Genomic DNA, 57,671 nt, shown 5'->3' with positions numbered 1-57,671 from the left:
AACCGTCTTTTGTTTGCACTTAATGAGGGATCGTTCAGGATGTTAGTGTCTGATCAACTTACCGGCGACAGCCAACTGCTGGATACCCGTAATATTATGGACCGTGTAGAAAGGATTGCGCCATTTCTTGAATATGATCAAGATCCTTATATTTTTGTGCGTGATGATGGCAGCCTTGCCTGGATGATTGATGCTTATGTTACAGCGGAACGTTACCCATACTCTGAAGCGCATCACGAAGATGAAAATTATATTCGCAATTCAGTCAAGGTTATGGTTGATGCTTATACAGGTGAAACCGAGTTTTATGCAGTCGACCAAGAAGAACCGTTGCTGCAGACTTATCAAAATATGTTTCCAAATCTTTTCACAGAAGAAATACCAGAAGATGTGAGGTCGCATTTCCGTTACCCGGTTGATTTGTTTAAAATACAGGCAGCCATGTATGGGACTTACCATATGACCAATCTGGAAGTCTTCTATAACAGGGAAGACTACTGGCAGTTCCCGACAGAAAAATATTTCAATGAAGATATTGAAATGGAACCATACTATATCACAATGTCACTGCCTGATTCCGATGAAGAGGAATTTGTGTTGATGATGCCTTATACACCTAGAAATCGCCAAAATATGATTGCATGGATGGGCGTCCGGAATGACGGAGATAATTATGGGGAAACTTTCGTATATGAATTTCCGAAACAACGGAACGTTTATGGACCACAGCAAATTGAAAACCGCATCAATCAGGACAGCACAATTTCCCAGCAGTTAAACTTGTGGTCCCAAGGTGGATCAGAAGTCATCCGAGGTAACCTATTGGCCATTCCGATTGAAGATACGGTAATGTACGTAGAACCGATATATATAGAATCTTCCAACGAGACTTCGCTTCCGGAAGTGAAACAGGTTATTATCGCTTATGGCGACCAAATTGTGATGGAACCTACTTTTGACCAGGCATTGGAAAGAATGCTCAGCTTGATCGATCCTGAAGTTGACCCAGAAGATATTGAGGGAGACGGAAGTACTGATGGTACAGATCAAATCCAAGAAATCCTGGGTGCAGAAGAAGTTCTGGAAGAATTGTCTACACTGTTTGATAGCTATCAAGAAGCTTTGTCAAATGGCAACTGGGAAGAAGCGGGTGCAATCATGTCAGAAATTGAAAACAGACTCGCTGAGAGAGAACAAACACAACAATCGCAGAATGGTGAGGAAACTCCAGAATCACAGGATACACAGGAAACAGAAGAATAAAACAAAAGCTGCCGGACTTCCGGCAGCTTTTTTATTAGGATTTTCACACAGTTAACGTCAGGGAATCAAGTTGGGATGTGTTCACCGAATCGGAGCTCTTTTTTTCTCCCTGGGCCCGTGCTTATTACGTATGAATCGTTACCGGCGTCCCGATTGGAATGATGCTTGCTAACTCTTCCACATCTTCGTTATACATCCTGATACACCCTCGGGATACAGCCTGGCCGATCGAACTGGGATCATTGGTTCCATGTATACCATAGTGTTCTTTAGACAAGCTCATCCACATTGTACCGAACGGTCCTCCGGGATTGGGCGCTTTATTGATAATGATATAGCTCCCCAATGGCGTCCCATGAAGCATTCTTCCGACTGCTATCGGATATTGCTTTTGGAGCACTCCATTTCTCCATAAGCGAAGCCATCGACTTCCGACGGATACTTCCAGTCGATAGGGAAGTGTATCTGGATCCGGGAACCCCGGGATAACAAGAGATTGACCTGGATAAATCATATCAGGTGTAATCCCTGGATTGGCACTTAGGATAGAAGCAAGTGGAATCCGGTAATCACGTGAAATCTGTGAGAGTGTCTCCCCGGCTTTAATCGTATGAATCAATCGAATCACCTCCCATAGATTAAAATCTTTAGTCCATTCTATGTATGGGAAGCTGTAAATAAACATAGATTAATCTACCACCCCGGCCATGTTTCATCGTCGGTAATCACGGAGAAGTATCTGCCAAACTAACTAACAAAACTAGTTCATTATTGAGGCAAACTGTGACATAGTGACAATTCACCTTAGAGAGACTTTCTCTCGTTCTGATTATAAATGACTGGTATGGCCTCGCTGCGGCAGAACACTTCGCTGTTAGGGGCTTTCTGAATTTTGATTAGGAGTACCTCTAGACATATTTTAGGACCACTTCTCACTTGATCAGATATCTATCTTAAGCTGCGGAAAAATGCGAGACTCCAGTGGGAAAGGAACAGTCTGAAGACCCCGCAGTGATGCGTCTGCGTCTTCTAGTATCGCTTCGTAGTAAGCTTCCTCGACGCAAGGGGGCAAAGGAGCCCACCCAAGTAGTACCCTGGCTGAAGCGTTCCCCACGGAAAGCGAGTATTTTTCCGCAGCGCTGGACCACCACTCAATCCGAAAAGGATGGTAGAAAGTCACGTTCTGTGAAGTTAGTTATGTCGTAGTTTATGGGTATTATGCAATGTCAAAACACATAAATGGTCTTCCGTAGACTGGTTTCTTGCCTTATTTTGAAGCTGGGTTTTTATTCCGTTTCTTTTTGGGCAACCTAAGCCTGGGTGATAAACATGAAAGCGACAGAATTGGAAAGTAAACGATTTGATAAGGCATTGGATGAAATTCTTGATCTGTTTAACAACCTGGAGAGTGATGATCCGATTATCCATTTCGGCCAGGATGTCATTGACAATATCGAACGTGCCAAGAAAAAATACGGCGACAAGATGGTTGATGAAAAAATAAATACCGTAGTAAGAGAAATGCTGTCCTGGCTGGATCTGGAGGATGTAGAGTTAGACAAAGAGACGGAAGATCAGGAAGAAGAGAGCGAAGAAAAATGACGGTTGCATCAACATGACGCAATCGTCACTTTTCGTAATGCAGGGAAACTTAATTGGGAAACAACAATTTATGCAGCATCGCATTCCGAAATTTAAAGTGAACATCCTATTCCACAATCGATACATCAACAATATCATGGATACTCAGAAAGTCCGTGCCATCTTCATTTTCTACTTCCAGACGACCCATCCCGGCCCCGTTTATATATCCTTCATAAAGGTGGATTCTCCGCTGCTCGAAAAAGAACAGACTTATTTTACGCTTGTATTCCATCGCTTCCAATATTGTCCGCTGCATTTCCTCCAACTGATCTTCACTGAGAATTGGTTTTTCAACATCATTTTCTGATTCATACCATTGATTCAGCATTTCGACATGCTCGGGCAGCATCATTGATGTCCATTTGATTGTTCCGCGATCGTTTACTTTGTCGTTCATGTTTATGCCCCCTGTTTTCTTGATTTCTTAGCAGGAAAAACGGCCAAAATGTTGTCCTGTTTAAAGGTCCTTATTTTTTTTCGGCTATAACAATAAGCGAGAATACTTTTTTCTTTGACAGCTATGACCCGGATCGAACGTTGTGACAGTTGGTCATCATCAGCTATGTAAATTATTTCAATGATCTGTTTTGTATCTTTTGAGCGATGCAGTAAGTTTTCCATCATCGGCCCTCCTGGGAACATTTGTTCTTATTATATGCAAACGGCGGATATTTTACAACCAAACCCTTGCTGGTAATTTTTGCTTTCAGCGCTTGAAATGCCGGTGAACAATGGTGACTGGCTGGATATATCATGCTTATTGATAAGTGTCAGTTTCTTTATGTTTTTTGGAAGTTATATTTCCTTGAGAAGTTCTTATAAGAAAAATAAAAGACTACTTTAAAAGCGAGGAAACTACATGAAAAGGAATACTTTGAACGAAGCATTGGTTTTTCGATTATTAAAAGCCGACCGGCTGCTGAAGATATGTTACAACATTTGGAAATTGGTGGGCTGCTTTGGTACACTTAGAAGAAAGATAGGGTCAGGCGGTGGTCGAGAATGTTGGACATAATGGTTATTGTTGTTTGTTTGATTAGTGCTGGGATTGGTTGGGCTATTGCATCGTCTTTACTGGCCCAAAGCAGAAAAAAAGGATTTTTCTATCTAATAATGTTGATAGCCGTAATATTATATTCGTTAGTCAGCTTGTTTCGATATTCAACTACTCTAGGACTCGTTGGTTTATTCATCCATGCAGTTTTCGCGGTGCTGACCTATCTGTCTGTAAACAAAAAAAGACATTTATATCGTTGAATGGAAACAGTGGCAACCAGCTTGGTGCCACTGTTTTTGTCATTCCCCCCATGCTCTCGGCATAACTTCAAATTAAAGAGCGCGAATTGGACAAGGGGGGGAGAAAGCCTGGGGATTAGAAGAGTTTTACACTACCTGGAAAATGGACTTGCGAGTCACTGGATTCAATTGACAGTCAAAAAGAAATGGAGTTCTGTGAATGTTCCGGTAGATTCTGTCGCATTCCTCAGAGAGTCATTATCGGAAAGTATAAAAAAAGAAATTGCACCTGGAAAAGGAGAGGTGGAGAAGGATAGGTTGTTGGTAGAGCGAATCAACAATCAAACATCACATTGTAACCGCAACAATCTTACCCGTACGGAGGCATATCGCCAATTTTATTTCAAACACCCGGAAATTCATTGGGCTTTTCTTGCCCATATGGTCTCACGAAACGGCGGATGGTCGATGACAGACTTGAAAGGGGAGTTTTTGCCGCACTTGCTTACAGCTAGGAAACGAGAACATTTTTTTGCCTTTTTTGAACGGGCAAATGCACTCATTTTTCAAGATGCTTACCCGCAGCTATTGTTGTATGAGGAGAGTAAGAAGCGTGGAGAAAATCTTTTTTATCTCCTGCCTGTCTTTCATGTTTCGAAATTCATGAAACTATTCTGGGATAACTATCTGGAAGGTGGGATGCCACAACTGCTCACATTGGCATTGATCATTAATGAACAAAACTATATTGAAAATCGAGTGGTCCAAAATTACTTTTTTCAGGACAATGTGGTGAAAACATGGCAGTTCAAAGGTCAGGAAGCCATGAATTTAACACAGGTATTGTTACCTGGAGAGGGCTCTCCCAAAGCCGGGAATCCGACTTGCGGGAGTAACAGTGGATAAATTCGGAAGCCTTGAGGAAAGAATCGAAACAGGGAAGAAGCTTTATGCCATTCTGTTTGGGTTGAAGGAAGTATTCAATGGAACGACGAATTTTGCCAAACAGATAATACATTCAGGTTCCAGAGCAGATTATTGGCCGTGTATTTTTTCGAAAACTGTTGGAAAAGGCACATATCAAAAAGAAAGAATCATAGGAACCCACTTGAAAAAAGGAGCTGAGCCCATTTACAGTCCTGAACTCGAAAAAGCATGGAAAGACCAGGTCTTTTTTGCGCCTAAACGGGTGGATTGGTGTAAAGATCTCTCAGCTCTGGATTATTTCACTTCTTATAAAATACCATCTTCATTTGATATAACCACTGAATATGCCAACTCCTTAAATAAGATAGAAGCTGCCGTCCTACTGAAAGAGAATCTAAAATAAAATTGGCAGGAGGCCAGTCCTCCTGCCAATTTTATTAAATTCCTTCTGTTACGGCGTCCGGTTTAGGTTTGCCGGAAACAAGCACAAAGGCGATGATGGAAAGAGCTGCAGCAATCATAAACGGCGCATGGGCAGAAACCGACTGCCCGATGATTCCTGATAATACGGGAGCTAAAGCAGCACCGAGCCACCGTACGAAATTATAGCCTCCTGATGTAATGCTTCTTTCATATGGAGATTGTTCGAGTACATAGCTTGTGAACAAAGCGTTGTTTAATCCGGAAAGAAGGCCGGAACATATAATAATCACGATAAGGGCAGTTGTCGATTGAATGAAAAACAAGCTGGCAAGCAACAAGGTAAATCCAGCTAAACTAAATGGAAGGATTTGTCTTGTTGAGTATTTTTCTTCCAACTTGTGACTCAAAACCGCCGATCCATAAGCCAACAATAATCCCCATCCAAAGAAAACGAAACCTATCTGGATAGCGGACAAACCGATAATAAGCGGTGTATAGGCCAGGATGACAAAAAAGCCGTAGTAATAAAACATGGAAGCCAATGCACCGCTGACAAATGGCCGGTATGAAAACACCCCCTTTAATTCATTAAGACCAACCGGTTTCCGTTTCTGCTTGTTGGAAGGTTCAAAAACAAAAAAGAATACAAGTAAGAAAGCGGCCAGTATTAAAACACTGGTTGCAAAAAACGGATAACGCCAAGAGATACCACCCAATAATCCGCCCACTAACGGCCCCCCTGCCATTCCCAACCCAATGGCAGCTTCATAGTAGCCTATTGCCTGTTTAGAATCATTGGATAAAGCGATCAACAATGTCATCGCCGTTGCAAAAAACATGGAATTCCCGAAGCCCCATCCAGCCCTGAACAAAGATAACTGCGGTATGCTGTTGGATACAGCGCATAGGAATGCGAAAATCGTCACAGCCACCAAGCCAAATGTCATCATTCGTTTATCGCCAAAACGGCTGGCGAAAATACCCGCCGGAATCATCATGATCGACATTGTAAGGATATAAGCAGTAAACAGCATCTCCACCTGCCAATGTGTAGCCCCTATATGTTCTGCGATAACTGGTAGAATTGGATCCACAATGCCGATGCCCATAAAAGCAAGAAAAGTTGCTAAGATTGTGATCCATCTCGCTCTGTTGTAATTGTCTGTCTTCATTTCGTTAATCCTGCCTTTCCTGTCTGAAAAAATCCGTAATGCGTTGATTGAGTTCTTCGAGTTCATGCTTGAAGTTCTGCATTTTTTCCATCTTATATTGGATAAAGTTGATTTGCTTTTCAAGGCCTTCTGAAAGCTGGTGGAGTTCCTCCCGCTTTTTTGGACCAGGCGCCTGTCTATAATCTCTTCTTCGTTTCTCTATTTCTTCATCGAGCTGGATGAATTGCTGTAATTCTTGAAGAGAAAAACCGAGTACTTCCTTTGCCAAAACAACCTTATTTAGTTTTTCGATCTCTTCCTGTGTGTACAATCTTGTTCCGCGTTCACTTCGCTGTGGAGCTGATATAAGGCCGATTTCTTCATAATACCGAATAGCCCGTTTTGTCAGCCCGGTTTCCTTAGCAACATCTTCAATTTTTAGAAAGCTTTCAGTCATTAAGTATCCACCTTCCTTTACAACATATCTAACGTTAACGTAAAGGTTAATTACTGTCAATAAGATAGTGTTTTCCTTTTCTGGTTAATTTAGTATTGTAAATATAAAAGAAACCCATTGATGGGAGGTAGGGTTGGTTGCTCAAAGCAGTCTTTTTTGACTTGGACGGGACGCTTTTAAATCGGGATGAATCTTTAATGAGGTTTATCGAAGAACAATACGTGCGTTTTAGCAAAGAGCTTGAACATATCCCAAAACAGGAGTTCATATCCAGGTTTATTAAACTGGATAACCGGGGCTATGTCTGGAAGGATGTCGTTTATCGACAGTTAATTGCCGAATTTGAAGTAGAAAACCTGACTTGGCAGGAACTGCTTCAGGACTATTTAGAGAAGTTTCCGGATTATGCTGTTCCTTTTCCAAAGCTTCACAAAGTCTTAGAAGCCTTAAAAAACGAAGGAATGAAACTCGGCATCATTACGAATGGCAAAGGGAAATTCCAATTGGATAATATCAAAGCCTTGGAAATCGAGTGTTTTTTTGACGTCATCCTGATTTCGGAGTTTGAAGGGGTCAAAAAACCAGAACCGGAAATTTTCTTAAGAGCGGTACGGCAGCTGCAAATCCGGCCTGAAGAAGCAATCTTTGTCGGAGATCATCCTGAAAATGACATAGAAGCAGCCAGTAATACCGGTATGAAGGGGATATGGAAAAGAGATGATCATTGGGACAATGTACAAGTAGAAAATACCATAGATGGATTGGCAGAATTACCTGCTTTTATTAAACAATTGAATTAGGGAAGATGGAAGTAGCGGTGGTGGAGGCACTTGCACACAATTAGGCGTTTTGAAGCGCGCATGATGAAGAAGGATGTCTCCATGAATTATTGGTTGGAAGCATTAATCCTGCCCTTGTTTGTTTTCGATAATAAATGGTGGGATAATAGCTTGTGAGGGGATGGTGCCCATGGATGATCAATTTTGGAAGAAAGTAAAATGTATTCGTGGAGAGCATTATGTGATCATTGAAGATACTAAATACCTGGAAACTGACGAAATCATGTTGCTAATTGATCACTTGACTAGTAGCAATGAGTGGAAAAAAACTCCTAATCTATCAATCTTGTTAAATAGCAAATTTCCTGCGTCCGTTAATGCTTATCTTTTTGAAAACGGATTTCATCTTCATGATGAGACGGTTACATATAAAAAAGATTTAACCAACCAGCAAAGCGACCCTTCTTTTCAACTGGTTTCTTTAAATAACTTACCAGAAGAAACTTTCACTCAAATATGGAGGGAGTCGATGAAGGACTCCTTGAATGGTCCTTCATCGTTTGACATGGAGGACTATATGAGCAGTGTCCGTACCGAGTTAGGAAATAGTTATCGGGACTCGTGTGTTGTAGCATATGAACAGGATAAAGCTATCGGGGTTGTCATGCCGCACATTGAACCGGGAACCAGGCAAGAGGGAAGGTTATTTTATTTGGGACTTGTCCGGGAAGAAAGAAAAAAAGGCAAAAGCAGAGTTCTTCATAATCAGGCATTGACAGTGTTGAAAAATGATTTTAAGGCTGCTTATTATATAGGCTCCACCAGTGTGAAAAATGGACCGATGATTAATACCTTTACAAGGAATGGCTGCAGCTTGCATGAAAGGAACCGGGTGTTTAAAAGGCATGTTTTTACTGGAAAGGGGCAGTTATGAAAAACAAACCGATTTATGTAGAAATTCCTATCAAAACAGAGATGGATAAACTGTGGGAAGCGACACAAACGCCGGCTATGCATGAAATGTGGGACCTGCGGTTTTCTTCAATAAAGTACTTACCGAAAGAAGATAACAAGCCTCAGTTATTTTCCTACCAGACTAAAATTGGATTTGGCCTGAAAGTGGAAGGTTGGGGGAGAAGTATTGGCAGTTTTAATGCCGACGATGGTTCCAGGACTTCTTCTTTACAGTTTGGAACAGATCAGTCTGTTTCCATCATCCGAGAGGGAAGAGGGTATTGGAAATATGAACCTGGCCGGGATGATATTACTTTTCTGACCCAATATACATACGAAACAAATTTCGGCATCATCGGGAAAATATTTGACAGGTTTCTGTTTCGACCGATTATGGGCTGGGCGACTGCCCTGAGCTTTGATGTGCTGAAAAGGTGGCTGGAACAAGGCGAATCTCCTGCTTCCCAATTCACGCGTTTCTTCAGTCAGGCATTGCTTATGCTCTTTTTCTTCTTTATATGGATTTACCACGGCTTGATACCGAAAATTCTTGTTCAGCATGCAGATGAAATTGGGATGTTGGAAAATTTAATTCCAATTTCAACTTCACAGGCCGAAATGTTAACAGCAATAGCGGGAATGGGGGAAATTGCTTTCGCATTTACGTGGTTGGTGTATTCCAACAAAAAGAGATTATTCGCTCTACAGCTTATTCTGTTTCCAATTCTGACTATTGGGGCTATTGCTGCAAACCCGGCGAGCCTTGGCCAGCCATTCAATCCGTTAACTTTCAATTCATCGTTAATCATTCTGTCCATTATCGGATATATGCTTGGTAAAGATATTCCTACTGCTAAAAATTGCAGACGTAAAAGGTGAGGAGGATCTATGTCGATATATAAACAAATGATGGGAGAGGAATTTAACAGGCTTCATCCAATGGTGCAGAAACGTTATGAGTTTATTGAAGGAAGGCCTTTTACGGGAAAAGGAATCATGACGAACATTAAAAGCGGACCGAAGTGGATGTATCCGGTTTTCTGGCTGGGAACGCACTGGAAGCTGCTATTCCCTGAGAATGGAAAGGATGTACCGTTTACGATTGTAAACAAGCCGGGAACTGGTCAAAATGGCGAGACACAAGTTCATTGGGAACGGATATTTTATTTCAAAAAAGAAAAACGGTATTTTAATGCTTTAATGAGTTATGACAGAAAAAGGAACATCATCAGGGATTATTTGGGTGAGCCGTATCGATTGTATTCCGATTTGATTTTTTCTGCAGCGAGGGATGGAACATTAATCATTCAATCCAATAAGCAAAGGCTTGTGCTGGGGCGGCTGGAAATTCCTTTGCCTGCGATTCTGCAAGGAAAAGCCAGAATAGAGGAAAGCTTTCTGGACAGAAAAAATGCTTATCATATTCATGTAGAGGTGACAAACCCGGTCATCGGCACGGTTTTTGCGTATGAAGGGGAGTTTAGCAGCGATGACATTTCGTAAGATTGGAATGATGAATATTGGTTTATTTACATGGATCTTATTATTTGGGGAGCATGCCTGGCACTTCCTTTTGCTCACTGCAGCCCAGTTGATTTATGTACCTTTCGTTCTGGATTTGATTATGAAAGAAAATAGTAAGGCGTCAAGATATTTGTCGTTCCTTTCAGTGCCGGCCATGTTGGCTGTTTTCTTTTTGCAAATAACCGAAACTACGATACTCGACAGCGTGCTGGCAGCAACTTATTTTTTGTTTACTCTGTTGATCGCCGGTTTAGGCATCTATCGGTTTACACAAAGGGGTTTCGTCCATGTGGAAGAAGCCATGATCGATATCGGACTAGTTTATATCATGATTGGCGGAGGATGGTTTCTAGCTTTCGAAACAAATATAGAGACAGGTTTTTCGTCGATCATGACATGGCTTACCGCTATTCATTTTCATTATGCCGCATTCCTGCTCCCTGTGTTTACCGGATTCATGGGAAGATTGGTCAAGCCTCGACTTTATCCTGTGTTTTGTATGCTGGTTGCCGTAACTCCGATTATCGTAGCCTTGGGAATCACTTATTCCGTATGGATTGAATTGTTATCTGTCATCCTGTATATCATTGCCATCGTCTGGACAATAACAGTTGCTTTTCAAATGCAGGCACCCCATAAAATGCACTTAATTTTGACCAGACTGTCTTTTCTCTCTCTCGGCTTCACCATTCTGTTTTCATTAGCGTATGCATTCGGCAATCTTTCAGGATTATACTCGATAACCATTACTTTCATGCTGAAATTCCATGGTATCGTAAATGCTGTCCTATTTGCATTAGCCGGTGTGATCGGATGGTCTCTTTTTCTTCCGCAATCAAGGTATAAGCCGAAATGCTTTCCAGTAACAAACATAACAGGGGGGCTGGTAATCGGAGAGAAAATTCTACCGGAAATTAAAGACGAGCAAGGACTCCACAAAGGTCTGGTTAATGATATGAGGGTATTCGAACCTGGCATAGATACTGCCAAGTTAAGTCCGATGATCCGTGCGTTTTACGAAGAAACCGATCAGTTCCGGTTGTTTGCTGAAGTTCGCTGGCACACCTGGTTTAAGCCTTTTTCGGCAGTTTATCGTTTAATCAGCAGGAAAACGAACCAAATCAACTTGCCACTTTCCAGAAATCGAGTAGAAATGACAGGGGACATCCTGTCGATTCGTTCTGATCGGGATGGTAGAGAAGGGACGAGAGCCTGGGTACGAAAAGTTCGGGATGATGTAGTATTTGTAGCCCTATATGCCATACATCAAACTAATGGCCGCACTTATATGAATATCGGACTGCCGCTGCCATGGTCTGCAATGATCGGCATCCTTGAACTACATCAAATGGGCAGTTCGTTAAAGTTAACAAGCAAAAGAATCGCCCCCAATGCAGATTCTGGTATCTACTTAACAAGGAAAAAGGCGTTATTCAAGCTGCCGATTGATGAACAATTTGTTGTAAATGAAAAAGGGGACACCGGGCTTTCTGCTGTACATAAAATGTGGATTTTCGGACTGCCGTTTTTAACGATTCACTATACGATTCACTCACAGTAGTAAATTTTGAATGGAATTGATAATAGACTTAAGACGCGTCTTTTGGTGGATCTTGGAGAATCTTTTTTTTCGGATGAAGACAAAATTCATCATAAAAAGAGCCTGCAACTCTTATCTCGTCGCAGGCTCTTTTTGTACTTTTATATTATTCAACTCCACAATAGAGGACAATTTGCTCACGATTAGGCTGAGTTTCTGCCCTCGGAAAGGGAGTATTTTTCCGCAGCGTCAGTTTAGCACTCATTCTGAAAAGGATGGGAGGAAACATACTTTAGAAAGTTAGTTCACAGCTTATGGTTTGTGAGAACTAAGACTCTAACAACCTTCCGTTATCAATCAATTATTTGCAGTTCTTTCGGGAATTTCGTCAAGGTTTCAAAACCATCTGCAGTGACGAGCACGTCGTCCTCGATTCGCACTCCTCCTAAATCAGGTAGATAGATTCCGGGCTCGATCGTATAAACCATGCCCTCTTTTAAGATTCCGTCATTCAAATGGCTCATGGACGGGAACTCATGGACATTGATGCCCATTCCATGACCGATTCGATGTGGGAAGTAATCGCCATACCCTGCTTCTGTAATGATATCACGGGCAGTAGTGTCCAAATCGCCGATCCTGGTACCAGGCTTGCTCGCTTCCAAGGCCGCCAGCTCAGCAGTTAACACTGTTTGATAAATTTCTTTTTGCTTATCGGAAATCGATTTGTATGCAACAGTCCGGGTGATATCAGAACAATATCCATCCAGGACGACACCCAAATCAAATAGGACCATGTCACCGGCTTTCAACTTTCTGTCGCCTGGATTGCCATGAGGATCTCCGGATTTTTCGCCAAAGAGTACCATTGTCGAGAAGGACATTTCCCTGATGCCCTTTTTCTTCAGCTCATATTCAATCTTTGCCAGAACTTCCATTTCAGTTACGCCTTCTTCCAGAGCATTGACTCCCACCTGCACGCCGAAGTCGGCCATCTGTGCTGCACGACGGATTACAGCTATTTCGTCTTCTTCCTTCACTACCCGCATTTCATTCAGCTTGTCTTCTACAGACAGAATTTCCGCACCTGGGAAGAATGACAGGACCGCTTGACTTCTTCCATAAGAAAGTACTTCTTTTTCAATGGCAATTGTCTCCACATCCCCAAGCTGTCGGGACTTCAAAGATGGCCGAACCAAATCCCATGGATTTTCATGGTCTGAATACCCGATGATTTCGTGCTGCCACCCTGCCCGTTTTAACTGTTCAACTTCCATCGCGGGAAGAATGAACAAGGGATCTGCTTGTTTGAATACAAAAATGCCCATCAAACGCTCGTGCGGATCTGTATAAAAGTTAGATAAGTAGTACACATTTTCAGTTGAATTCAGGAAGGAGGCTTCGATATTTTTTTCCTTCATCCAATTTGTCAAAGTAAGTAAACGTTTATTCATGTAAACTCTCCTGTCTCCTGTTTTGGGGGTATTAAGTATAAAAAAGCTTCTTTCGTTTTGCTTCATCTAATATCATACGCTAATTTTTTCTATGCTGAAAGTAATCGAAAAACAGGGATACTTTTAATGCGTATTGGCTGGTAAAGCAGCAGACTGAGAATCAGGCTCGGACTTTCAATGTAAACCCTTGAAATAATTGTTTGAAAATTATAATATAGAAATAACTACAAAGAACGGAGGTGGGAAAGGATGTTGAATCAAACTGTTTTAGTGCACGGTTTTTGGACGGAATATCTATATTTCAACCGTGCAAAATTTGCTGTATCAGTTGCTGACGGGATAAGTGTGTCCTTTTTTAGCAATTTCATAGCAAAACTAAAACAGTGAAACATCTCTTTGCCCACAATTTATGAAAAAGGAGAGCTTTCATGCTCTCCTTTTTTTGTTTTATGCAGCCATGGGAAGAAGTGTCTTCTCATGGCTGTTTTTTATGTTTGAAAAATGAACGGTTATCCAAGGAGGAAATTTGAATGATTATATGCAGTGTCAATCACATTGGAAAAATGTACGGAGGAAATTCTGTATTTGAAGATATTTCATTTGAAATTAACAGTAACGATCGGGTTGGTTTGGTAGGACGCAACGGAAGCGGAAAGTCGACCTTGTTTCGGCTGATGTCGGGGGAGGAAACACCTGATTCTGGACAGATTCATTGGAAAAAAGGATTGCAAATTGGTTACCTGAAGCAAATACCTTCTTTTCTCCAAGAGCTCACCACCAAGGAAGTTCTAAAACAGGCATTTGCAGACCTATTGGAAATAGAACGGCAGATGAATAGCCTGGAAACCGCGATGGGGGTGGAAAGCAATCCCCATAAATTACAACAGATGGTAGATACTTATGGACATCTTCAGGATCAATTCACAGGGAGAAGTGGCTATGAAATGGATTCCAAAATTGACAAAGTAGCCCACGGTTTGAATATATCAGGTTTGCTTGATAGAAATTTTTCCGATTTGAGCGGGGGTGAAAAGACAAAGGTCGGCCTTGGATTGATTCTTCTCCAACAGCCGGAATTTTTGTTATTGGATGAGCCGACAAATCATTTGGATTTAATGGCCGTCGAATGGCTCGGTGATTTTTTGAAAGAATATGAGGGAACAGTGGTCATTGTTTCTCATGATCGTTACTTTCTCGATGAAGTGGTGAATAAAATCCTTGATTTAGAGGACGGTGAAATAACTTGCTACCATGCCAATTTCAGCTGCTATGTGAAGGAGAAAGAAGAAAGGCTGCTGAGGGAATTCCAGGCCTATGAAGAACAACAAAAGAAAATCAAGAAAATGAAAGAGGCCATCAAGCGCTTAAGGGAATGGGCAAACAATGCGAAGCCGCCAAATGCGGATCTCCACAAACGTGCCAGGAATATGGAGAGAGCTTTGGAAAGGATGGAGAAACTCCAACGTCCTATTTTGAATAGAAAGAAAATGGGTTTGGAAATGGATGCATCTGGCAGGAGCGGCAAAGATGTTATCTCTCTTACTCAGGTTTCAAAAAGCTATGATGGCAAGCAGTTGTTTTCCGGAGCCGATATGCACCTCATGTACCAACAACGCGCGGCGGTGATAGGAGAAAACGGAAAAGGTAAATCGACCTTGCTTAAGCTTATTTTGCAAGAAGTAGGGGCAGACAAGGGAAAAGTGAGAATCGGCAGTAATGTCAAAATCGGATATTTATCCCAACAGCTTTTCACTGGTATAAAAGATGAAACGGTAATTGAACTTTTCCGGAATGAGGTCATGGTGGCAGAAGGAGAAGCAAGACAAATACTGGCAAAGTTTTTATTCTACGGACATATGGTCTTCCGCAAGGTATCCCAGCTAAGCGGAGGAGAAAGGATGAGACTACGACTGGCCCAGTTGATGCATCAGAACATCAATTTATTAATATTGGATGAACCGACAAACCATCTAGATATAGAATCGCGCGAAGTTTTGGAGGAGGTACTTGAAGATTATGATGGTACAATTCTTGCTGTTTCCCATGACCGCTACTTTCTAAATAAATTGTTCGATAAAATTTATTGGATTGAAGCTAACAAACTGCATTGCTTTGAAGGGAATTATCAATGGGCCAAAACAAAGATGGAAGAAAAGAGAAGGAGACTCCGCTCAGAACCAGCAGATGAAAAGAAAACATATTCAGCCTCAAGTGCCGTAGAAAATCGAACCATAGTCGATAATAAGGCAGTCGAAAAAGATATGGAACAACTGGAGCGGAAAATTGCGGAATTGGCATACAGCTTATCGGTGACAGAGGACCTGGACATGTTACAGGAAATATACCAGGAAAAGAAGGATCTGGAGCGCAGATGGGAACGTTTATTTGAACAGCTCATATAAATGAGATCAAGGCACCTTCCGAATGGATAGTGCCTTTTCTCATTTATTTCTGAAGACTGGGAATAATAATGAAAACTGTAGGGCGAAGAGGGTGGCTCCGATGGAAAGAGCAAATGAATTGGCTCAACAAGTAAGAGAAACTAGTCAGGAAATGATGCAATTCTGGCTAGATGACATACTTTGGACTTGGCAATGGTGGCTTGGAGTCATTCTCACAATTGTCCCTTGGATTATCTGGGGTATCTTTAGAAAAAAGCAAAGTACATATCGTCTATTGTATGCCATGATTGCGGTTATGTGGGTGTCGGCGTGGGTTGATTTTATAGCTGTTTCGACAGGTTTATGGATGTATTATTATGAGGTATTACCGTTCATCCCTTCATTCATCCCCTGGTATTTCACTTTAATACCAATCCTGATAGCGACCTTGCTGCAAATAAAGCCAGACGCCAACCCCTATATCAAAGCAACTATCTGCAGCATTATCGGTGCTTTCCTGGCAGAGCCTTTTTTCGAATGGGTTGGCATTTATAAGACCCTAAACTGGGAACACATCTATTCCATCCCGTTATACTTCATAGTATATCTGCTGGCACACTTCATCAGCAGAAGGAAAACATTTAAAGAATTATAACCTCCTTCTTGACCAGAAGGGGCTTTTTTGCATTCTAAAGATAGTAGTTATTCACAAAAACCATAAACTACGACATAACCTTTTTGTGACTTCCTTCCATTCTTTTCGGATTGAGTGGTAGTCCAGCGCTACGGAAAAATACTCGCTTTCCGTGGGCAGCACCTCAGCCAGGGTACTACTTGAGTAGACACCTTTGCTCCCTTGGGACTGCGATTACTCGTCCCACCGAAAACCATGCGTCGAGGAAGCCTACTACGTAGCGATACTAGAAAACGCAGACGCATCACTCCGGGGTCTTCGGAAGCTGCTCTTCCCCCAGGACTTTGAAAAAACATCGATGCATTTACACGGCACGCAGAAAATGGAACTTTATTTTCAAGGAGTGTCGCATTTTTCCTCCGCTCAAGATAGATTTTTGATCAAGTGAGAAGTGGTCCTTCAATATATCTAACATGGGTTATTTCCAGCCAAAATCCAGGCTCATGGTTTGGTATGTTCTGCATTTTGGTTAGAAAAATCTCTATAACTCCTCAACTGTTATTTCCTCTTACTATTACAGAATGCCATTAAAAGCTGCGGTAAAATGCGAGACTCCAACGAGAAAGGAACAGTCTGAAGACCCCGCAGTCGGCGCTTTTTGCCAGCGAGGACAAGTAAGGCTTCGACAGCGAAACATCGCACGCAGAAAATCGATTTGTATTTTCAAGGAGGCTGAAGCGTTCCCCGTGGAAAGCGAGTATTTTACCGCAGCGTTGGGTTAGCACTCAACTAAAATCAGAAGGAGTGAAAACTTCACAAAATAAAATTGTCACTATGTCGCAGTTTGCCTCAAAAGTGTATCAAGATAGCGTTTTGGGTTTTGTATTTGGGAGAGTAATTGAAGGGGATTCCAATAAATTCCAATTGTCTGTTGTTCTCAAAGAATTATTGGAAAGGACTACTAATTTACCGTTTCAGGGATTAAGATTATAAAAGAACCCAATGTTGAAAGGAAGTTTTTAGAATGTATGTAAAAGAAAATGTCCCGGCAATGTCTCCCTCCAATGATCCGTGGGAGGCGTATGTTGACGTAGAAAAACATGGGGAAATGGTGTTATCAAACATCGAATTTACAACTACTACATTATGCAATATGCGCTGTAATCATTGTGCCGTAGGGTATGCTTTACAAGACAGGGATCCTGATGCACTTCCAATCGAACTGATTATCAGCAGATTGGATGAGGTACCTCATTTACGGGCGTTAAGCATAACCGGCGGGGAGCCGATGATGTCAAAGAAGTCGGTAAGAAACTATGTGCTCCCCCTGTTGAAATATGCTCATTCACGAGGAGTCAAAACCCAAATCAACTCCAATTTAACCCTGCCATATGAGCGGTACGAGCAAATCGTGCCATATCTTGATGTTCTCCATATTTCCCATAACTGGGGGACAGTAAATGAGTTTATTGAAACAGGATTTGCCCGGATGGACAGGAAACCGTCCGAACAAAACAGGAAGAAGTACTTCGATCGAATGGTGGAAAATTCCCAACGCCTGGCAAAAGAAGGCGTCATGGTGTCTGCTGAGACGATGCTGAATGGCAGGACATATCCTTTTCTGGAAAAAATACATGATCACATTATCGAGATGGGCTGCGCCCGCCACGAGGTCCACCCGATGTACCCGGTCGATTTCGCTAAGAATCTGGAGACGTTGAATATGGAAGAAATCCGACATTCTATTAAACGTTTGCTGGATCATCGCAACGAAAACACTTGGATGCTGTTCGGGACGCTTCCTTTTTATGCCTGCAGTACTTCCGGGGAGGACAGGGCATTGTTGCAGCGTCTGTTCAGGGAGAAAAACGTTACTGTCCGTAATGACCCTGATGGCAGATCGCGCTTGAATGTAAATATTTTCACCGGAGAAGTCACGGTGACGGACTTTGGAGATGAACCATCACTTGGCAACATTAAAAATACTAGATTGCAAGAGTCCTACAGCCGCTGGATGAACACCAAAACCGCAAAATCGTTAAATTGCCATTGCCCTGCGGTCAAATGCCTAGGACCTAATGTTCTCGTAAAAGACACTTATTATAAACAGGAAGATTTTCAGCGGAAAAAGGCATTGATCAGCAGATAAAGACAGGGAACCCATTAAAAAAAGGAAATCAGCAAAAACTGTCGAATAGATGAATGGATATCGATAGATAGGAAGGGAAGGGTCAGAATGTTAATAAAGCCAAACAGACTTAGGGCAGGGGATAAGGTTGCAACAGTAAGTCCTTCCTGGGGAGGCGCCGGGGAACCGGCAATCAGGTGGCGCTATGAACAAGGTATCGAGAGGTTGAAAACTGTATTCGGCTTGAAGGTCGTGCCTATGCCAAACAGTCTTAAAGGAGCAGAATACCTATACAACAACCCAAAAGCCAGAGCAGAAGACCTGATGACTGCTTTTCAGGATGCGGAAATAAAAGGAGTTTTTGCAAATATTGGGGGAAGTGACAGCATCAGGCTGCTTCCTTTTATTGATTTCAATGTTATTAAATCAAATCCAAAGATTTTTATGGGGTATTCGGATGTCACCATTGCACATTTGTTTTGCCATAAGGCAGGAATCTCCTCTTTTTATGGACCGGCAATTCTAACGGATTTCGCTGAAAATGTGGAAATGGATGCTTACACAGTGGAAATGGTGAGACGGACTCTCTTTTCCAATAAAGACATCGGGGAAATACAACCTGCCACTGAGTGGACGAGTGAGTATTTGGAGTGGGCTGAAGAAAATAAACACACAAGACGGAAAATGCAGAAAAATAATGGGTATGAAGTTCTTCAAGGATCTGGAGTGGTACAGGGCAGGTTGATCGGCGGTTGTATCGAGGTATTGGAATTTGCAAAAGGAACGGAACTGTGGCCGGACCGGGCTTACTGGGAAAACAGTATTCTTTTCTTTGAAACTTCGGAAGAAAAGCCAGAACCCGATTACATTGCATACTGGCTTCGCAACTATGCTGCACAAGGTATCCTGGACATGGCTAGTGGCATCGTTTTCGGTAAGCCGCAGGATGAAAAATATTATGAGGAATATAAGCAGGCAATCTTGATGGTGATGAGAGAATACGGATTAACCGAATTGCCAATCCTTTATAATCTCAACTTCGGTCATTATAGGTCAGTAAATAAAAGACTCCCGATAACCGGGGGTTTTTTATTTGTCATAACAAATTCAAGGTGTTTGACAACTAACTCACTGGTAAGTTAGTGTATTGTCTTGATGAAATAGATAATCTTAAATTATTGAATTTTACGATAAAGTATTGGGAAGGATTGCTACAGAACAGAGTCTTCCAAACGTATTTGCAAGCAATAAAAAAGATGGACGTTTCCTGCGTGGTAAAGATGATACGTGTGGAATTTGGATTATGTTAAAAAATAAATATCGAGGAGATAAAATGTTATGGAACGAAGAGTCGTAGTTACAGGTTATGGAGTTGTCTCGCCATTGGGAAATTCTGTCCAGGAACTCTGGGGGAATATTAAAGAGGGGAAATCGGGAATAAAAAAAATCACATCCGATAAGTATCAAAATATAAATACCCAAATCGCCGGATATATTACGGACTTTGATGCGGAACAATATCTGAGCAAAAAAGAAGTAAATAAATATGACTTGTTCATCCAGTATGCTGTTGCCGCTGCTCAACAAGCGTTGAATCAGTCTAATCTTGATATGCAGAGTGTGAATAAGGAGAGGTTTGGTGTTTATGTCGGATCAGGTATTGGAGGAATCAACACGACATTGGACCATCATAAAGCTTTCCTTGAAAAAGGGCCGAAAAAAGTCTCTCCATTTATGGTACCGATGATGATCAGCAATATGGCTTCCGGAATCATCTCTATCATCAATGGCTTTAAAGGGCCGAGTTTTTCCCCTGTATCGGCATGTGCAACCGGTAATCAGGCAATTGGGGAAGCTTACTTGAATATTAAACACGGATACTCTGATGGTATTTTGGCAGGAGGGTCTGAGGCGGCGATCATTCCAGTGTCTTTTGCAGGCTTTTCTCGAATGAGGGCGATGTCCACGTTAAACGATTATCCGGAAAAAGCCAGCCGGCCATTTGACAAAGAGCGTGATGGCTTTGTGATGTCTGAAGGGGCGGGTGTTTTGTTCTTGGAAGAATATGAACATGCCAAACAAAGAGGCGCAGCTATTCTAGGAGAAATCGTTGGTTACGGTTCTACCACTGATGCCTATCATATTACTTCCCCTGATTACGAAGGGGGAGCAAACGCTATGAAGATGGCTATAGATATGGGGAACATCAAACCAACGGAAGTAGATTATATAAATGCCCACGGTACAAGCACTCCTGAAGGGGACAAGTCAGAAACAAATGGTATTAAAAGTGTTTTTGGGTCCCATGCATACAATCTTAAAGTTAGCTCGACTAAATCGATGACCGGACATCTCTTTGGAGCTGCGGGTGGTGTGGAGGCCATTATTACTCTAAAGAGTATCATGGAAGATACAGCGCCTCCGACTATCAATTATGAGACACCTGATGAGGAATGTGATTTGGATTATGTGCCAAACCATGCGGTCATGACAAAGATAGATTACGCCTTGTCTAACGGTTTTGGTTTCGGAGGACATAATGCGGTTCTTGCTTTTAAAAAGTTCCGCGGATAAAATAAACTTTATAGTGCATGAAAAGACATTACTTTATGAAAGTAATGTCTTTTTCACTTATAATAATCTGAATATTGAAACCCTTCCATCTTCCATTCGTATATGTATGAGAACGAGTGATTTGGGAGGTGTGAAAGCTGAAAAGTACAATAATTGTTCTTTTGACGATTATTTTGGAAACCATTATTCTCTGGGCAGTATCGACTTTGCTGAGCTGGCGGCTGATCGATGTTTTGTTCTTAGGAGGAATAGCAATCTTCGGAGTTGCTTGGTTGTTGTTTTTATCTGCAAACCAAAACAGAAACATGCTCAATGCCAGTAGCCATAACAATACAGAACATCGGGAAGAAGAGCGGATAAAACCGTTTGTGTTTCATTTATCTCCCGTTACCTTAGGCATGCTTTTATTTATGGCGGGAAGCTTTGTTATAACGATGGTCTATTATTCATCCTATGTTTTCTAGTCATCGGCCGATTTCGTCCCATTGGTAATAGAAAAAGTGAATTTCTTCTCTTGTCGAGGAAATGTCTCTTGAGACAATTCCGCCTTCAATACGGGCGAGAATGCCGCTTATTTCTGCCATGTTTCCTTTTTCTACACTGAATTGGACCCGCTTGCTGACTTTATCCCATGCTTTTTCAAGGTATATAAGATCTGCTTCTGCCCTGTCCCAGTCTTGTTTGGTAATATGAGTTTCCAGTTGAGTCATTCTCTTATAAAGTTGATCGTCCTGTCCGAAAGGTTCTTTTAAGTAACTACCACTGATCATAATTGCGACAAAACATGCCAGTGTAAAGTGGAGAGCAAAAGTTAGAGATAATTTTTTCAGTACTACCACCTCATCTTTCAAATCAAAAAGGACCTTCATAATCGCTCAAATCGGATTCCTCATTGACGTGATCTTCGAATCGGTCCACATAGAGGGCTTCGTCCGGGAGAATCATGGCAAATGATACTTGTTTGACATCCTGGATTCCCTGCTTACGCAGTTGCTGATAGAGCCAGGCTATATCCTTCTGCCTTTGTTTTAAGTTTTGTTCGATAATGATGCCGTCCTGGATTACCTCTGTAGAAAGGCCGTTTGTTCTGGTTTCCAAGTGGAGATCACTTGGCCGGACAGGCAGGTATTCAGGCTTTTGCAAGACAGATAGCTTCCCATTTATTTCGAAAATAGCGTACTCTACCTGTGTTATATCGAAAATGTTTTTATCACGGAGAAGCATCATTAATTCTCCGATTTTAATTCTCATCCTGTTTAAGTTTTTTTCTAGAATTTTTCCGTCTTGGATAACTACGGTCGGCTCGCCGTCCAACACTTTACCGATATAGCGGTTTTTGATGGTGATATACTGTAAAAGGTAAGTCAGTAGGGCGTAGCCTGCCAAACCGACCCAGTGGGTCCAGGCCTTCTCGGAAAGATCTGTTGCAAGCGTTGCTGCAATTGATCCTATGGTAATTCCATTGATGTAATCAAAGAAAGTAAGCTTGCCGACTTCTTGTTTCCCCAGCAGTCTTGTGAAAATCAGCAGCGTGAAGAAAGAAATGATAACTCTGACGGCGACTACCAGTGTTTCATTTATCATATAAAATCCTCCAGATAATATTCTCCATTATTATCTGTTATGAGAACCAATTTATTACAAAAGGATTTTCCTATAGAATCTCTAATTATAAAATGTTGGATAAACCATAAAATCAGAAACCAGGAGGTGAATTACTGATGGAACAAAAATCAATCAAGTTAAGCCGTTTTATTCAACAAGAGATGGAGAATCAAGGTTATAATGGAGCAGCTTACATAAAAAAAGGTGCAGAGGTGGTCAAAGCCGCTTCGGGTTATGCGCACAGAACGGATAAACGGCTCAACAACATCGATACGAGATTCGGGATTGCCTCAGGTTGTAAACTTTTCACTGCTGTGGCAATCGCCCAATTGGTCGAAAAAGGCAGTCTATCCTTTCACACCAGATTGATAGATTGTTTAGACCATGACTTCCCGACATTTGATAACAGGATAACCATCCACCAATTGCTAACCCACTGTTCCGGTGTGCCGGATTATTTTGATGAGGAAACAATGAAAGACTTTGAAGAACTTTGGATACAGACGCCTATGTATCTATTAAGGGAGCCAAAGGACTTCTTGCCGCTATTTGAAAACGACGAGATGGTTTTCAGGCCAGGCGCTGAATTCCGCTATAATAATGCGGGCTATATATTATTGGGTTTGATTATCGAACAACAAACAGGCATGGCATTTGCCGATTATGTGAAAAAATATATTTTTCAAAAATGCGGTATGAATGATTCCGGGTATTACGCGCTCGATGCACTCCCTGCGAATACGGCTTTAGGATATATAGCCGGGGACAATGGAACGTGGCGGACAAATACATACTCTATTCCGGTAAAAGGTGGAGCAGATGGTGGTGCTTTTGTCACAGTATCCGATATGATCACTTTTTGGGAAACATTGTTAGGATACAGACTTTTATCAAAGAAACACACAGATATTTTGCTGCATCCACACATTTCTGTAAAAGGAAACGTAGGTTACGGTTATGGCATTTGGGTTGATCAAAAAGATCAAGAAGTGGTCAAGTATCATGTGATGGGATACGACCCGGGTGTAAGTTTTCATTCTGCAGTTTACCCTGAGCAAAATCTCCTAATGGCATTTGCTTCCAATACAGGCTCAGGCACCTTTCAACTTATGAAAGCAGTAGAAGCGTTTATAATTGAGAATCTCCGGGCAGAAACAGACAGTAATTTAAATTAACAGAAGAGGTGTTTTTTTGAGTAGTTTCAACAACCAAGCGGAAACAAACAGGTTAATTATCAGACCCTTACAGAAATCCGATTACATGAACTGGCTTGAACAGTTTAAAAGCAGAAAACCATCCCAGCATAATTATGATAAAGGAAACATCGACATGAGCGAATGTACGGAAGAATGGTTCGATAACTTAGTGGAGCAACACCAGTCTTTAGCTGAAGACGATACGGCATATGTATTTGGGGTTTTCGATAAGGAGCAAGGGACACATTTAGGTATGATCGACTTTTCCACTTTCGAGCGCGGCGAGTTCCAATGGGGCCGAATTGGTTACACAATTCATAATCAGCACTGGAGAAAAGGATTTGCGAAGGAGGCAGTAACTGCCGCCCTGCAGATCGCTTTTAAAGAACTGGACTATCATCGAATTGAGGCCCATATAAACGTAGATAACATCCCTTCAATCAACTTGGCAGACAGCGTTGGGATGGAATTCGAATGTACAAGAAAGGGATTTATTTATGAGTTTGGCGATTGGACAGATAATTTGATTTATTATTTGAATGCGAAAGATTAAAAAGGACAGCGGCTTTACGCCGTCCTTTTTAATCTTGGCTGTTTTTTCTTAAAGCATTCTGGTGATCAATAGTCACGGAAACATTAACGACTATTTTCATGTTGGAATAGGTTTCGTTCCAACTATGTTTGACTTTTTCCCATGTCTCAGGATGTCGTTCACGTATTTTCTTTCTTAGAAAAAAAATATCAAGGTTTTCTTCCTGCATCTTTTCTATAGACCTCTTCATACTGTTACCGATATATTCTTCTATTTCTTTTTCCATGTCGGTTATCGAAATATTATCTGGTTTTCCTAAGATAGATACATTCTCTTTTATGGAAATCGTTGCCGAGGGATTGTTTCCTTTCGTTTCAAACTGGATGTTGCTGATTTGGGAAATAGTCCGGGTTAGCAGTCTTCCTTTGTTAGTAGTTTTAATATCTGTGATTGTTCGGTCTTTTATTTCTCCTAACGCATATAGCATTGACCTAGAGTCTTCCCATGAAAGTTCTGTTATCAGCTTATAATTATCAAACAAAGCGATACGATTAACTCGAACCCAGGATTTCTGGGGGGTATCTTCCGTAGAAGTGAGGCTAGTATTCGCAACGGTTTCTACGATGGGCATATAAGATAGTGAATCATTGTCTGATTCATGAATATAAAATTCGTTTAAAGTAATTTCTTTCATTGTCGAGGAGCGATTTACATATGTGGCAATGTTGTGAATGCCTGTAGCTGTGACCGTTTCAAAGGGAATTTTCGATCGTAATATATCTTCTCCTTTTTCTTTTGCAAACATCACTTGGATAGTTCTTCTCATTTCGAATTCCCTGTCGAAAACCTCGAAAACCTCCTCCACTCCTTTTTGTGCCACCTTTTCTCCGATAACAATCAATGCCATATGCGAATAGATAGGTGTCCGTGGTGATATCTCGGTTAATTTGTTCATTGCCAAAGCCATAGTATCTCCTTCAATCGAGTAAATACTGTTTTCGTTTATATTCCCGGTGCCTTGTGATCCTTCGGTGGAAAACTGTGAGGGTAGTGCCCATTGAAATGTTATTCGATATTTTTCTTCATCTGTAATATCTACAGCTATCCCCATTACGAAATTCAGGTCGGAGATTTCATTTCTGTCCCAACAGCCTGCAAGAATTATAAAAACCAGAAAAGAAAGAAGCATTTTTTTAATGTTTTGCATATTTCATCACCTTGGTACGAATGAAAAAAATTAGTAGAAGAGCGATGGGCATTACCGCTTGAAATAACAAGGAAATATAGACCCATCTACCAAAAATAAAAGAGATTAACTCATCGGAATTAGGAACAAATAAAACGATTAGGATAAAGGAAGTGAAAATTAGTAGGAGGTTCAGCACTTTTGCTTCCATGTTGTTCCTTTGGAATACCTGTTTAAACGTATAGCAAGCTATTGTAAACAAAATACCGATTACCATCAGAACAGCTCCAGCCCACATTGTTACCAAAAATATTTCCAACCTTTCCATGAATTCCCCTACTTGAATTAAGGTGATTAATTCCACAGTTGGATAACGAAGTCTTTCCAGCTCAAAAGCAGAAAATGCTCCAACACTTTCTAATACCACCATGCTTGTAATAAGTAAGGCGAAAAAGATTCCCAGGATAAGCCAACCTACTTTGGCAGTTTCCTCCTTATAATTAACAAAAGGATAAATAGCTGAAATGATTACTACTTGGCCCATACTCATGAAAGGAATCAATGTCCCATACCAAAGATTTTCCGTCGAACGGGGCAGCAGAGGTAGATAATAAGAAACATGTATATTAGGTAATACCGCAAGAATCAAAAACAGCAATACTAATATGAATAGCAACATAACCATGTTGCTGGCCCGTGCCAATACTTCTATTCCTAGCAGGGAACAATATAGCGCTAGAATTAAAACAAGAATAAGTGTTGCATAAGTAGGGGTCCTCGGTAGGAATAGTGATTTGAATGTAGTGACAATCATTTGTGTATGAATAACAAACAAAATAAAAAAGTAAACAAAATATAAAAGACCAATAATCCCCCCCAAGAACTTTCCGGTTAATCTTTGTAGAACAACTAGAAAGCTATCTCCCGCAAAAAATCTCGATATAGTCAGCATTCCCCACCCAATCAACAAAGACAATATTATTGCCAATAGGAGAGGCAGCCATACATGTTGTTTCACATGCTGGGCCATATATGCCGGGGAGTAAACATATATTTGCACTAACTGAGATAGAATTATTATGGAGAGCATTTGCCCATGAGTAATTCTCAACATTAATCGTCCTTTTTAGGGTATTTTGTTTCTGGTACTTTTTTGCCCGGAAACCTTTCTAATGACGGATCATCTACTGTGAAATTTTGATAAGAAGACTGTTGAAAAAGCGGGAAACGAAAAATTGTGTCTTTCATCCCTTTTGGAATTAGAGGGGAATGAGGGGCTAGATATGGATAGCCAAACGAACGCAAACTTACCAAATAGAGATAAAGTATCATCAGTCCCCATACAATTCCAAAAAAACCAAAAGTAGCAGCCAAAAAAATAAATCCGAATCGCAAAATACGAAAAGCAACCCCAAGACTATAGTTGGGTATTATAAAAGAGGATATCGCTGTGATAGAAACGACAATTATTACAAGAGGACTGACAAAACCAGCCCGTACTGCTGCATCTCCAATAACAAGTGCCCCTACAATACTTATAGTATTTCCAATAGCTTTTGGAAGCCTCAAACCTGCTTCACGTAAAAATTCAAAAGTAATCTCAATAAATAAAGTTTCAATTAAGGCAGGAAATGGAATTGTTTCTCTTCCAGCTGCAATACTCAGCGCAAGATCAGTAGGAATCATTTCCTGATGGAAAGTTGTCAAGGCTATGTACAAGCTCGGTAGCAGCAAAGATACAAACAGTGCAGCAATCCTTACAAGTCTCAACAAAGTTGCAATATACATAGAACCATAATAGTCATCAGGTGCTTGCAATAAGGAAAACATGCTAATAGGACCGTATAAAACAAAAGGTGTATTATCGACCAGGATGGCGACTTTTCCTTCTAGTATGTTGGAAGCGATTTTGTCTGGACGCTCACTGGACCCAATTAAGGGAACTATTGAATATGAATGATCTTTTATAAAAGATTGAATTTGATTACTCGACTGGACAGCATCAACTTCTATTTTGGACAGACGTTCTTTAACCTCTGTGATAATTTCATTACTTGCAATTCCATGTAAGTAGATAATTCCTACATCTGTTTGCGATAAGGTTCCAATTTTCATTTTTTCAACCTTTAATTGATGATGGAATATTTTTTTTCGTATCAAAGATAAATTTGTATTAAAGTTTTCATTAAAACCTTCCCTGGGTCCTTTTATAGTTGCTTCGGCTGCGGGTTCTTCAAGTGCACGCTCTTTGATCTCCCTTACTTCAATGATTAAAGCTTCTTCTTCACTCTGTGTAAAGACTACAGCGTTTCCACTTGATACGGCTTTTACAATCTCTGCAAACCTGCTAGCTTTTGTATATTTAAAAGGAAACACTTCTTCTATTACTGAGTTCTCTTCTTGTAATCGTTCAGTATAGTCGGTTAGATAATCCAATATAACTTTTATTTTTTTATCATTTGCAATTGTTTCTATGTACCCAACTCCAAAGTTTTTATTTATGTCGACCATAATAAAGTCGTCATTTTTAAAAAAATAATTCGAGGAGAGAGTATTCAAATTTGTATGAAGGTCGTTGGAAATGCTTTTGTCAGGTGTTTTCAATTTACTTGTATAGCGCGTGTGTTCCAACTTTTTTCTTTTGCTTTTTGCTCTCTTCCACATTGTGTTCGCTCCTGGTTAGTAAAAGTAGTCCTAATAGTGTGTTCTTATATAAAGGAAACATACTTGGTGGTAGTGAATTTCAAAAAAACCCCAGTGCCACTGGGGTTTGGAAAAATCTTGGGTCACAAAAATTATTGAGTAGTTTCCTTTATGAGAAGCCTTTTGTTTAATGTCATGGAGATTTTGGACAAGAAAGATTGGGCTTACAAGCAGAAACCAATGCGAAAAAGTGGTTTACTTGAAGTAAGCTGCGCCAACAATGATCAAAAGAATAAACAAAACAACAATCAAAGCGAAGTTGTTTCCTCCGCCATAACCCCCGCCGTAGCCTGCACCGCCAACACCAGGGTAGCCATATCCGCCATAGTAGCCCATTCGATCCACCTCCTTATTCACTATTACTATAAGGTATGTAAAACCGAAGAAATCGGGAAAGGCGGATGTAATTATATCGTCAAATAAACGTAAAAATACCTTAGAGGACGTATCGGTTGTTTATAAAGATGGATGATGGGATAATAAGTCAGTAATTTAAAAGAAATCGTTAACAAAATCAAAGAAAGATAGGATGGAATGCTGTGTTGTTCAAAAGAATGTTGACTTCCGCGAAGCATCGGATAGTTCTCGTTTGGAAAATTCCTTCTTTTCCCATTCTCCTTCTGTTGAATTTTATGTTTGGTCTGTCAATGTCCCTGTTTATTCCCTTTTCCTCCATATTTGGGATTGATGTAGTAGGAATGAGTAATATGGCATACGGTGTATTTATGACCGTAATGGCGATAGGCGGGGTTGTGATCAGTACATATATAGGAAAACTTTCTGACAGGAGTATAAGCAGAAAGCTGTTGCTGATTGTAACGTCATTAGCCGCAATACTGGGCTACATTGGGTTTGCTTATATCCGAGACTATTATGTCTTGTCCTTTGTTGCCTTCTTTCTCCTTGGCATGGCGTCTGCCACCATGCCGCAGCTATGGGCACATGCCAGAGAGGTACTCGAGGAGTCTGAGGTGCCAAAGAAGGAAGTTCCATATGTAATGAATGTGTTTCGGATGTTTTCCGCTCTAGCTTGGACTGTAGGACCGGCATTTGCTGGATGGGTTTTGGTTTTCGTCGATTTTGAAGGCCTGTTTTTAATGGTAGCGCTTGGATTCTTTTTATCCATCATTGCGATTGTATTCTTTTTAAAAGATGAGCCGAAAAAACAAGATATGAGCGGCAGACAAGTTGCACTTGGAAGGTTTATATTTAAACCATTTATCTTTGCCAATATAGTCGCTATGTTTCTGCTTCATGCGGCCACAACCATCAATATGCAGAACATACCACAGTTTGTCACCAAAACGCTTGGCGGCACGGAAGCTCATGTCGGCGTCATTTTCAGTGTGCCGCCAGTGTTCGAGGTACCTTTGATGATCATGTTCGGTATCATGGCAACGAAATGGGATCTAGGAAGGTTGATCCGGTTAGGCTTTTTGTTCTCCTTTCTTTATTTTTTACTGATGTGGAATGTCTCAGCACCATGGCAAATATATCCCTTGCAGATCCTTAGTGCAGCTAATGTTGCGATAACTGCAGGGTTGGCAGTTACTTATTTTCAAAATTTCATTCCTCAAGAACAAGGGACGGCTACCACCTTATATATGAATGCACAGAAAATAGGCTCTACTGCCGGATTTTTGTTGTTTGGGTACTTTTCTTCTCTTCTAAGCTATGAAAATGTGTTTACCATTTGTATCATTTTTACAGGGGTTGGATTGTTTATTCTATTAATTGCTGGGAAAGAAAGAAGAAGAGGCAGATTGTTAAAAGATATCAAAATATGAATATATCTAATGGAGAAAACGTCTGGGTATGACTGACCAGACGTTTTTTTCTGTTGGTAGAAACTGAAATAGAATAATGCGTCATTATGTCGTTTTTTAAAAGTCTTGCCAAACAACCTCATTAAGGTCTATAATCTTTCGTGTACATTTAATGTCTATAATGGATAATGAAAGTCCAAAAAGGAGTCTTGAAGCAATGAAAATAAAAAGCGGAGTGGAGCAGGCGGCTGGTATTTTGGCAATGCTCGCTACCCAGGAGAAAGATATTCCTGTGAAGAGTGATGTGGTAAGTGAACGACTGCGTGTATCACCAACCTATTTAAAGAAAGTAATGAGGAAACTTGTTGTCAATGGGTTAATTACTTCTGTTTCTGGCAACCAAGGAGGTTTCACCTTGGCAAAGCTGCCTTCCGAAATCACAGCCAAGGATTTATTTCTTGCGATTGAAGGTGAGCAGCACTTCTATGAAGCGACTGGATTGATGGAAACAGTGTTTCCTGAGTCAGAAGTGGCTGGGAAGGGAGAGGCGATATTAAGCAACGTATTTTATGAAGCCCAGCTTACCTATTTAAATACGTTAAAGTCAGTGACTGTGGAAGACATCCTTTTTGAAACCACGGGCACCAAAAATTTCAGTCTGATCAATTGGAATGAAAAACCGACGAAGAAACATATCCAGGCTATTCACCATATCATCGCTTCGGAGGATGGCAGACTATGAGAATGCTGAAAGCCGAGTGGAAAACCCTTTTCCAAAACCGAAAATTGCTGATCGTGGTGATCGGTCTGTTATTTATTCCGATGATTTATGCGAGTATCTTCTTAAAAGCCAGCTGGAATCCATTCGGGAATACAGAAAATATTCCAGTAGCGGTCGTTAACGAAGATGCAGCTGCAGAGTATAATGGCGAAACATTGAAGATTGGCGATGAACTAATAGAAAAATTACAAGAAGATGAAAGCCTGGGCTGGGAATTCACGGACAGGAAAACAGCCATGGACGGAGTCGAAAATGGAGAATACTATATGTCCATTATCATTCCGGAAAACTTTTCAGCATATGCTGCAACTGTTTTCGAGGATGAACCCAAACAAATGGATTTGGAATACTACACAAACGCAGGCAGAAGTTTCATGGTGAAAAGAATCAGCGAGTCTGCTGCAGAGCACCTGGACAGAGAAATTGCGGAAACCGTAACAAAGCAATATGCCCAAGCCATGCTTGGCCAATTACAGGATTTAAATGAAGGGATGCACGAGGCAGCTGACGGTGCAGCTGATTTGGAATCAGGTAATGAACAATTGGAAGATAATCTCGTCAAACTTTCAGAGAGCACGGTTACGTTCAAAAACGGACTTGGAACTGCGGAAGAGGGAAGCGATGAGATTGCCGTGCACATTGCTTCGGCGGCCTCGGGCGCGGAAGAGCTGTCAGATGGTCTGGCTAAATATACAGATGGTGTAAACGAATTGCATAATGGACTTGTAAAGTACACGGAAGGGACGGAAAAGCTTCATACAGGGATAGTAAAATACACGAATAATGTTTCTGCTCTTGATGACGGTCTTCATCAATACTCCGTTGGTATGTCGACTTTGACTGAAGGTTTGAAAAATTATGCTTCAGGACTGGAAGATTATCAATCCGGTGTGGAAGAATACACGAGCGGAGTGGCCCGGTTAGACACTGGTCTGACTCAACAATTGCAGGGTGCAGAATTACTTTCAGAGAATAATGAGGAACTTGTTGAAGGGAGCAGCCAACTCTCTGAAGCATTGTCAGACCAAGTGGCACCAGGAATCGATCAAGTGGAGAATGGTGCTAAAACGTTGGCTGGCAAGGGAGAAGAACTGAATCAAGGTATCAGTACCCTATATGAAGGAAGTAAAGAATTAAAAGAGAAAGTAGATGTGCTTGCCCAATCACTGAAAGGTTCATCCGAACAGGCCGATGAACTTGTGCAGGGGTTATATAAGCTGAAAGAACAGTTAGCACAAAATCAGCCGCAAAGTCAGAGTGAAGTAAATACCACTGAGATGAATGAAGCGCTGGCTGCAGTTACAGACAATATTGATAAAGCTACACAACAATTGAAACAGCAAAAACAAACAAATGACACCCAACTAATCGAAACAGTGTCCAATATGGATAACTTAGATGAGGAACAAAAACAGGCAGTTATAAATGAGCTGAAAGTTGTGCAGTCAGAGCAGTCAGTGACTTTGAATACAGAGCAGTTAACAGGGAGTGTGGAAAAGCTTTCTTCGGCTATACAATCTTCTGAAAAGATCGGTACAAGCTCCAATTCCGAGGAATCAGTAGTCAGTATAGGTGGACTAATTAATGGTGCACAGCAACTTCGAGACGGAAATAAGCTTCTGGAATCATCCATTGTTGGTCAGGAAGCCGGTACATTACAAGGAAGTATTTCAGAGTTTTCTTCAAATCTGGGGTCATTGTATGACAGCAGCGCCCAATTTGGTGATGGCCTTCAATCACTCGCTGAAAATACTACCATGATAAAGTCTGGAATCGATGAGATTGACCAAGGTGCCCAGGTATTGAACGAAGGAATCGAACTATACACTGGTGGAGTTAATCAGCTTCGCGATGGAGCAGCACAGCTTGAATCCGGTGCATCTAAATTGAATGAACAATCCAGCAGGCTTCTTCATGGTTCGGAAGATTTAATGGATGGCAGCGAAGAATTAACGAATGGTTCGGAGCGATTGGCTGGTCAGTCCGGAACTCTTACCGAAGGAAGCGATAAACTGGTCCGGGCAGGTGAGGACTTGTCTTCCGGGTCTGCTGAACTTGATGAAAGTGGAGAAACTCTTGCCTCTGGATCAGAATCCTTGAGCCAAAACAGCCAAAGTCTGAATAAGGGAGCAGATGAGTTGTCCGGTGGCATGTCCCAGTTACAAGGAGGGGCCGAATCCCTTCATAGTGGATTGGAGGAGTTAGAAGGGGGATCTCAAGAGTTAAATGATGGTGCCCACCAACTAAATGAAGGGTCTAATGAATTGCTTACCGGGACTTCCGAACTTGCCAAAAGATTGAGAGAAGGTTCAGAAGCCTTGAATGGCGTTCAATCCGAAAATGACAATGCGGATATGTTCTCATCACCGACCCATTTAGAGAATCATGAAGTCTCCAATTCACCAAATTATGGATACGGAATGGCACCTTATATGATGTCGGTCGCTTTATTCCTTGGGGCAATTGTAGTCTGTTTGTTGTTCCCGGTAGGAGTGCCAAGTTCAGAACCGACAGGAGGCTTCGCCTGGTGGTTCAGTAAGTTCTCCGTATTATTGTTTGTATCAATTTTGCAGGCAGTAATTATGACGTCGATCCTGCTATGGATAGGACTTGACCCTTTCAGTGCTCCTGAGTTGTTCTTAGTAGCTATCGTCACTTCTATGGCGTTCATGGCTCTTGTCCAATTTTTTGCAGTTGTATTCGGCAACCCGGGAAGATTTATCGTCCTCATTATGATGGTTATGCAGTTAAGCGCAGCGGGAGGAGCTTTCCCGGTAGAATTATTGAGTGGCTTTTTCCAACAAGTGAATCCTTTTCTGCCGATGACTTACTCGATTGATGTATTCCGGCAAGTTATTTCACTGAATGGATCTGCTGTTCCAGATTTAATGATCTTGGCAGGTATATTCCTTTTCTTCCATCTCGGTACATTGGTGTTTTTTGCGGTAAAAGCGAAGAAAAGACAAAACTTTACAGAACAAGAAGCATAACAAAAAGGCCGGTCAGTTGACCCGGCTTTTTTGTTATGTCATTGCCATCTCCCACAAAATGACTCCCTCCCAGAAGGAGGCGACATACGAATATGGTAGGATAGAAGACTATACTTCCATTCAAAAGTCTTTTTTAAATGCTTTATCAACTCATTAGGATTCATAATTGAGACAAACTGCGACATAGTGAAAATTTTATTTCTTGTTGTTCTGATGATTGTTGTGTGCATGGCCTCGCTACGGTAGAACATTTCGCTTTCCGCGGGCACGGCCTCAGCCAGGGGACCACTTGAATAAGCTTCCCTCCTCCCTTTGGGACTGCGATTACTCGTCCCACCGAAAACCATGGGTCGAGAAATTTGCTGCGAAGCTTAACTAGAAGACGCAGACCCATCACTCGGGATGTTCAGACTCGTGGGACTGCTATTACTCGCCCCATCGAAAACCTTTGCTGTTCCCACAGGAGTCTGCGTGTTCTGCCTTCGCTGTTAGGGATTTTATGAATTTTAATGTTAGGAATACCTCATGTTAGACATACTTTAGAACAACTTCTCACTTGATCAGAAAACTAATGAAGCGGAGGAAAAATGCGAGACTCCTGTGGGAAAGGAACAGTCTGAAGATCCCGCAGGGGCGGGCTTTGCACCGAGGAAGCTGAAGCGTTCCCCACGGAAAGCGAGTGTTTTTCCGCAGCGTTGGACTACATTCAATTTGGGAAGGATGATAGGAAGCCACACTCCAATATGGCGTAGTTTATCTATTTTGTGTCGTTACTATTGCAGGCAAATGGTGACATTTTCTATTGCAATGTCCATCTCAAGACTGTTCTTTCTTTCGGCAAATTATGATAAGTTTAAAAAGAGAGAAATTTCTATAAAGTGGGGGTTGTCAATTTGAATAAGAAAAGCAGCTTTATCATTCCTGGTGGATTGTTCATTGGCCTGGGTATCGGGATGGCACTGGACAATCCAGGTGTAGGTATATTCATCGGCCTGGGTGCTGGGTTCATACTAACATTTATTTACTCATTAATGGAAGATAGAAAAAAACAAGAGTTATGATTGAGAGTAAAATGTATCAGTTCAATATGGCGGTTGAAAATAGTTATCCATCAATCACTACTTCCGAATATTAAGTTGGGCACACCATTCTATCCCATTTTTTTACTTTGGGTAAAAGCAGAGCAGTAACGCCTGGCTTTTAAAGTACGTATTATATAAAATGATTGGAAAGACGTCCCAGTTAAAAAAATACATATTTATTATCTATTTAAGTATTAATGACAGTGTTGCCGTGTATTTGCCGTGGAAGCACAGGAATTCATTGCATATAAAGTTGATGCCTCGATGTTTGCGAGAATCAGTTTAGTGGCATTGACTACATTTTGGTATGTTCGGGGTATGTATTTCACGGTACTTATCTTCCGACACATGGTACTTAGTTGATAACAACTTTTCTGTAAATTCCGATAAACCATTGCATTCAGCATATCTAGTAGAGGACTCTGAAATGACGGCAGATGAGGAAGCTAAGTAAGGACGTCTGTATAGTGGCTGTTTATTCTTTATATTACCAGGAATAGATATCTTTTTTGTTAAAATGTATCTTATCATTTACTTTCATTTTCTGTACTTTGTTAATTACCTTGTCAAGCTTTTGAGAGATAGTCAATACTCGATTGCCAGTAGGATCTTCTGCATAGGCATCGTACATTTGCAGCCTCAACTCTTCAATTTCCGTTTTAAAATATTCGACAGTTTCCATTTTTGTCCCTCCCAAAACGAGTTTTTCAGTCACATTTACCAATTTAACATAATTTACATCTGCTTAATATTACAATTTTGTAAAATTTTCATGAAGAAGATTAGGAATCCAATAAAAGAAGCCGTTCCGCATCAATTAGCGGAACGGCTTCTTTTGAAAAATGTTAAAACTCATGTTTGGCAAGAACTGTTGCTATCCTGTCTTCCACGTCTCTGATTCCTCCACTTGATCCAAGATAGTTATTAATCATCACGGAGAAAATGAATTTTTCGCCATGCTGGGAGTGAACGTATCCTGACAGGGCAGAAACACTTGTTAGCGAGCCGGTTTTAGCAAGGACATTCCCTTTTACTGGATCTTCTTTCATCCGGGAACGTAATGTGCCTCCTGTAAACCTCTCCGATTCTCCAGCTACCGGCAGGGAATATTCGAATGCCGGGTACCACTCTTTTTGCTGAACTGCAAACAATAATTGAGAGAGGTCATTGGCGGGAATATAATTTTTGTGTGACATGCCTGAACCGTCACGGAGTAAAATGGTGTCTGGATTAACCCCTAAATCGGTCATTGTGTCTTCAATTACTTCAATTCCTTTATCCCAGCTTCCTTCCCCATGGACTACCTTTCCCATCTCTTTTGTTAATACTTCGCCATGTCCGTTATTGCTTAATTTCATAAATGGGACAAGCAATTCTTCTAATGTCATTGAATGTTTAGATGTCAGCAATTTTGCTTTTTCCGGAGTCGAAGCGGTGATTGTATCTGATTGGCCGATAAACTTAATTCCTTCGTCCTCCAGTGACTTTTTAAAGACATCTACCGCATAACCCGTAGGTTCCCAGACAGTAGACCATGACTTGGATGCTGAACCGTCGATAGGCATTGTACCTTCGATAACGATATTGTTGCTTCCATGTTCTCTTTCAATCGATATGTCTTTTGACTGGTCTGCTGCAACCATCTTTGATTTGTTAACAATCGTTATGTATTCGTTCTCGGGTGTCATTCGCACCTGGGCGGGTTCGCCTTCTTTGTCAGCAGGAAGGACTTCTACAATGACAGTTCCTGCATCATAATCGGTATCAGGAGAAAGTGTCAATGCAGATACTTGGGCGCCAGTATAGTAAGGTTCATCAGACCAATTTAAATCTAAAGATAAACGTACATCATCATACCAAGTGTCGTCACCGATTAAATCCCCTTTGATTTTTTTTATGCCTTGCTTTTTTAAATCCTCTGCAAACTGATCCAAATCCTTCTCAAGTAATGTCGGATCTCCTTTTCCTTTTAGATAGAGATTTCCATGCAGAACTTTCCCTTTTTGATTTCCGTCCGTCAAAACCTCTGTTGAAAACCGATACTCTTTACCTAAGGTTTCCAGAGCCGCAGTACTAGTCAAGAGCTTCATATTGGAAGCGGGGTGGAGTCTGGTATCTCCATTCTTATCGTACAAAACCTCACCTGTAACCGCATCCCTGACGCTAACTCCTGCAATACTTCCATCCAGTTGCTCTATGCTCAAAATTTCGTTGATTTGTGCCGACAAATCGGCTTTTTGGTTAACACTCTCCGCTGTTAATTCATCTGAAGCATTGAGAGATACTTGCTGTATTTGTTCTGTAAGTGGTAGAAAAGCAAGAACTGTAATGATAAAAACAAGCAGAAAGGTCTTTCTAAAATTTTTCAAAGTTTCACATCCTCCATCCATAAATTATTTGAATATTTAAATAATACATGAAACTTTGCGCTGATGGGTGTTTATTATGGAAATTAATGCCACGTACCTAAAGGAAAATGAATCTTTTCCTTTAGTATGGTGTCTTTATTCCTATGTTTGATTCCAAGATTTATACTAATTGCGATTTGATACAATGTAAACCATTTATAACAATATGTTAAATAAGGTTGACATTATGTAAGGTTTGTTTTACATTATACTTGTATTTAATACGAAGGGACTGTTTTTATGTTACATAATCGTGTGAGAGAGTTGAGGGCACGCGACCAATTATCACAAACAGACCTTGGAAAGCGTATTGGAGTGACCAGGCAGACAATCGGACTCATAGAAAAAGGGGATTATCAACCATCGATCACACTAGGATTGAAAATCTCCCAAACTTTTGGACTGCCATTGGAAGAGGTCTTCTGGCTCGAGGATGAATAGAAAGGATGAGGAGATGAGATTGGAAAGATTTTTGAAGTCACCATTTATTTCAGTGATTATATTGGCTTTGCTTGGGGTATTGCTGGTTAGTTTTCATGAAGGGTGGCTCGATAACGGCAACTGGGTGTTGTTTCCCCTGCTTTTGTTTATAGCTGGTTACTATGCGTTGATGAAGCATCACAACAAGAGGAATCCCGAGAAGAGAATAAAATTACACACTTATATTCCATATGAATTGAGAGAAGAAGATGAAGGAATGCAGTGGGTGACTTTCAAGGCTTGCAGAAAGGTTTACATTTTTTATTGTTTTGCTATTCCTGTCGGGATGGTTCTGGCAATAAGCCTTCAGGACATCATTCCATACTTCCCGATCTGGCTGCTTTTATCGATTGGAGCTTTGCAATATTTCATCTACTGGTCTGAAATTCGTAAGCTGGAGCTTGAGGGGGACGGATGAGCATGTTTTTGACATATCTGATCATTTTTTTACTGGCAGCAACTCCTTTTTTTGAGATAATGGCAATCATTCCAATCGCTATTGTGGGAGGATTACCGGCTGTTCCGGTGATGGTATTTGCTTTTCTTGGAAACTATTTAACTATCAGCCTGCTGATTCTGTTTGTAGATAAGATCAGAAAATGGAGAACTGGGAAAAAGGATGGCGGTAACCGTGAATCGAAAAGAAGCAAAAGGGCAAAAACGATATGGAACAAATACGGATTGCCAGGTTTGACATTGATTGGTCCATTCTTTGTCGGGAGTCATTTATCTGTATTGCTGGCACTCACTTTCGGTGGTTCGAAAAGAAGGACCTTTGTTTGGATTTCGGTGAGCTTGGTATTTTGGACACTTGTCTTAGGGATTGCTTCTGTATATGGAGTAGACTTTTTCATAGGTGACTTAGAAGATAGTGGGTTTTTGACAGACCTTCTCGAAAAGTAATATAAAGCGGGGACAGCTAGTTTAGCGTTCCCGCTTTTATAAAAAAATTTACTTTTTTAGAACTTTAATGGATTCAGCAAGTTTCTGCGCAAACTCTTCCGGCTTTTCCACGGATTGTACATGTAAATACTTTATGCTCGGTTCCGCGAATAACCAGTGATTGTGAAGGGCTGTCACCGTCAGATCATTTTTGCCGAGGGTCCGCGTGAATTCGGGTATTTCTTCTGGAAGAACGACAATTTCAGCATGATTTAAAGCGGTGCCGTCATCTTCAAGAGACTCAAAGTGAATTTCCATACTTAATTCACTTTTAAATGGCCTTCCTTGAACAGTTACATCCAAATCTCTCTCAATTTCAACTTCGCACATTCCGTTTTCGACTTCCGGCTCGGCATTTAGAATGTCCCCAAAATTTTTTGCCAATTCATTGATATTAGTGCTCATCTTGTTACACTCCTTTTAATCTGATATTAGTGCTTTTGCCTTTCTCATGAAAACTGAAACATCCAACCATTGCCTTTTTGGAGTATGATATGATGGAACAAACAGGAAATAAGAGAAGGAGTTATGTTTTATGGATAAACAAAAAGTACATCCGTTTCTTATGTTCTCAGGCACGGCAGAGGAAGCAATGGAGCATTATGTAGAGGCTTTTAATGATGCGGAAGTCATCTATATATCAAAGTATGGACCAGATGAAGCAGGGGTTGAGGGATCCGTGATGCAGGCTGCCTTTACGGTTAAAGGGCAGGAAATAATGTGCATAGACAGCAGCGTCGGACATGAATTCGGTTTTACTCCCGGGATTTCTTTATTTGTCACTTGCGACACAGAAGATGAGATCGACTGGGCATTTGAAAAACTCTCAGTGGATGGCATCGTCTTAATGCCTTTGGCTGAATATCCTTTCAGTAGAAAATTTGGCTGGGTCCAGGATAAGTTCGGGGTGACTTGGCAGCTTAATCTAGTTGAACTGACTTAAGAGAATCTAAGCAAAACCTTGGTGAAAAGCAGTTCTTCCAGCTGTATAAAGTTTTCGTATGGGTGAAATCAGAAGTTTTCCCCATAAAACGGTGAGCGGAAGCTTAAACATTGAACGTGAAGAGTTAAATATGGAGCTGGGGCGAGCTCACAAATCAGGCATTATCCTCCTTTCCTTCAACAGTAATCGACGGTTCACTTCCGTGGTCATTGTTATTTGGAGATTAAATATTCTTCCTTCATTAGGGCAAACTACCGTCAGCTTTAACTTAAAAGGAGGAATAGCATGTTTTACCATGTGAAGGAATTGCAATACAATGCCAAGCCGGATCGTCCGGACCCAGTCTACGCCAAAAAGCTGCAGGAAATCTTGGGGGGACAGTTCGGCGAAATCACTGTTATGATGCAATATCTATTTCAGGGATGGAACTGCAGAGCTGATATGAAATACCGTGATATGCTGCTTGATATTGGAACGGAGGAAATTGCTCATGTCGAAATGATTTCCACTATGATCGCTCAGCTGTTGGATAATGCTCCGGTAAGAGATCAAATGAATGCAGCAGAAAATCCAGTCTTGAATTCAGCGATGGGCGGGAATGCGGATCTCCAGGATCAAATTATCCAGACCGTTTTGAGTGGGATGAACCCCCAGCATGGGATTGTATCAGGACTTGGTGCACAAGCAGTTGACAGCGTCGGCTACCCATGGAATTCCCGATACACGATTGCCAGTGGAAACCTTCTTGCTGATTTCAGGGCCAACCTTAATGCTGAATCACAGGGAAGACTGCAAGTTGCCCGCTTATATGAAATGACAACTGATAATGGTGTACGCGACATGTTGTCCTTCTTGATTGCGCGAGATACGATGCATCAAAATCAATGGATGGCTGCCATTGAAGATATCGAACAGACTCAAAAGCCGGTTGTTCCAAGTACTTTCCCGCAAGATTTAGAAAAACAGGAAGTCTCCTATACGTTCATGAATTTTTCAGAAGGAACAGAAAGCCATGGCGGTCGGTGGGCCAGCGGAAAAAGTATTGATGGTCAAGGTCAGTTTGAATATCAGGAAAAACCGGAACCAATGGGGCAAAAACCAAAACTTATGCCAGCACCATCCTATATACACGGGACACCTCCACAAAATAACATGTAACCCATCCCTCCATGCCATGGTATGGAGGGATTTTTCATTCCTGGGCCATGTGGAAGAAATGCTGCGTATAGCGTAGCATTCACAGCATATTTGTTAGAATATATTGTAGACGTTCTCGCATTCTTCCGCAGTAGGTTCATAGAAGCAGTGCTGTTTATACCGACCAACCAATGGCTGGTCATACCATGTTGGCGGGCATTCCCCCTCTGGACGGAAATACCAGAGAGAAAACTTTGCCGGCCACAGTCTTTCTCCTTGAACCGCGCGGCGCGCCAGTCTTTTTTCACTTTCTCTTGCCCTTTGATAAAAATATCCTTTTTGAACAGCTTCGAAGGCATGTTCTTGATAAATCATGTCCCGAATCGTTCTCAGTCCCACGAAGTCAGAGCAGTTTGCCCTAATTCGATTAATGCCTACATTGCCGACCATCAACATCCCTTGTTTGCCTTCACTCTCTGCTTCTGCACGCATCAACCTTGCCAATAAACTAATATCTGCATCGGTTGCCTTAACAACTGCCATTATTCCACCCCCAAACTCTCTATCCATTAATATATGCTTGATTGGTAAAACGGCCACCTGGCCTAATGGGTGTGGTGTTAGTTTGGTTACTTCATATATAATAGAATGGGAATATTATTTGCCTGGCCAACAGATTGGCGAAGCATACATACAGTTAGGAGTGAAAGAATGGAGCCGTTTATACAGACTCATCAATATAATTTCATAAAAGAACAGGTGCAGTACCTAGTGAACGGACATGCTTCTGTAAATGACTTTGATGTATTGAAGACCCTCGAGTCCTTGGCGATAGAAAAAGTGACCAGCCAGTTCGATGGATTGCAAGAAGAGCAAAAAGAAGTTTTGAACGGAATTACAAACATACAGGATAAAGAAGATGCTGTCTTGTTCTTGGCGCGGATCAAGTCCCATGTCATTCCATTTCCAGACATCTCAGAAAACACTATTCATAAGTTGTTTCCTAAGACAAAAAAATTGAAAACCCCACGTTTGGAAAACATAGATTTTAAAGAGACAACCTATCTAAGCTGGATTGATAAAGGATCAAGCAAGAAATTCATCGTAGCCCCTCATTTTGGAACCTTGATTGGTGTGAAAGGTTCTTTCACAAATTCGAATCAAAAAGGCATTTGTACACTATGTAACGGAAATGAAGAGGTAGGGTTGTTTGTTTCAGAAGAAAAAGGGACAGGTAATGGAACCTATGTAAAAAGAGGAAGCCATATATGCAGAAACAGCGAAACGTGCAATCAAAATATCACCAATTTGAAAAAGATGGACGAATTTCTCAATCGTATAAAATAGGGAGGATGAGAAACCGATCTTCTAATAAGAGGATTGGTTTCTTCTTCATTAATAGAGGGGTGGAACAACAATGGAATACCTTGAAATTTTGGATCAGTCAGGCAAAAAAATAGGAACTGCCGATCGAGATACAGTACACAGGGAAGGCTATTGGCATGAAACATTTCATTGCTGGTTTGTCAGCAGGGAAAATGGGATTGATTACATATACTTACAAAAGAGAAGCCATCTTAAAAAAGACTTTCCGGATTTATTTGATATCACTGCTGCAGGGCATATCCTTGCTGAAGAAACTATTCAAGACGGCGTTAGAGAAATAAAGGAAGAACTGGGAATAGATGTTCCAATAGAGCATCTGACTGATCTGGGAGTCGTGGAAGACATTATTAGCAGCAATGGGTTTATAGACAAAGAACGAGCACATGTGTTTTTGTACTGGATGGAAGGTAAAATGGATAGCTTTCTTCTGCAAAAAGAAGAAGTGGCGGGAATTTCCCAGACTCCATTTATCGATTTCTTTCATCTTTGTTTTAAGAAAAAAGAGAAGATAACTTTGGAGGGATTTGACATCACCGAACTTGGCGAACAGAATTTTTTTGCAAAGGAAATTAGCATAAAGGACATCGTGCCGCATCAGAGTTCCTATTTCAATCGAGTTGCTCTGTTGATCGAAAAGGAGCTTAAACAGAAATAGAGAGTCTGCCTAAGGTTCAGACAGACTCTCTTTCAATCAGTGTGACGTCAATTTCTTTGCGGGTTATTGCTTTGTTAACCGCTTGACGCAGCAAATTTATACCCATTTCTACCAGCGGGATTTCAACCGTCGTAATATTCATCATTTGGGCAATCGGCTCGTTATTGAAACCGACTAGAGCGAGATTCTCCGGAATGGCTATCCCTTCATTTTTGGAGCAAGCCGCTATTCCTGCCGCCACCTGATCACTTGTCACCAGAAGTGCGGTTGGAGGCTCTTGGAGTTGTTTCATTTTGTTTATGACTTCCGAACCATCCTCAAAGTGCAAACATTGGTCAAAAACGTATTCAGGGCGGTAGCATAGCTGGCGCTCTTTTAAAAAATGGCGATATGCCTTGTGCCGGTCTTTACTGTTTGTTCCCGAACGGCGGCCGATACAGTACCCGATTTTCCTGTGGCCTTTTTGGAATAAATAGTTGAGTGCATCACTAAAACTCTTATAGTGATCTATATAAGTCGATGAAACTTGATCGCCGATTGTTTTTTCACAAAGGACAATAGGACCTGAGGTAAGATAATCTTCTACCACTTTCCAATCACAGATTCTAGAACAGATGATCAGTGAATCGATTTGTTTCTGTTTCAGCATTTCCAATGCTTCCAATTCTCTTGTTTCTTCATAATTGGTTTGAAACAGTACAAGTTTATAATTGTTCTTTAGCGATTCGTTGGCGATTCCTTTTAACAATAGACCAAAATATGGGTGGTCGGAAAAGGGCACCGCTACTCCGATAAGGTTTGTCCGCCCTTTGCTTAAATGGACTGCGTTGATATTTTTATGATAATTGCTTTCTTTGATTGCTCTTGATACGGCATCCTTTTTCTCCTGGCTCACGTATGGGTGATTGTTCAGGACGCGGGACACAGTCGTTACCGAAACACCGGCAATTTTAGCCAAATCCCTTATATTTGTCATACTATCACCTTTCTTGACTGCTTACCAATCGTGCAGGTGTCAAAACTACTTATATAAGATTCATCATACCATTTCCTCTCACATCCATCATGCAAAGAGTCATTAACCACCCAGAAAAACCTTGCTATCCCTTTCTTTTTATAATAATTTTTGCTTCACAGCAGAGGCAAACTGCGACATAGTGAAAATTCACCTTAGAGAAACTTTCTGTAATCCTTTACAGGTTAAGTGCTAACCCGACGCTACGGAAAGCGAGTATTTTTCCGCAGCGCTGGACTACCACTCAATCCGAAAAGAATGGAAGGAAGTCACAAAAAAGTTATGTCGTAGTTTATGGATATTGTGGCTATACAGGTTTATGTAAATCTTAAACGAGAAAGGATTCTTGGTCACTATAGCTTTATACAATTGATGCTTCACAAGTGGAATCTACTTATGCTAATATAGAAAAACTGCGAAAGAGACGTTGAAACAACATATTAGTTTTCGAGATTTTGTAGTATATTAATGGAGATTCGATATTTTGGATGCACAGATAAGGGGATACATATGAATATTTTTTCGAAGCTTATCAAAGAAGTTACCCATTTGTCCACAATTCGTTTAATCGTGCTGTTTTATTTCATAGCTGTGATGTTTTCGATGAGCCTGCTTGGCATCCCTTTTTTCCACAACCCGGGCCATGACATGTCTTTCATCGATTTGTTATTCACAGCCGTTAGTGCAATCAGTGTGACCGGGCTTACTGTCGTGTCGACTCCAGATACATTTAATTTCTTTGGAAAGATCGCATTGACATTTGTACTTCAGTTCGGTGGGATCGGCATTATGACGTTAGGTACTTTTATTTGGATAGTCCTTGGCAAAAAAGTTGGGATAAGGGGAAGGCAGCTGATTCAAATTGATCAGAACCGATCAACTTTATCGGGCCTTGTCCGGTTGATGCTGCAAATTTTGAAAATCATTCTCCTGATAGAGCTAGTTGGTACTGTGATTCTGACAGTCCATTTCTTGAATTATTACGATACATGGCAGGAAGCCCTGTTACAGGGGTACTTCGGAGCGGTCAGTGCGACGACCAATGCCGGTTTTGATATAACGGGGGCATCGCTTGTGCCGTTTGCTGATGATTACTTTGTCCAGTTTGTCAATATCACCCTGTTGACTCTCGGGGCAATCGGCTTTCCTGTTTTGATTGAAGTACAGGAATTACTGAGTGGCAAGAAGCGGAATTTAAATCACAAATATACATTTTCGCTGTTTACAAAATTGACCACCATCACTTTCTTTGCACTAATTCTAGCGGGGTGGCTGTTGATTTTGCTTATGGAACAAAATGGCTTTTTAGCCGATAAAACATGGCATGAACAGATTTTTTACAGTCTGTTTCAATCTGTTACGACCAGGAACGGAGGCCTTGCTACGATGGATGTAAATGAGTTCTCTACTCCGACTTTAATCGTTATCTGTATATTAATGTTTATTGGTGCCTCACCAAGTAGTGTGGGAGGCGGAATCAGAACGACCACTTTTGCGATCATGTTAATGACCATCTACAATTTTGCTAAAGGCAACACAAGCATAAAAGTGTTTGACAGAGAGTTGGATCAACAGGACGTTTTACGGTCGTTTATTGTTATCACTACTGCTTCCATGCTTTGTATGACGGCTATCATATTTCTAAGTTATGTAGAGCCATTTCCCATAATGGAAATTACATTTGAGGTGTGTTCCGCATTCGGTACCACCGGGCTTTCGATGGGGATAACACCGGAGTTGAGTACATTAGGTAAATCCGTCATTATCTTTCTGATGTTTGTAGGAAGGATAGGGATTTTTTCTTTCCTCTTCTTAATGAGGGGAAGTGCAACGAAGGACCTCTATCATTATCCAAATGAAAAAGTGATTATCGGATGATGCAAAAACCTTTGTCTGTTTAACCACCAGGCAAAGGTTTTTTATAAATAATAAAAATTAGGTGTTAGAATAGGAACATTTTATTCAGTATTACGTAGTATTAAATAACCATATCATTGGACAACTTGGCAAAATATACATCTAGAAAATGTTGTATTGTTGCAATCGGATTTGTTTTGATATATCCTTCATTAGTTGTTAACTGATACCTGGATTATAAGGTTAGGGGGGATATCTTGGAGAATGTTAACAATTCAATGCAATCTTTAATAGAAAGTGCCGGCTGGCTGGCCCCGGTGTTATTTATCCTTATCCATTTATTGCGGCCATTTCTTTTTCTCCCGGTTATCGTCGTCTGCATTGCAGGTGGAGTGTTTTTTGGTTTTGTAGAAGGAGCTATTTTGTCTTTTATCGGTCTGTCGCTGATGAGTCTCGTGTTTTATAGAATCGTAAATGTCTTTCCGAAATTTCGTCAGGGAATCGGGCGGTTGAAAGAAAAAGTTTTCCATGACCGAACTGTTTCGGTGAGCCAGGTGATGGTTTTAAGAATCATGCCTTTTATCCATTTCCATTTACTTTCTCTCTACCTGATGGAAATGACGAAAACGTTCAAAGGATACATGTATTATTCCTTGCTGGGAGTTATCATGCCTGCTGTGCTTTATACCGCTTTCGGTGAAGCAATTTCAAAAAGTCCATGGTACTTATCTATTATATTTTCGATCATACTCATATTGTTATATGCTCTTTTAGGGAAGATTCATAACCAGAGAATGGAGAGTAAAAAGGGTTAATTAATCCAAAAAAAGAAGTGAATAATAAAAAGGGCTTTTCCTAAGGTGTATTGACCTTAAGAAAAACCCTTTTTTTCATATAGGCGTACTTGTTATTTGACACCTTTCATTTTGTGCTGTATCTTCGGTGAGATCAAGAATAGAACAAGACTTAGCACGAGTGCCGTAACACCGATGATACCGAAATAGAGCGTCTCTGTTTCTGGTGTATAAAAGCGGACTATCTGTGCATTGATTGCCTGGGCGGCAGCGTTTGACAAGAACCACAAGCTCATTGTCTGAGCCGAGAAAGCCGCTGGGGCTAGTTTTGTTGTTGCCGACAATCCTACTGGTGACAAGCACAGTTCACCAAGAACAACAATGAAATAGCTCAAAACCAGCCACAGTGGACTCACGAGTGCTCCTCCACTAAGCATTCCTGGTACAAGGATTACTATGAATGACAATCCTGCAAACAATAAACCTAAGGAGAATTTCTTAGGCACAGATGGCTGACGATCACCTAACTTAACCCACATCCATGCGAAAACAGGTGCTAGAAAAATGATGAACAAAGGATTAAGTGACTGGAACCATGCAGGAGAAATGGAAATCCCCAGAAATTCCAACTGTGTACGCTGATCTGCATAGTTAGCAAGAATAGTAGAGCCTTGTTCCTGGATAGCCCAGAACATTACAGAGGCTATAAACAATGGAATATATGCTATAATGCGTGAACGTTCAGTTGCTGTTGTTTTTGGACTGCGGTACATTACAACAAAGTAAATAATTGGGATGACGATTCCCAGAATTCCGACCAATCCAACAAATGTAGCAATAGTCAATAAACCTAATGGTATCGTCACTGCTATCAATACAACGACAACTAATGCAGCAAGCCCGATCCATTTGAATGTTTTTTTCTTTTCTTCAGGTGATAATGGATTACGTACATAAGTTCCGGCAAGACCTAAGTTTTTCCCTCTTGTGAATATATAAACCATTAATCCGAAAAACATTCCTACAGCAGCAATTCCAAAGCCTAAGTGGAAATTCACTTCCGTACCTAAAGTTCCGACTATCAACGGAGCAAGGAAACCACCAAGATTGATTCCCATGTAGAAAATACTGAAACCAGCGTCTCTCCGTTGGTCTTTTTCGCTGTAAATTTCTCCAACCATAGTGGAAACGTTCGGTTTCAATAGACCAGTACCGAGAACGATGAGTACCATTGAAACGAAGAACATACTGATACTTCCCGGAATTGCAAGCGCAATATGACCGAACATAATAAGTATTCCGCCATACAATAATGCTTTCGAAGTTCCGAGAATTCTATCTGCAAGCCAGCCTCCGATAATACCTGACATATACACAAGAGATCCGTATATTGACATAATTGCTAAAGCAGTGCTTTCTGGAAGACCAAGACCACCTTGTGAGACTTCATAATACATGTAGAAAACCAGGATGGCTCTCATGCCATAATAAGAGAAACGTTCCCAGAATTCAGTGAAAAATAGCGTAAATAACCCTTTTGGATGTCCGAAAAATCCTTTTTGAGGTACGCTGTCCACAATTTTCTGTTTATTTATGTTAGCCATAAGCTACCTCCTTTAAAAAGTACTTTAATATATTAGGCCATTTGTCGAACTATGTCAAAAGTAAAAATAGTGGTAATTTTCAGTCGTATAGGCAAAAAGAAATAATTAAGCGGTTTCACTATTTGGAAAAAGCAAAAAGCACCAGTTCACGGAAGTCGAATTTTGTCATTTTTCCGTAATCTGGTGCCTTTTCAGGCAATTTCAACTATTCTTAATATCAAACTGGTACTTTTTTACTTATTTACCATTAATTTTTTTCTCTTTAAAATATTGAGCGCGTTATGATCCCGCTCTTCAGTTGGGGGACGACGTGTTTCAGTTATATTCCAGTCCAAGCCTTTGCCATTTATAGATGCTCAATCTCTGATATGGAAGGATTTCCATTTTTACATTTTCTTATATTTATTCAATGTTGCACAATCATTTTCTTAATTTGTTTATATGCCAATCGTTTAACAAAAGAAATGGCCTTCATAGATATTTCTTAATTGTTCGCAGTTTCACAAGTGGTTAATGTTTTGCCATTTTGGAAGGGAATTAGTAACATTATAACTAGTTGATAAAATTTACATATTGATAGCGATAGGAGTGAAAGTCGATGAAATTATTAAATGAAATTTTGGCTCACAATGAGGAATTTGTGGAGAAGAAAGAGTATGAACAGTATCAAAAAGGAAAACTCCCAAACAAGAGAGTGGTTATTCTTTCCTGTATGGACACTCGTCTGGTGGAGCTCCTGCCAAAAGCAATGAATGTTGGCAATGGGGATGCAAAAATAGTCAAATCAGCTGGCGCTCTAATATCACACCCTTTCGGCAGCGTTATGCGCAGCTTGCTTGTAGCGGTTTATGAATTGGAAGCAGATGAAATCTGTGTGGTTGGCCATCATGATTGTGGCATGTCCAGCCTAAAAGCGGAAAACACGCTGGAAAAAGCAAAACAACGTGGGATTAGCGAAGACACATTGAAGACCATTCAATATTCCGGTATTGATTTGGATAAGTTCCTACAAGGGTTTGACAATGTAGAAGACAGCGTCCAGCACAGTGTGGAACAAATTCGTAATCACCCATTGCTGCCGGCCGAAGTACCTGTACATGGTCTAGTCATCGATCCGGACACAGGCAAGCTTGATTTAGTTGTGGATGGATACGAAAAATAATATTTTTGGAAGCAGATTGTTATATAATCCATGCTTTTCCTCATAATAAGCTTATATCTAAAGGAGGAATGGCCAGTGGATAAACAAAGGGCAATGGAGATTAAAGAGTCTCCAGACTTAATCAATGTAACTCACCATGGAGATCCTATTTATATTCAACGGATTGATGATCAAAGCGGGACGGCACACGTTTACTCTTTGCAAGATCCAGATAACCGCCAGCAAGTCTCCATTGATGAGTTACAGGAAAATTAAGAACAAAAAACACATGCAGGTTAACTGTATGTGTTTTTTTCTTTTGCAGGAATTTTATTCATATATATAGAAATTAAACAAGATATGTACGTAAAAACCGTATATTGCGACGTAGCTTCAGTGTGACTTCCTATCATCCTTTTCCGATTGAGTGCAAAGCCGGCGCTGAGGAAAAACACTCGCTTTCCGTGGGGAACGCTTCAGCTTCCTCGGTGCAAAACCCGCCCCTGCGGGATCTTCAGACTGTTCCTTTCCCACAGGAGTCTCGCATTTTTCCTCAGCTGTGATTGATTTTCTGTTTAGGTTAGAAGTGATCCTGAAAAGTGTCTAACATGGTTCTCCCTAACAAAAATCAGAAACCCCCTAACAGCGGAGGCAGAACACGTAGAACTCCTCGAAAATACAAACCAATTTTCTTCGTGCGAAGCGATGCTGTCGTAGCTTTCCTTATCCTATGGGAACAGCAAAGGTCTTCGATGGGAGCGAATAATCGCAGTCCCAAAGGGAACAAGGAAGCGTATTCAAGTAGTCCCCTGGCTGAGGCCGTGCCCATGGAAAGCGAAGTGTTCTGTCGCAGCGAGTATATCCACTTCACTATCATCAGAATGTGAGGAAGTCTTACTAAGTAAATTTTCACTAGTTCGCAGTTTCCCTCAACTCTCCATCTCAAAAGAGGTCGGTTTGCTTGGGGAATTGGTCTTCACAGACTAAATGGTTAACAATCAAATAATGAAAGTTCCGGAGGTAAGTGATGAAACTTAAAATCATTCATACAAATGACTTACATAGCAATTTTGAAAATTTTTCAAGAGCAGTTTCTGTTATCAAAACTTGGAAAGATGATCACACTCTTCTTCTTGACGGGGGTGATTTTGTCGATTTTAAGAGTATCGAACTGCGGGGAACCAAGGGGATGGCAGCCATCGAATTACTCGAATATGCAGGATACAGTAGTTTGACAATCGGTAATAACGAGATGTTTAATGGGGTGGATATACTCGAACACATGGCAATCAACAGTTCTGTACCCTTCATCAGCAACAACCTGCTGCGTAATGATAAGACAAAAATAAATGGTGTCCTCCCAAGCAAGATCATTGAAATAAATGGTATCCGAGTCTTTATTACCGGCTCTTCTCCGGATTTGGATGTATTCAACGAAGGACTGGGCGTATATATGACTTCTTACAAACAGGCAATCCAGTCAGAAATCCAGAAGAATCGTGACGATTATGATATTTGCATCTTGCTGAACCATGTCGGTACGATGAACGATGAATTATTGGCAAGGGAGCTGGATGGTGTCGATATCATCTTGTCTGCCCATGATCATCAGCTGTATAGCAAGCCTAAACTAGTCGAAGGCACAATAATAAACAGTGCAGGATGTTACGGAGAGCATGTGGGGATTTTGGAATTGAAAATTACCAATGGAAATGTGGAACTGACAGGTTCAGAGATGATTGCTACAGAGTCCTATTCTTTGGATGCGAAAGTTGAAGCAATAATGAACACGAACAAAGAAAAAGCTGTGGAAAATCTAAGCCGTCCATTGTACCGGTTGGAACATCAGCTATGGCATGACGTAATAGAGGAAAACCCATTAACCAATTTAATTGCCGACGGTTTGCGGGATTTAATGGGAGCAGACCTTGGCTTGATTAACAGTGGAATAGTAAATGCAGGTATTTTCGGCTTTGTTTCAGAGAAGAAATTAATTGAAATTTGTCCTTCCCCGCTGAATCCTACTTCTTTTGATGTGAAAGGTAAACACCTGAAAGAGGCTCTCATACAATCTCTCGATGAGCAGATTTGCCTTGGGGATGGGAGAGGACCGGGATTCCGGGGTAAATTTACTGGAAGACTGCATGTGTCCGGGGCGGTGATCAGTCATGATGGCGGGACCGTCAAAGAAATCTTGATTGAGGGTCAACCGATTGATGAAGAAAAATACTATAAAGTAGCCAGTTCCGACTACTTACAGCGCGGGTCGGGTTATCCGGCACTTGCTGAAAATAAAGATGCTTTCTACAGGCCCGAAGAAATACGTGATGTTATCAGAATGTATGCGGAAGAAAAGGATTTTATCAAACGGGCATGTGAAAAACGTTGGTCTGAAACAAGCCCAGTAAGTATATAAATCCAACAAGCTCTCCTCCGGAAAGAAGGTATAATATGCAGAAACAGTTTGAGGAAGCAATAAGGTTATATTTTCCGAATGAAGGGGAAGCCTGGCTGCGGAAAATCCCGGATTTATTGAGTTATTGCGAAGAAAAATGGGAACTGAAAATGGAGAAAGCATATGAGCTGTCCGTCAATTATGTAGCACCAGCACGCATGAGAGACGGCAGGAGAGTGGTTGTGAAAGTTTCCATACCGGGAAAGGAATTTGAAAATGAATTGGAAGCACTTCAATTGTTACAGTCACCCAAGTTGGTGAAGGTACTAGACTTTGATAGGGAAGCTGGAGTGCTTATATTGGAAGAACTGGTCCCCGGGACTATGTTGGTTGACCTTGAAGATGACGAACATGCCTGTTTTATTGCTGCAGGGGTGCTAAAAGGTATGCTGAAAAAATCACCTAGTCACACCGGCCTCCCTTCTACTGAGGATAGGGAAAATTCGATGCGGCAAATAATGCAGGAACATCCAGAAGGGCTTGGTCCATTTCCTATAGCAACGTTGGAAAAAGCTTGTCAAGTATTTCATTATCTAAATAAAACGATAGAGACATATTGGCTCCTTCATGGGGATTATCATCATTATAATATCCTTCTCAGCGGGGAAGACAACTGGATGGTAATCGATCCAAAAGGATTGGTCGGTGAAATAGAGTATGATTTGATTCAGTATTTGTTGAACAAGTTACCTGAACAAGATTATTATTCTATCATACAAAACAGGATAGATATTTTTATTGATAAATTGGATTTGAGTAGGGAAAGGCTTTTAATGTGGGGATTTTGCCATACGGTATTGAGCACATGCTGGACAGTAAATGATGAAAAAGGAACATATGAAGAAAGCTTCTTTAAAGCAGTCAGGGTCTTTGAAGAAATGTACAGAGACGAATTCGGGCGGGATTTATGGAATCCTTCCAACGAGTGTGAAAGTTGAGTCCGATACGATGCACTCTGTAAGTATGCAACAAACTTGCCATAACACTCAAAATGCAGCTGGATTAACCTTTTCTGACAACTTCTCGAGGTATGAAGTTCTTTTTATAATGAGAAATTTGTGCGTATTTAGCAATTTTCTGAAGAAAGAAGGGGAAGCCCATGCCTGAAGAAAATTCTGTCAAACATGATGTACAGGCGCAATTTGGCAGGAATGCCGATAATTATGTAACGAGTAAGATCCATGCCCAAGGAAAAGATTTAAGGAAGTTGTTGGATATTTTGAACTGCAATGGGGAAGAGCGGGTGCTCGATATAGCAACCGGTGGCGGGCATGTGGCTAACGCCCTTGCGCCTTTGACACAAAAGGTTGTCGCTTTGGACTTGACGAAGGAAATATTGAAAGCAGCAGAAAGACATGTCTTAAGTAACGGCCATGATAATGTGGATTTTGTAAAGGGGGATGCGGAGAAACTGCCGTTTCCTGATCGGACGTTCGACATCGTAATCTGCAGGATTGCTGCACACCATTTCTCTGACATAACGGCATTTATAAAAGAATCCTACCGAGTAATGAAGAAGGAAGGAGAATTCTTTTTGATAGATAATGTTGCACCAGAGAAACAGGAGTTTGACGATTTTTATAATTATTTAGAGAAGAAAAGGGATTATAGTCACCAACGGGCATGGAAGAAATCAGAATGGATAAAGTCAATAGAAGAACAAAGTTTTGAAATAAATGAATTGTATCGCTTTGAAAAGACATTTTCATTTAGCAAATGGTGCCAGATGATGAATCTTTCCGATGATATTCAAGCATTTCTAGCAGAATATCTCTTAAAAGCTGAAAGTCGACACAAACAGAAATTCCGAATCACCGAGGCGGATGGTAAACCAAAAACCTTTCAAGGCGAAGCAATCCTTATTAAGGCGGTGAAATCTTTTTGATTTTACCTTAGGGTTCTTCTAGGTGAATGGTAGAAACTGTACCAAGGAGAGGTTTGAAATGAAAGAATTCAAAGTCACATACTTTTTTGATCAACATCACTATATCAGGAGATTTATTTTTGAGGAATCCCAGGAAGCTGCAGAGGCTTTAATCCAAAATGAACGGGACCAATATATTTCTTTTCGTGACAGCAGGGGAATCTATCATGAACTTAATACTGGAAATGTCAGAGTCATTCAAATATCAGAGTATTTTCGAAAAGATAAGTCTTCACGAAAAGGAGAGCTTTAATGGAAGCTCTCTTTATATTTAAACTTAGTTTGGTCGCTGGACAAACTAAGTTGTTAGATGATAAAATGTTGTAAACGATTACAGATAGGAAGGGAGAGTGTATGGAAGAGGATTGTCCTCTTTCTCTTAAAATGAGCAATAATAAAAGCCTTTACATTGTATTAATAACGCTAGTAGCAACTTTGGGCGGGCTCTTGTTTGGTTATGACACAGCGGTTATATCAGGGGCAGAAGGCTCGTTGCAAACCTACTTTGCCGACAGTTTGAACTTGAGTTCACTAGTGCACGGAATTACAGTTTCGAGTGCGCTGATTGGATGTATTATTGGTGGATTGTTATCAGGTTATTTTTCAACCCGGATTGGAAGAAAATATTCCTTGGTTCTTTCGGCCGTACTATTTCTATTTTCGGCCGTCGGTTCTGCCTTTCCTGAATTTTTATTCTTTCAGCAAGGTGAGCCATCGATAGCATTGTTGATAACATTTAACCTGTACAGAATCATTGGCGGTATTGGAGTAGGCCTTGCTTCAGCTGTTGCGCCGATGTATATCGGGGAGATTGCTCCTCCGCATTTGCGAGGAAGATTGGTTTCATTAAATCAGTTTGCGGTTATTTTCGGAATGCTTGTTGTTTATTTTGTAAATTGGGGTATTGCACGAGGACAGTCGACTGAGTGGGTGAATGATATCGGATGGCGGTATATGTTCTTGTCAGAGGCTATTCCGGCACTATTATTCCTGGTATTCTTATTCACTGTTCCAGAAACACCGAGATACTTAATCTCAAAGAAACAAGACGACAAAGCAATGAACATATTGACCAAGTTGAACGACCAGACAATGGCCAAAGCAACAATGTATGAAATCAAAAATTCATTTGATGCCCAAAAAGGAAAACTGTTTTCTTTTGGAAAAAAGATCATTGTTATCGGGGTATTGCTGTCCATTTTTCAACAATTCGTGGGCATTAATGTGGCCCTGTATTACGCTCCTAGGATTTTTGAAAGCATGGGAGCAGCGAGGGATGCGTCCATGTTTCAGACGATTGTAATGGGTCTCGTGAATGTGGTCTTCACTGTTGTAGCGATTGTAACCGTTGACAAATTTGGCAGAAAACCATTGTTGATCATTGGCTCGATAGGAATGGCAGTCGGAATGTTCGGAGTTGCCGGAATGGCATTTGCTAATGTGATCGGTATCGGTACGTTGATATTTATCATCATTTATACAGCCTCATTTATGATGTCATGGGGGCCGGTTGTCTGGGTGTTATTGGCGGAGATTTTCCCTAATAAAATCCGTGGCCAGGCCGTAGCGCTAGCGGTTGCTGCACAATGGGCAGCTAATTACTTTATTTCTTCCACCTATCCGATGATGATGGAGTATAGTGGTGGATTGACTTATTCCTTCTATGGATTGATGAGTGTGCTTTCAGCGCTGTTTGTCTGGAAACTTGTCCCAGAAACAAAAGGCAGATCACTCGAAGAATTGGAAATGATATTAGTGAGAGGCAGAAAAGAAGGCCGTCGTAAACACGGTTAGAGTACCCGCGGACGAGAGGGTAGTTGACGGGATGCAGGTGGCATGAAAGTGTCGCCTGCATTATTTTTTATGAGGATCCGGCTGGCGGGCAATTTTCCGTGTTTTCACTTATGAAGCCATCCAAACTCTGTAAAATGAAGATACTAAGGGGATGATGGTCAAAGGGAAATTATTTCCAAACACTGAAACCTATGATACCATTATGTTATCTGCTTATTCCTATCTAAATATAGAATCTTGTTCCATTAAAAACATTTATATCGGACCGGAACCTTAAAGAAACGGCGGGGCTTTGGAAGACTCGGTTCCGGAGAGTTGGATATACCATCAGAAAAGAAATGAGGACATTTAATACAGTATGACTGAAATCAAAGAAATAGGCTCTTTATGCGCTATTGACGAAAAAGGCTATATAATAAACGAGTCTGCTCCAGAGAAAATCGATAATAAATTTCGAGAAGTAATCCGACTAATAAAGGAAAGTTGTCTTTCCATTTTACCAGATGAAATTCACAGTATTTATATAAGAGGTTCTGTGCCAAGAGGGTTAGACATAGAAGGTTTATCAGATGTAGACGTCATAATAGTAACCCATTCCAATCCTCGAAATATTGATCTTACTTGGGTGGAGGAGACTGAACAATTTATTGATCAAAAATTCCATTTTGTAAATGGTGTTGAATTAGGATTCTTGCCTTTAAGTGATGCCGAGGAGTCAAAATATTGCTCCATGATTCCGTTTATCCTAAAAACCTATGGAATTTGCGTTTATGGTGAAAACCTAATAAATAAGCTCCCTAATTATAAACCCGACAGCCCATTGGCGAATGAACATCTCATTCACTTATCGCCCCTTATTGATCAAGCCAAGCGGGAATTAACGGGAAATGACGACATTGAGGACATTAAGGATTGCTGTTCATGGATCATGAGAATTATTGTGAGGGCTGGCGGTGCACTTGTCATTGTACAAGAACATTCGTACACAAGAGATTTATTCCCAGCCTATAAACTATTTTCAAAGCATTATCCTGAAAAAGAGCAAGAGATGAGAACGGCGCTTTGGAACGCAATCAACCCCTTGTCAAATTCAGAAGAAATAGTGGAATTCTTGAACCGCTTTGGAAGTTGGCTAAAAGTGGAAACAGAAAATTGGCTTGATGTTTATAATCCTAAAAGGGAATTACACCTGCCACTTTGTTAATGTTACTAAGCCCAGGGAGAGGAACTTCTATGAATGAGAAGTTCCTCTTTTTGGTGTTTTTTTATGCTTCGATCCAGTATATATCGCTTCCGGCCGGAAAATAACGTTGTCTTCCCTTTGTTCGAGGACATGTGCAGTCCAGCCGACAATCCGGCTTGCAGTGAAGGTAGCGGTAAAAAGACTGGAGGGTATGCGAAGCTCTCTTAGTATAGCTGCGGCATAAAACTCTACATTCGTATAAAGGTTACGGCCCGGCTTCATTTCGTTTAATAGACTAATCGCCTCTTCTTCAACCTTTAAAGCGAAGTCCAGCCAATCGTCTTTACTTTTGTTCTGCTTGATTACTTCTTTTAGAGCTGCAGCCCGCGGATCCAAAGTCCGGTAAACGCGGTGGCCAAAACCCATCAATTTTTCCCCGTCGGCTATTTTCTCCCTGAGACATTTTCTAATATCCCCTTGATCGGAAACATCTTGGAGAAGCTTTATGACCCCTGAAGGAGCACCTCCATGCAGTGGGCCCTTCATTGTCCCAATCGCCGATGTTACTGCTGAAACGAGATCTGATTCGGTAGAGGCGGTTACGCGGGCCGAAAAAGTAGATGCATTCATACCATGCTCCATTGTTAAAATCAAGTAAGCTTCCAATGCGCTGACGTACGCCCGGGTTGGTTCCTGCCCTGTAATCATGTAAAGATAATAAGCAGTATGGGATAAATCTGTTCTTTCTGCCGGAAAAGGGATGCCGAGTTGTTGTGATCTGCGGTATGCAATGATTCCCGGAATCAGTGAAGCAATCATTATCGCATCGTCTATGGCCGGGTACTTAAAAGAACGCAATTCAATCGACGAAACAGCTGTACGAATAACACCGAGCATATCGAGGCTTTCTGGCAGGTGGCCGATAAGTTGTTTCATATAATCCGGGAGTTTTCTAGTATTCTTGAAAGCTGCCATTAAGGTATCTAGTTCCTCTTTGGCAGGGAATTTTCCATACCAAAGCAAGTGAGCTATTTCTTCAAAGG

The 57,671-nt window shown here is 41.0% G+C and carries 57 protein-coding genes and 1 pseudogene (2 of these 58 cut by a window edge); 39 read left to right on the top strand and 19 right to left on the bottom strand.

Annotated features, from left to right (window positions below; all coding sequences use genetic code 11):
- Positions 1-1,263 carry the final stretch of a UPF0182 family membrane protein gene (locus CZ434_RS09205; protein ID WP_077625133.1) on the top strand. The gene continues 1,518 nt to the left of window position 1, outside the view, so 1,263 of the gene's 2,781 nt are visible here — the last part of the coding sequence; the start codon falls outside the window, past its left edge; its stop codon occupies positions 1,261-1,263.
- A 124-nt stretch (positions 1,264-1,387) separates the two neighbouring features.
- On the opposite strand, the gene CZ434_RS09200 is transcribed toward CZ434_RS09205, so the two are convergent.
- Positions 1,388-1,882: a L,D-transpeptidase family protein gene (locus CZ434_RS09200; RefSeq protein WP_077622863.1), complete on the bottom strand. Its 495-nt coding sequence runs from the start codon at positions 1,880-1,882 to the stop codon at positions 1,388-1,390.
- 710 nt (positions 1,883-2,592) lie between these two features.
- Between CZ434_RS09200 and CZ434_RS09195 the strand changes: the two genes are divergently transcribed.
- Positions 2,593-2,865, top strand: a complete 273-nt coding sequence (locus CZ434_RS09195; RefSeq protein ID WP_077622862.1) for a hypothetical protein — start codon at positions 2,593-2,595, stop codon at positions 2,863-2,865.
- Between the two features lie 106 nt (positions 2,866-2,971).
- On the opposite strand, the gene CZ434_RS09190 is transcribed toward CZ434_RS09195, so the two are convergent.
- Together CZ434_RS09190 and CZ434_RS09185 are read right to left on the bottom strand one after the other, a co-directional pair.
- Positions 2,972-3,304 carry a YolD-like family protein gene (locus tag CZ434_RS09190; RefSeq protein WP_077622861.1) on the bottom strand — a complete coding sequence of 111 codons (333 nt, stop codon included), beginning with the start codon at positions 3,302-3,304 and terminating at the stop codon, positions 2,972-2,974.
- A 2-nt stretch (positions 3,305-3,306) separates the two neighbouring features.
- Positions 3,307-3,528 (bottom strand): hypothetical protein, encoded by a 222-nt coding sequence (locus tag CZ434_RS09185; RefSeq protein ID WP_077622860.1) that lies wholly within the window; start codon positions 3,526-3,528, stop codon positions 3,307-3,309.
- A gap of 936 nt (positions 3,529-4,464) precedes the next feature.
- On the opposite strand from CZ434_RS09185, the gene CZ434_RS22640 reads away from it, so the two are divergent.
- Positions 4,465-5,049 carry a DUF2515 family protein gene (locus CZ434_RS22640; protein ID WP_179107228.1) on the top strand — a complete coding sequence of 195 codons (585 nt, stop codon included), beginning with the start codon at positions 4,465-4,467 and terminating at the stop codon, positions 5,047-5,049.
- Positions 5,042-5,473 carry a DUF2515 family protein gene (locus CZ434_RS22635; protein WP_179107227.1) on the top strand — a complete coding sequence of 144 codons (432 nt, stop codon included), beginning with the start codon at positions 5,042-5,044 and terminating at the stop codon, positions 5,471-5,473. The genes CZ434_RS22640 and CZ434_RS22635 overlap by 8 nt, the downstream gene beginning before the upstream one ends.
- Positions 5,474-5,507: 34 nt before the next feature.
- Here the strand turns inward: CZ434_RS22635 and CZ434_RS09165 are convergent, their stop codons facing one another.
- A complete protein-coding gene (locus tag CZ434_RS09165; RefSeq protein ID WP_077622856.1) occupies positions 5,508-6,665 on the bottom strand; it encodes an MFS transporter in 1,158 nt (385 codons plus the stop codon).
- 4 nt (positions 6,666-6,669) lie between these two features.
- Positions 6,670-7,101 carry a MerR family transcriptional regulator gene (locus tag CZ434_RS09160; protein WP_077622855.1) on the bottom strand — a complete coding sequence of 144 codons (432 nt, stop codon included), beginning with the start codon at positions 7,099-7,101 and terminating at the stop codon, positions 6,670-6,672.
- 137 nt (positions 7,102-7,238) lie between these two features.
- Here CZ434_RS09160 and CZ434_RS09155 point away from each other — a divergent pair, with 137 nt between their 5' ends.
- The 5 genes from CZ434_RS09155 (at position 7,239) to CZ434_RS09135 (ending at position 11,919) form a co-directional block, all read left to right on the top strand.
- Positions 7,239-7,901: an HAD family hydrolase gene (locus CZ434_RS09155; protein WP_077622854.1), complete on the top strand. Its 663-nt coding sequence runs from the start codon at positions 7,239-7,241 to the stop codon at positions 7,899-7,901.
- Between the two features lie 169 nt (positions 7,902-8,070).
- Complete coding sequence (locus tag CZ434_RS09150) at positions 8,071-8,814, top strand: GNAT family protein (RefSeq protein ID WP_077622853.1); 744 nt, start codon at positions 8,071-8,073, stop codon at positions 8,812-8,814.
- Positions 8,811-9,713 (top strand): DoxX-like family protein, encoded by a 903-nt coding sequence (locus CZ434_RS09145; protein ID WP_077622852.1) that lies wholly within the window; start codon positions 8,811-8,813, stop codon positions 9,711-9,713. Before CZ434_RS09150 ends, CZ434_RS09145 begins: the two co-directional genes overlap by 4 nt.
- Positions 9,714-9,722: 9 nt before the next feature.
- Complete coding sequence (locus CZ434_RS09140; RefSeq protein WP_077622851.1) at positions 9,723-10,337, top strand: DUF4166 domain-containing protein; 615 nt, start codon at positions 9,723-9,725, stop codon at positions 10,335-10,337.
- A complete protein-coding gene (locus tag CZ434_RS09135) occupies positions 10,324-11,919 on the top strand; it encodes a YndJ family protein (RefSeq protein WP_179107226.1) in 1,596 nt (531 codons plus the stop codon). Before CZ434_RS09140 ends, CZ434_RS09135 begins: the two co-directional genes overlap by 14 nt.
- Positions 11,920-12,251: 332 nt before the next feature.
- On the opposite strand, the gene CZ434_RS09130 is transcribed toward CZ434_RS09135, so the two are convergent.
- Positions 12,252-13,352 (bottom strand): M24 family metallopeptidase, encoded by a 1,101-nt coding sequence (locus CZ434_RS09130; RefSeq protein ID WP_077622849.1) that lies wholly within the window; start codon positions 13,350-13,352, stop codon positions 12,252-12,254.
- Positions 13,353-13,601: 249 nt separating this feature from the next.
- On the opposite strand from CZ434_RS09130, the gene CZ434_RS22630 reads away from it, so the two are divergent.
- From CZ434_RS22630 to CZ434_RS09100, 7 genes are all read left to right on the top strand, one after another.
- Positions 13,602-13,739 carry an RAxF-45 family protein gene (locus CZ434_RS22630; protein WP_281252256.1) on the top strand — a complete coding sequence of 46 codons (138 nt, stop codon included), beginning with the start codon at positions 13,602-13,604 and terminating at the stop codon, positions 13,737-13,739.
- A 143-nt stretch (positions 13,740-13,882) separates the two neighbouring features.
- Positions 13,883-15,754, top strand: coding sequence for a ribosomal protection-like ABC-F family protein (abc-f, locus tag CZ434_RS09125; protein WP_077622848.1), 1,872 nt, complete (start codon positions 13,883-13,885; stop codon positions 15,752-15,754).
- Positions 15,755-15,854: 100 nt separating this feature from the next.
- Positions 15,855-16,388: a CBO0543 family protein gene (locus CZ434_RS09120; RefSeq protein ID WP_077622847.1), complete on the top strand. Its 534-nt coding sequence runs from the start codon at positions 15,855-15,857 to the stop codon at positions 16,386-16,388.
- 1,003 nt (positions 16,389-17,391) lie between these two features.
- Entirely contained in the window at positions 17,392-18,516 is a 1,125-nt protein-coding gene (gene yfkAB / locus CZ434_RS09115; RefSeq protein WP_077622846.1) for a radical SAM/CxCxxxxC motif protein YfkAB, read from the top strand.
- 87 nt (positions 18,517-18,603) lie between these two features.
- Complete coding sequence (locus CZ434_RS09110) at positions 18,604-19,638, top strand: LD-carboxypeptidase (protein ID WP_077622845.1); 1,035 nt, start codon at positions 18,604-18,606, stop codon at positions 19,636-19,638.
- A gap of 195 nt (positions 19,639-19,833) precedes the next feature.
- Positions 19,834-21,069, top strand: a complete 1,236-nt coding sequence (gene fabF, locus CZ434_RS09105) for a beta-ketoacyl-ACP synthase II (RefSeq protein ID WP_077622844.1) — start codon at positions 19,834-19,836, stop codon at positions 21,067-21,069.
- Between the two features lie 161 nt (positions 21,070-21,230).
- The gene (locus CZ434_RS09100; protein WP_077622843.1) at positions 21,231-21,533 is read left to right on the top strand and encodes a hypothetical protein; all 303 of its coding nucleotides are present in this window, start codon (positions 21,231-21,233) and stop codon (positions 21,531-21,533) included.
- Here CZ434_RS09100 and CZ434_RS09095 read toward each other — a convergent pair whose 3' ends face one another.
- Entirely contained in the window at positions 21,534-21,920 is a 387-nt protein-coding gene (locus tag CZ434_RS09095; protein WP_179107225.1) for a DUF4363 family protein, read from the bottom strand.
- Position 21,921: 1 nt separating this feature from the next.
- On the bottom strand, positions 21,922-22,653 hold the full coding sequence (locus CZ434_RS09090; protein ID WP_218668311.1) for a YetF domain-containing protein: 732 nt from the start codon (positions 22,651-22,653) through the stop codon (positions 21,922-21,924).
- Between the two features lie 137 nt (positions 22,654-22,790).
- Here CZ434_RS09090 and CZ434_RS09085 point away from each other — a divergent pair, with 137 nt between their 5' ends.
- Together CZ434_RS09085 and CZ434_RS09080 are read left to right on the top strand one after the other, a co-directional pair.
- A complete protein-coding gene (locus CZ434_RS09085; RefSeq protein ID WP_077622841.1) occupies positions 22,791-23,849 on the top strand; it encodes a serine hydrolase domain-containing protein in 1,059 nt (352 codons plus the stop codon).
- A 16-nt stretch (positions 23,850-23,865) separates the two neighbouring features.
- Positions 23,866-24,423 carry a GNAT family N-acetyltransferase gene (locus tag CZ434_RS09080; protein ID WP_077622840.1) on the top strand — a complete coding sequence of 186 codons (558 nt, stop codon included), beginning with the start codon at positions 23,866-23,868 and terminating at the stop codon, positions 24,421-24,423.
- A 28-nt stretch (positions 24,424-24,451) separates the two neighbouring features.
- On the opposite strand, the gene CZ434_RS09075 is transcribed toward CZ434_RS09080, so the two are convergent.
- From CZ434_RS09075 to CZ434_RS22475, 4 genes and pseudogenes are all read right to left on the bottom strand, one after another.
- Entirely contained in the window at positions 24,452-25,609 is a 1,158-nt protein-coding gene (locus tag CZ434_RS09075) for a Ger(x)C family spore germination protein (RefSeq protein ID WP_077622839.1), read from the bottom strand.
- On the bottom strand, positions 25,596-26,702 hold the full coding sequence (locus tag CZ434_RS09070; protein ID WP_077622838.1) for a GerAB/ArcD/ProY family transporter: 1,107 nt from the start codon (positions 26,700-26,702) through the stop codon (positions 25,596-25,598). The genes CZ434_RS09075 and CZ434_RS09070 overlap by 14 nt, the downstream gene beginning before the upstream one ends.
- A complete protein-coding gene (locus CZ434_RS09065) occupies positions 26,702-28,252 on the bottom strand; it encodes a spore germination protein (protein ID WP_077622837.1) in 1,551 nt (516 codons plus the stop codon). Before CZ434_RS09065 ends, CZ434_RS09070 begins: the two co-directional genes overlap by 1 nt.
- 234 nt (positions 28,253-28,486) lie before the next feature.
- Positions 28,487-28,573, bottom strand: a pseudogene (locus CZ434_RS22475) (YjcZ family sporulation protein); the annotation flags it as partial.
- 272 nt (positions 28,574-28,845) lie between these two features.
- On the opposite strand from CZ434_RS22475, the gene CZ434_RS09055 reads away from it, so the two are divergent.
- The 4 genes from CZ434_RS09055 (at position 28,846) to CZ434_RS22120 (ending at position 34,889) form a co-directional block, all read left to right on the top strand.
- On the top strand, positions 28,846-30,078 hold the full coding sequence (locus tag CZ434_RS09055; RefSeq protein ID WP_342745729.1) for a sugar efflux transporter: 1,233 nt from the start codon (positions 28,846-28,848) through the stop codon (positions 30,076-30,078).
- A gap of 196 nt (positions 30,079-30,274) precedes the next feature.
- A complete protein-coding gene (locus tag CZ434_RS09050; protein ID WP_179107222.1) occupies positions 30,275-30,799 on the top strand; it encodes an Rrf2 family transcriptional regulator in 525 nt (174 codons plus the stop codon).
- On the top strand, positions 30,796-33,828 hold the full coding sequence (locus CZ434_RS09045) for a YhgE/Pip domain-containing protein (protein ID WP_077622833.1): 3,033 nt from the start codon (positions 30,796-30,798) through the stop codon (positions 33,826-33,828). The genes CZ434_RS09050 and CZ434_RS09045 overlap by 4 nt, the downstream gene beginning before the upstream one ends.
- Positions 33,829-34,721: 893 nt before the next feature.
- Positions 34,722-34,889, top strand: a complete 168-nt coding sequence (locus CZ434_RS22120) for a hypothetical protein (protein ID WP_179107133.1) — start codon at positions 34,722-34,724, stop codon at positions 34,887-34,889.
- Between the two features lie 508 nt (positions 34,890-35,397).
- Here CZ434_RS22120 and CZ434_RS09040 read toward each other — a convergent pair.
- Together CZ434_RS09040 and dacB are read right to left on the bottom strand one after the other, a co-directional pair.
- Positions 35,398-35,592: an aspartyl-phosphate phosphatase Spo0E family protein gene (locus tag CZ434_RS09040; RefSeq protein WP_077622832.1), complete on the bottom strand. Its 195-nt coding sequence runs from the start codon at positions 35,590-35,592 to the stop codon at positions 35,398-35,400.
- A gap of 163 nt (positions 35,593-35,755) precedes the next feature.
- On the bottom strand, positions 35,756-37,300 hold the full coding sequence (gene dacB, locus CZ434_RS09035; RefSeq protein WP_077622831.1) for a D-alanyl-D-alanine carboxypeptidase/D-alanyl-D-alanine endopeptidase: 1,545 nt from the start codon (positions 37,298-37,300) through the stop codon (positions 35,756-35,758).
- A gap of 258 nt (positions 37,301-37,558) precedes the next feature.
- On the opposite strand from dacB, the gene CZ434_RS09030 reads away from it, so the two are divergent.
- From CZ434_RS09030 to CZ434_RS09020, 3 genes are read left to right on the top strand one after another with little or no spacing between them, the layout of a single operon-like run.
- Positions 37,559-37,759: a helix-turn-helix transcriptional regulator gene (locus tag CZ434_RS09030; protein WP_077622830.1), complete on the top strand. Its 201-nt coding sequence runs from the start codon at positions 37,559-37,561 to the stop codon at positions 37,757-37,759.
- A gap of 19 nt (positions 37,760-37,778) precedes the next feature.
- Positions 37,779-38,216 carry a hypothetical protein gene (locus CZ434_RS09025; protein WP_218668310.1) on the top strand — a complete coding sequence of 146 codons (438 nt, stop codon included), beginning with the start codon at positions 37,779-37,781 and terminating at the stop codon, positions 38,214-38,216.
- 2 nt (positions 38,217-38,218) lie between these two features.
- Positions 38,219-38,701: a small multi-drug export protein gene (locus CZ434_RS09020; protein WP_077622828.1), complete on the top strand. Its 483-nt coding sequence runs from the start codon at positions 38,219-38,221 to the stop codon at positions 38,699-38,701.
- A 48-nt stretch (positions 38,702-38,749) separates the two neighbouring features.
- On the opposite strand, the gene CZ434_RS09015 is transcribed toward CZ434_RS09020, so the two are convergent.
- On the bottom strand, positions 38,750-39,145 hold the full coding sequence (locus CZ434_RS09015; protein WP_077622827.1) for a DUF1259 domain-containing protein: 396 nt from the start codon (positions 39,143-39,145) through the stop codon (positions 38,750-38,752).
- 130 nt (positions 39,146-39,275) lie between these two features.
- Between CZ434_RS09015 and CZ434_RS09010 the strand changes: the two genes are divergently transcribed.
- Complete coding sequence (locus tag CZ434_RS09010) at positions 39,276-39,683, top strand: VOC family protein (protein WP_077622826.1); 408 nt, start codon at positions 39,276-39,278, stop codon at positions 39,681-39,683.
- A gap of 285 nt (positions 39,684-39,968) precedes the next feature.
- Positions 39,969-40,841, top strand: coding sequence for a manganese catalase family protein (locus CZ434_RS09005; RefSeq protein ID WP_077622825.1), 873 nt, complete (start codon positions 39,969-39,971; stop codon positions 40,839-40,841).
- Positions 40,842-40,934: 93 nt separating this feature from the next.
- On the opposite strand, the gene CZ434_RS09000 is transcribed toward CZ434_RS09005, so the two are convergent.
- Positions 40,935-41,363 carry a cell wall hydrolase gene (locus tag CZ434_RS09000; RefSeq protein WP_077622824.1) on the bottom strand — a complete coding sequence of 143 codons (429 nt, stop codon included), beginning with the start codon at positions 41,361-41,363 and terminating at the stop codon, positions 40,935-40,937.
- 168 nt (positions 41,364-41,531) lie between these two features.
- Here CZ434_RS09000 and CZ434_RS08995 point away from each other — a divergent pair, with 168 nt between their 5' ends.
- Complete coding sequence (locus tag CZ434_RS08995; protein WP_077622823.1) at positions 41,532-42,167, top strand: FusB/FusC family EF-G-binding protein; 636 nt, start codon at positions 41,532-41,534, stop codon at positions 42,165-42,167.
- Positions 42,168-42,237: 70 nt separating this feature from the next.
- Positions 42,238-42,861, top strand: coding sequence for an NUDIX hydrolase (locus CZ434_RS08990; protein ID WP_077622822.1), 624 nt, complete (start codon positions 42,238-42,240; stop codon positions 42,859-42,861).
- Between the two features lie 16 nt (positions 42,862-42,877).
- Here the strand turns inward: CZ434_RS08990 and CZ434_RS08985 are convergent, their stop codons facing one another.
- Positions 42,878-43,837 (bottom strand): LacI family DNA-binding transcriptional regulator, encoded by a 960-nt coding sequence (locus CZ434_RS08985; RefSeq protein WP_077622821.1) that lies wholly within the window; start codon positions 43,835-43,837, stop codon positions 42,878-42,880.
- Between the two features lie 549 nt (positions 43,838-44,386).
- Here CZ434_RS08985 and CZ434_RS08980 point away from each other — a divergent pair.
- Positions 44,387-45,754 (top strand): TrkH family potassium uptake protein, encoded by a 1,368-nt coding sequence (locus tag CZ434_RS08980; protein ID WP_077622820.1) that lies wholly within the window; start codon positions 44,387-44,389, stop codon positions 45,752-45,754.
- A gap of 236 nt (positions 45,755-45,990) precedes the next feature.
- On the top strand, positions 45,991-46,548 hold the full coding sequence (locus CZ434_RS08975; RefSeq protein WP_077622819.1) for a TVP38/TMEM64 family protein: 558 nt from the start codon (positions 45,991-45,993) through the stop codon (positions 46,546-46,548).
- 92 nt (positions 46,549-46,640) lie between these two features.
- Here CZ434_RS08975 and CZ434_RS08970 read toward each other — a convergent pair whose 3' ends face one another.
- Positions 46,641-48,131, bottom strand: a complete 1,491-nt coding sequence (locus CZ434_RS08970; protein ID WP_077622818.1) for a peptide MFS transporter — start codon at positions 48,129-48,131, stop codon at positions 46,641-46,643.
- 598 nt (positions 48,132-48,729) lie between these two features.
- Here CZ434_RS08970 and CZ434_RS08965 point away from each other — a divergent pair.
- The 8 genes from CZ434_RS08965 (at position 48,730) to CZ434_RS08930 (ending at position 56,649) form a co-directional block, all read left to right on the top strand.
- Positions 48,730-49,293, top strand: a complete 564-nt coding sequence (locus CZ434_RS08965; RefSeq protein ID WP_077622817.1) for a beta-class carbonic anhydrase — start codon at positions 48,730-48,732, stop codon at positions 49,291-49,293.
- A 75-nt stretch (positions 49,294-49,368) separates the two neighbouring features.
- The gene (locus tag CZ434_RS08960) at positions 49,369-49,548 is read left to right on the top strand and encodes an H-type small acid-soluble spore protein (RefSeq protein WP_077622816.1); all 180 of its coding nucleotides are present in this window, start codon (positions 49,369-49,371) and stop codon (positions 49,546-49,548) included.
- 751 nt (positions 49,549-50,299) lie between these two features.
- On the top strand, positions 50,300-51,688 hold the full coding sequence (locus CZ434_RS08955; RefSeq protein ID WP_077622815.1) for a bifunctional metallophosphatase/5'-nucleotidase: 1,389 nt from the start codon (positions 50,300-50,302) through the stop codon (positions 51,686-51,688).
- Between the two features lie 35 nt (positions 51,689-51,723).
- A complete protein-coding gene (locus CZ434_RS08950) occupies positions 51,724-52,665 on the top strand; it encodes an aminoglycoside phosphotransferase family protein (protein ID WP_077622814.1) in 942 nt (313 codons plus the stop codon).
- Positions 52,666-52,826: 161 nt separating this feature from the next.
- On the top strand, positions 52,827-53,612 hold the full coding sequence (locus tag CZ434_RS08945) for a class I SAM-dependent methyltransferase (protein WP_077622813.1): 786 nt from the start codon (positions 52,827-52,829) through the stop codon (positions 53,610-53,612).
- 58 nt (positions 53,613-53,670) lie between these two features.
- Positions 53,671-53,904, top strand: a complete 234-nt coding sequence (locus tag CZ434_RS08940) for a hypothetical protein (protein WP_077622812.1) — start codon at positions 53,671-53,673, stop codon at positions 53,902-53,904.
- Positions 53,905-54,005: 101 nt separating this feature from the next.
- Positions 54,006-55,445, top strand: a complete 1,440-nt coding sequence (gene xylE, locus CZ434_RS08935) for a D-xylose transporter XylE (protein ID WP_245830954.1) — start codon at positions 54,006-54,008, stop codon at positions 55,443-55,445.
- 358 nt (positions 55,446-55,803) lie between these two features.
- Entirely contained in the window at positions 55,804-56,649 is an 846-nt protein-coding gene (locus CZ434_RS08930; protein ID WP_077622811.1) for a nucleotidyltransferase domain-containing protein, read from the top strand.
- Positions 56,650-56,676: 27 nt separating this feature from the next.
- Here CZ434_RS08930 and CZ434_RS08925 read toward each other — a convergent pair whose 3' ends face one another.
- A protein-coding gene (locus CZ434_RS08925; RefSeq protein WP_077622810.1) for a citrate synthase/methylcitrate synthase crosses the window boundary here: on the bottom strand, positions 56,677-57,671 show its 3' portion. Its footprint extends 121 nt past the window's final position; the window shows 995 of its 1,116 coding nt (coding positions 122-1,116); its start codon lies off the right edge, out of view — the gene reads right to left on this strand; it ends in the stop codon at positions 56,677-56,679.

It is taken from the genome of Sediminibacillus massiliensis (assembly GCF_900156915.1).
GTDB classification, from domain to species: domain Bacteria; phylum Bacillota; class Bacilli; order Bacillales; family Amphibacillaceae; genus Sediminibacillus_A; species Sediminibacillus_A massiliensis.
Note: the sequence above shows the minus strand (reverse complement) of the source record. Positions and strands in the feature narration are given on the sequence as shown.

What these genes read in the sequence shown, in the direction of transcription:
- CZ434_RS08965 (WP_077622817.1), top strand. Translation starts at nt 48,730, where the DNA reads ATGAAATTATTAAATGAAATTTTGGCTCACAATGAGGAATTTGTGGAG.
- CZ434_RS09110 (WP_077622845.1), top strand. Translation starts at nt 18,604, where the DNA reads ATGTTAATAAAGCCAAACAGACTTAGGGCAGGGGATAAGGTTGCAACA.
- CZ434_RS09005 (WP_077622825.1), top strand. Translation starts at nt 39,969, where the DNA reads ATGTTTTACCATGTGAAGGAATTGCAATACAATGCCAAGCCGGATCGT.
- CZ434_RS09195 (WP_077622862.1), top strand. Translation starts at nt 2,593, where the DNA reads ATGAAAGCGACAGAATTGGAAAGTAAACGATTTGATAAGGCATTGGAT.
- CZ434_RS09070 (WP_077622838.1), bottom strand. Translation starts at nt 26,702, where the DNA reads ATGTTGAGAATTACTCATGGGCAAATGCTCTCCATAATAATTCTATCT.
- CZ434_RS09185 (WP_077622860.1), bottom strand. Translation starts at nt 3,528, where the DNA reads ATGGAAAACTTACTGCATCGCTCAAAAGATACAAAACAGATCATTGAA.
- CZ434_RS09135 (WP_179107226.1), top strand. Translation starts at nt 10,324, where the DNA reads ATGACATTTCGTAAGATTGGAATGATGAATATTGGTTTATTTACATGG.
- CZ434_RS08955 (WP_077622815.1), top strand. Translation starts at nt 50,300, where the DNA reads ATGAAACTTAAAATCATTCATACAAATGACTTACATAGCAATTTTGAA.
- CZ434_RS09090 (WP_218668311.1), bottom strand. Translation starts at nt 22,653, where the DNA reads ATGATAAATGAAACACTGGTAGTCGCCGTCAGAGTTATCATTTCTTTC.
- CZ434_RS08990 (WP_077622822.1), top strand. Translation starts at nt 42,238, where the DNA reads ATGGAATACCTTGAAATTTTGGATCAGTCAGGCAAAAAAATAGGAACT.
- CZ434_RS08980 (WP_077622820.1), top strand. Translation starts at nt 44,387, where the DNA reads ATGAATATTTTTTCGAAGCTTATCAAAGAAGTTACCCATTTGTCCACA.
- CZ434_RS09075 (WP_077622839.1), bottom strand. Translation starts at nt 25,609, where the DNA reads ATGCAAAACATTAAAAAAATGCTTCTTTCTTTTCTGGTTTTTATAATT.
- CZ434_RS22630 (WP_281252256.1), top strand. Translation starts at nt 13,602, where the DNA reads ATGTTGAATCAAACTGTTTTAGTGCACGGTTTTTGGACGGAATATCTA.
- CZ434_RS08950 (WP_077622814.1), top strand. Translation starts at nt 51,724, where the DNA reads ATGCAGAAACAGTTTGAGGAAGCAATAAGGTTATATTTTCCGAATGAA.
- CZ434_RS09165 (WP_077622856.1), bottom strand. Translation starts at nt 6,665, where the DNA reads ATGAAGACAGACAATTACAACAGAGCGAGATGGATCACAATCTTAGCA.
- yfkAB (WP_077622846.1), top strand. Translation starts at nt 17,392, where the DNA reads ATGTATGTAAAAGAAAATGTCCCGGCAATGTCTCCCTCCAATGATCCG.
- CZ434_RS09190 (WP_077622861.1), bottom strand. Translation starts at nt 3,304, where the DNA reads ATGAACGACAAAGTAAACGATCGCGGAACAATCAAATGGACATCAATG.
- CZ434_RS09045 (WP_077622833.1), top strand. Translation starts at nt 30,796, where the DNA reads ATGAGAATGCTGAAAGCCGAGTGGAAAACCCTTTTCCAAAACCGAAAA.
- CZ434_RS09160 (WP_077622855.1), bottom strand. Translation starts at nt 7,101, where the DNA reads ATGACTGAAAGCTTTCTAAAAATTGAAGATGTTGCTAAGGAAACCGGG.
- CZ434_RS09055 (WP_342745729.1), top strand. Translation starts at nt 28,846, where the DNA reads ATGTTGACTTCCGCGAAGCATCGGATAGTTCTCGTTTGGAAAATTCCT.
- CZ434_RS09120 (WP_077622847.1), top strand. Translation starts at nt 15,855, where the DNA reads ATGGAAAGAGCAAATGAATTGGCTCAACAAGTAAGAGAAACTAGTCAG.
- CZ434_RS09020 (WP_077622828.1), top strand. Translation starts at nt 38,219, where the DNA reads ATGTTTTTGACATATCTGATCATTTTTTTACTGGCAGCAACTCCTTTT.
- CZ434_RS09085 (WP_077622841.1), top strand. Translation starts at nt 22,791, where the DNA reads ATGGAACAAAAATCAATCAAGTTAAGCCGTTTTATTCAACAAGAGATG.
- CZ434_RS09015 (WP_077622827.1), bottom strand. Translation starts at nt 39,145, where the DNA reads ATGAGCACTAATATCAATGAATTGGCAAAAAATTTTGGGGACATTCTA.
- CZ434_RS09050 (WP_179107222.1), top strand. Translation starts at nt 30,275, where the DNA reads ATGAAAATAAAAAGCGGAGTGGAGCAGGCGGCTGGTATTTTGGCAATG.
- CZ434_RS08945 (WP_077622813.1), top strand. Translation starts at nt 52,827, where the DNA reads ATGCCTGAAGAAAATTCTGTCAAACATGATGTACAGGCGCAATTTGGC.
- abc-f (WP_077622848.1), top strand. Translation starts at nt 13,883, where the DNA reads ATGATTATATGCAGTGTCAATCACATTGGAAAAATGTACGGAGGAAAT.
- CZ434_RS08940 (WP_077622812.1), top strand. Translation starts at nt 53,671, where the DNA reads ATGAAAGAATTCAAAGTCACATACTTTTTTGATCAACATCACTATATC.
- CZ434_RS09130 (WP_077622849.1), bottom strand. Translation starts at nt 13,352, where the DNA reads ATGAATAAACGTTTACTTACTTTGACAAATTGGATGAAGGAAAAAAAT.
- CZ434_RS08985 (WP_077622821.1), bottom strand. Translation starts at nt 43,837, where the DNA reads ATGACAAATATAAGGGATTTGGCTAAAATTGCCGGTGTTTCGGTAACG.
- CZ434_RS08930 (WP_077622811.1), top strand. Translation starts at nt 55,804, where the DNA reads ATGACTGAAATCAAAGAAATAGGCTCTTTATGCGCTATTGACGAAAAA.
- CZ434_RS09150 (WP_077622853.1), top strand. Translation starts at nt 8,071, where the DNA reads ATGGATGATCAATTTTGGAAGAAAGTAAAATGTATTCGTGGAGAGCAT.
- CZ434_RS09000 (WP_077622824.1), bottom strand. Translation starts at nt 41,363, where the DNA reads ATGGCAGTTGTTAAGGCAACCGATGCAGATATTAGTTTATTGGCAAGG.
- CZ434_RS09010 (WP_077622826.1), top strand. Translation starts at nt 39,276, where the DNA reads ATGGATAAACAAAAAGTACATCCGTTTCTTATGTTCTCAGGCACGGCA.
- CZ434_RS09065 (WP_077622837.1), bottom strand. Translation starts at nt 28,252, where the DNA reads ATGTGGAAGAGAGCAAAAAGCAAAAGAAAAAAGTTGGAACACACGCGC.
- CZ434_RS09040 (WP_077622832.1), bottom strand. Translation starts at nt 35,592, where the DNA reads ATGGAAACTGTCGAATATTTTAAAACGGAAATTGAAGAGTTGAGGCTG.
- CZ434_RS08995 (WP_077622823.1), top strand. Translation starts at nt 41,532, where the DNA reads ATGGAGCCGTTTATACAGACTCATCAATATAATTTCATAAAAGAACAG.
- fabF (WP_077622844.1), top strand. Translation starts at nt 19,834, where the DNA reads ATGGAACGAAGAGTCGTAGTTACAGGTTATGGAGTTGTCTCGCCATTG.
- CZ434_RS08970 (WP_077622818.1), bottom strand. Translation starts at nt 48,131, where the DNA reads ATGGCTAACATAAATAAACAGAAAATTGTGGACAGCGTACCTCAAAAA.
- CZ434_RS09145 (WP_077622852.1), top strand. Translation starts at nt 8,811, where the DNA reads ATGAAAAACAAACCGATTTATGTAGAAATTCCTATCAAAACAGAGATG.
- CZ434_RS09030 (WP_077622830.1), top strand. Translation starts at nt 37,559, where the DNA reads ATGTTACATAATCGTGTGAGAGAGTTGAGGGCACGCGACCAATTATCA.
- dacB (WP_077622831.1), bottom strand. Translation starts at nt 37,300, where the DNA reads ATGGATGGAGGATGTGAAACTTTGAAAAATTTTAGAAAGACCTTTCTG.
- xylE (WP_245830954.1), top strand. Translation starts at nt 54,006, where the DNA reads ATGGAAGAGGATTGTCCTCTTTCTCTTAAAATGAGCAATAATAAAAGC.
- CZ434_RS09140 (WP_077622851.1), top strand. Translation starts at nt 9,723, where the DNA reads ATGTCGATATATAAACAAATGATGGGAGAGGAATTTAACAGGCTTCAT.